The sequence below is a fragment of the Mesorhizobium sp. P2_E9 genome (assembly GCF_056403815.1).
This window is the reverse complement of record NZ_JBFUET010000009.1, coordinates 53490-111160: the sequence shown is the minus strand read 5'-3', so window position 1 is coordinate 111160 and position 57671 is coordinate 53490. Positions and strand designations below refer to the sequence as shown.

The following is a 57671-nucleotide window of genomic DNA, read 5'->3' as shown; positions in this document are numbered from 1 at the left end:
TTGACCCGGCCGGGCGTGCCAAGACGCTCGACGAAGCACGGCGAGAGATCCGGCCGGTCTGGTACGCCGGGCGCTGGCACGACACGCCAGTGTATGCGCGCGAAAAACTGCCACTCGATGCGGTCATCGAAGGCCCGGCGATCCTCGAACAGATGGACGCCACCACCGTGCTGGAACCCGGCGACCGCGCAAGATCGGACGCCGACGGCAACATCATCATCGACATTGGCGAGGCCTGAGATGCCTGACATTGATATGGCAAAGCTCGACGCCATCACGCTTTCGGTCCTCCAGGCGGCTCTGCAGCAGGTCTGCGACGAAATGGACCTGACCTTTTCCCGCGCTGCCTTCTCGCCTGTCATCGCCGAGGCCAATGACCGTTCCGACGGCATCTATTCGGCTGTCGATGGGTCGCTGATCGCGCAAGGCAGCCAGGGCCTGCCGGTGTTCGTCGGCGTCATGCAGTATTCGACCAGGACGGTGATCGAGATGATCGCCGACGGTCGCTGCCTGGCGCCGGAGCCCGGCGACATCTACATCGTCAACGACCCCTATCTCGGCGGCACCCACCTGATGGATGTCCGCTTCGCCATGCCGGTTTACCGGGACGGCAAGATTTTCTGCTGGCTGTCCAACACCGGTCACTGGCCGGACATTGGCGGCTCGGTGCCGGGCGGCTTCTCGGCCTCGGCGACTGCGGTCGAACAGGAAGGCCTGCGGCTGCCACCGGTGAAACTGTTCAAGAAGGGCGTGCTCGATCCCGAGATCTACGCCATCATCTGTTCCAACATCCGCGTCGCCGACCAGCGCATCGGCGACATCAGGGCCCAGGCCGCCGCGCTGCTGATCGGGCAGGACCGGCTCAATGGAATCCTGGATCGTTACGGAGATGAAACGGTAGTCGAGGCAATCGCCGAGCTGCGCCGCCGCGCCGCCGAGCAGATGCGCGCCAACATCGCGGCCATCCCCGACGGCACCTATAGCTCCAAGGCCTTTGTCGATTCCGACGGCGTCGTCAACGAACCGCTGACGATCGCGCTCGCGGTCGAGAAGCAGGGCGATACGCTGACCTTCGACTTTACCGGCTCGTCGAAGCCTTGTGCCGGGCCGATGAACAGCGTGCTGGCGACGACGCTGTCGTCGGTCTACCTCGCCATGCGCCACATCTTTCCGGATGTGCCAATCAGTGCCGGCGCCTTTGAGCCGCTGATCGTCAAGCGGCCGGAAGGCACCTTCCTTGACGCCAAGTATCCGCGGCCCGTGTCCGGCTGTGCGGCCGAAGTGTCGCAGCGCATTGCCGAAGCCGTGTTCGCCGCCATGGTGCAGGCGCTGCCCGACAAGGTGACAGCGGCACCCGCCGGCTCCAGCGGCAATTTCGCGCTTGGCGGCAACGATCCGGCGCGGGGCCGCGATTACGTCATGTACCAGATCTCCGGCGGTGGCTATGGCGGCAATTCGGGCCATGATGGCCTGACCAATGGCTGCTCGACCATCGGCATTTCCAAATCGCCGCCGGTCGAAATCATGGAACAGGCCTTTCCGGTGCTCTACCGCCACTATGCCTTGCGCGAAGGCTCCGGCGGCGCCGGCAAGCATCGCGGCGGCTTCGGCCTCGCCTATGAGGTCGAAATCCTGCGCGGCGATGCGCGCGCCTCCTTCGTCATGGATCACGGCCGCTTCGGCCCGCAAGGCGCGCTTGGCGGCAGCGATGGCGCGGTGAATACCGTCACCGTCTTCCGCAATGGCGAGGAACATGTGCCGCCACACCTCTCCAAGGAGCAGGACATCCCGCTGAAAGCCGGCGACCGCGTGCGCGTCGGCACGCCGGGCGGTGGCGGCTATGGCGATCCGCGTGAGCGTGATGCCGATCAAGTGCAGCGCGATGTGGCGTTGGGATACTACACGGCGGCGGAAGCCAGCGAGAAGTTTGGCGTGATCATGTCGGCGGGTGACCTCGCAATTGACAGGAAGGCGACGGACAAGCAGCGCGCCGGCTAAACACCGCCACTCGCCATGGCGCGGATCGCTCACCGCGCCGTGATCGCCGCAGCACATGTCGTTTCCGTCTCCGCCGCGCGCATGGAAGACCGTAGACTTCTGCAGTCAACGGGGATCTGGAACATGCGTCTTTTCGGTCGTTTCGTGCTTGCCGCTTCCGTCGCTCTTACGCTCGCCACCGGTGCAGCTTCCGCCCAGGACAAGAAGCTCAGGATCGGTACCGAGGGCGCCTATCCGCCCTTCAACTACGCCAGTGCCGACGGCACGCTGGGCGGCTTCGACATCGATCTCGGCAAGGCGCTGTGCGCAGAGATGAAGGCCGAATGCGAATTCATCGTGCAGGATTTCGACGGCTCTATCCCGGCCCTGCAGGCCGGCAAGTTCGATGCCATCATCAACATCACCATCACGCCGGAACGGGCGGAGAAGGTCGAGTTCACCCACAAATACTACCAGACGCCGCCGGCCATCGCCGTGCCGAAGGATTCCACCATCACCGGCACCTCGCCGGACGATCTGAAAGGCAAGGCGCTCGGCGTGCAGACCGCGACCATCCACCAGAAATTCGCCGAGCAGAAATATTCGGGCTCGACCGTCAAGGCCTACCCGACCGGTGACGACGCCCGCACCGACATGGCCAATGGCCGCCTCGATGCGATGATGGACGGCTCGATCATCCTGACCGAATGGCTGAAGAAGCCCGACGGCGCCTGCTGCAAGCTGCTCGGCACGCTGACCGCCGATCCGGCCATTCATGGCCCCGGCGTCGGCATCGCGCTGCAGAAGGGCGACAAGGAACTGGCCGACAAGTTCAACGCGGCCATAGACGCGCTGCGCGCCAACGGAAAATACAAGGAAATCAACGACAAGTATTTTGCCTTCGACGTCTACGGCAACTGAGACCGTTTGGAAACTCTACTCTGGCGGCCATCTGAAGGCGTTTTCTGCGCTTCCCCGTTCTACTGCGTTCGCAGTAGAACTGAGCTCATGGACCTCAATGTCCGCTGCGCTCCGGTTCTCGAAACCACCATCATATGACTCGCCAGAGCAAATTTCGAAACGGTCTCTGGACCGCAATGAATGATGGAGACCTTCTTGGCTGAGCGGCGTTCCCCCTTCTACAGCAGCATTGTCGGGCTGGGCGCGACCATGGGTCGTGTCGGCGGCGATTTCATCTCGGCCAAATATTACTCCGGCATTGCCGACGAGCACCTGAACACCCGGAAAAATGTCGGCGTGCAGGATCTCAGCACCATGGGCAAGATGGACATCAAGGGGCCGGACGCCGAGGCGCTGGTCAACCACGTCATCGTCAACGATGCCGCGGCGATGAGACCGGGCCAGGTCCGCTATTCCACCATCTGCCGCGAGGATGGCGGCATCATGGACGACCTCACCGTGTTCCGCCTGGGGCCGGAGCATTTCATGCTGGTCACCGGCTCGGTCAACCGCCTGAAGATGCTGCCCTGGCTGCAGCATCATGCGCAGGGCCGCAAGGCTTATGTCACCGACATTACCGCGGCCGTCGCCTTCCCGACCATCCAGGGCCCGCGCTCACGCGAATTGTTGAAGGCGATGATCGGCGATGCCGATCTCGACGGTTTGAAGCGCTGGGCGTTCACCTCAGGCCATGTCGACGGGACGCGAGTGCTAATCTCGCGCACAGGCGTGACCGGCGAGCTCGGCTTCGAACTCTTCGTGCCGGCCGACGAGGCAGCCACCGTCTGGGACGCACTGATGCGGGCCGGCAAGGATTTTGGCCTGAAACCCTATGGCGTGCTGGCGATGTTCACGCTCGGCCTCGAAAAGGCCTATCCGGCGCATGGCATCGACATGGACGAGGCCCGCACGCCGTTCCATGTCGGCCTCGACCGCTGGATCAAGTTCGACAAGGGCGATTTCATCGGCCGCGAAGCCCTGCTGAAGGTCCGCGACAAGGGCCTTGATGAACGCTGGACCGGCCTGATCCTCGACGGCGACAGACCGGCAGCGACGGATGCAAGGGTGATGGCCGACGGCGAGGGCGCCGGCATCGTCACCTACAGCGACCACGGCTATTCCCTCGGCAAGGTGCTGGCGACAGCGCATCTGCGGCTGCCTTTCACGGCTGTCGGCACCGAACTGAGCATCGATATCGACGGCAAGCCGACGCGTGCGGTCGTGGCACCGATGCCGTTCTTCGATCCCGAGGGGGTGAGGTTGAAAGCTTAGCCAGGCTGGCATCGATAACCGATGCCTCGGTGATTAGCGAAAACGCCCCCGCTTCGTCATCCACGGGCGAAGCAAGGAGCGTAGCGACGCAGCGCAGACCCGAGGATCCATGCCGGGACTCCAACGCGTCACCACGGTGCAGAATTCTGCTCCGCTGCGCACGTCACCCAGCGTCGCGGCATGGATCCTCGGGTCTCCGCGACGCCGCTTTGCGGCTGCTGCGCCCGTGGATGACGAAGTTGAGGGATGCCCGTCTAACCTCAAATGTTCAGCCGGCTCATCATCCCCGACGATCCAACCTCGCCACCAGACGATCCCCCACCCACTGGATGCCGCAGACCAGGACAATCAGCACAGTCACCACGGCGACCATCACCGAGGTCTCGAACCGCTGGTAGCCATAGCGGATGGCGAGGTCGCCCAAGCCGCCTGCGCCGATGGCGCCGGCCATGGCCGAGGCGCCGATCAGCGTCACCAGGGTCACTGTGAAGCCGGCGACGATGCCGGGCAGGGCCTCCGGCACCAGCACCTCGCGGATGATCGTCCAGCGGTTGCCGCCCATGGCGCGTGCCGCCTCGATCAGGCCGTGGTCGACCTCGCGCAGCGACACTTCGGCGATGCGCGCATAATAGGGCGTGGCGGCGATCGACAGCGGCACGATGGCCGCCCAGGTGCCGATCGAGGTGCCGACGATCAGCCGCGTCAGCGGGATCAGCGCCACCAGCAGGATGATGAACGGCACCGAACGGAAGCCGTTGATGATTGCGCCAAGCACGCGGTTGACCCACAGGCTTTCCGCAATGCCGCCGCGTTCGGTCGCGATCAAGGCCAGCCCGAGCGGCAGGCCGAAGACCAGCGAGATCAGGCCGGAGGCGGCCGTCATCAGCACCGTCTCCCAGATCGACCGCAACAAAAGCTCAAACAGGATTGGCGACATGGCCAAGCACCTCCACCCGCGCCTGGCGGGCCTTCAGGAATGTGATGATGTCAGCGAGATGGCTTGCATCGCTGCCGGGGACAGAGAGAAACAGCGTGCCGACGGGCTGCTGCTGGATATGGTCGATGCCGCCATGGACGAGACGGAAGGCGCCCGGAACAGCCACGGCAAGGTCGGACAGCAACGGTCCACGCGCGGCCTCGCCAGCCACATCGATGCGCAGGATCGTCTCGGCGCCGGAAGCCGGCAGCAGCCGCGCTGACAGTTCCGCCGGCAGTTGTGGTCGGATGGCGCCGAGCAGGCTTTTGGTGATGTCCGACTGCGGGTCGGCAAACACCGACCAGACCGGCCCTTGCTCGACGATCCGCCCGGCGTCGATCACCGCCACGCGGTCGGCGATCGAGCGGATCACCTCCATCTCATGGGTGATCAAAAGGATGGTCAGGCCAAGCTGCCGGTTGATATCCTTGAGCAGCGCCAGAATGGAGCGGGTCGTCTCCGGGTCGAGCGCCGAGGTCGCTTCATCAGACAACAGCAACGCCGGTCGCGCGGCCAGCGCCCGGGCAATGCCGACGCGCTGCTTCTGGCCACCCGACAGAGATGCCGGATAGGCTTTTGCCTTCTCCGACAGCCCGACAAGCTCAAGCAGCTCTGCCGCGCGTGCCAGCCGCTCGGCCTTCGGGCGGCCCTCGATCTTCAGCGGCAGCGCCACATTGTCCTCGACGGTCTTGGCCGACAGCAGGTTGAAGTGCTGGAAGATCATGCCGATGCGCCGCCGCAGCGGCTGCAGGTCGCGCTCGCCGAGCCGGCTGATCTCGCGACCCTCGATGAAGACCTCGCCGGAATCGGGTCGCTCCAGCCCGTTCAGGCAGCGGATCAGTGTCGATTTGCCGGCGCCGCTGCGGCCGATAATACCGAGGATCTCGCCCTTGCGCACCGTCAGCGAGATGCCGTCGATCGCCGGCGTGGCCCCAAAGCGGCGCTTCAGATCGACAAGGCGCACCACGTCCTGCGGTGTGTCGGGCCGGGCGTGGGTCGGATCGGCGATCTCCTGGGATGCCGTTATATGCTGGTTCATGCGGTTCCCTGTTCTCGCCATCCGAAAAGGCAATTGCGGCCCGCGCTCAGGCGCGGACCGCATTTGCTCTCGAACTGGACGTCCGGCAGATCAATAGGCGCTGAGGCCGGTGCCCTTGTAGACCTTGTCGAACTCGGCCTTCACCGCGTCGTTCTGGTAGGAAGCCACCAGCGTCTTCACCCAGGCCTCGTTCTCATTGCCGACTTTCACGGCGATGAAGTTGCGGTAGGGGTTGTCGGCGATCGGTTCCTGCGCGATGCGGTTGTCCGGCGTCAGGCCGCCCTTCAGCGCCCAGTCGGTGTTGACCACGGCGGCGTCGAGATCCTCGACCGAGCGGCCGACGATGCCGGCGTCGAGTTCCTTGATCTCGACCTTCTTGGGGTTCTCCGAAATGTCGGCGGTGGTGGCCAGAATGCCGGTGCCGTCCTTCAGCTTGATCACGCCCTCATTCTGCAGCACGCGCAGCGCCCGGCCTTCATTGGACGGGTCGTTCGGCACGCCGATGACCGCGCCCGCGGGCAGGTCGGCGACCGCCTTGTACTTCTTGGAATAGAGGCCGATCGGCCAGACGCCGGTGTAGCCGACACGCACGATGTGATAGCCCTGCGTCTTGATCTGGTTGTCGAGATAGGGCTGGTGCTGGAAGGCGTTGGCGTCGATCTCGCCGCGCTCCAGCGCTTCATTAGGCTGGGTGTAGTCGTTGAACACCACGGTCTCGATGGTCAGGCCCTTTTCAGCCGCCTGGGCGACGACAACACGCCAGACATCCTCGTCCTCGCCGCTGATGATGCCGACCTTGATCGCCTTCTTGTCCTCGGCGAGCGACGCATGCGGCGCCATCAGGCTGCCGATCGCCACAGCCGATGCGAACAGCAGAGCAAGGCCACTGCGCCGGTTGAGGGTTGACCAAAGGGAAGATGGCAAAGTGTTCTTGAAGTCCGGCATGGTTTGATCTCTGCGGTTGTGAAGTCGTGGCAGCAAGGCGGGTTGCCTAGGCTTGGTCACATCGTCAGAAATTCTATCGATTTTATCAAAGAACGTGTTTCGCCTTTATCCCCGATGCCGGGAATATTCTCTCAAAAATTTCAGGACATGGAGCACAAGACGGTGCTGACGGACCACAGCGACGCCGCGCGCGATCCTGTACGCCTTGGATGGGAAGATCAGATTCGGCAGGAGCCCGATATCGCCACGGGTCTCAAAGCGCGATCCAGGCGGTTTTCAGCTCCAGATATTTCTCCAGCGCGTGCAGCGACTTGTCGCGGCCGAAGCCTGACTGCTTGACGCCGCCGAGCGGCACGGTGATGTCGGCGCCGCCATAGGTGTTGACGTGGACGACGCCTGCATTGATGGCGCGCACCATGCGGTGCGCGGTGGAGAGGTTTGATGTCCACACCGCCGAAGCGAGCCCGTAGACGGTCGAATTGGCAAGCCGCACCGCTTCCTCCTCGGTGTCGAAGCGCATGACGCCGAGCACCGGCCCGAACACCTCCTCGCGGGCAAGCTGCATGTCCTGCGTGACGTTCTCGAAGATCGTCGGCGCCATGTAGCTGCCGCCGGTCTCGGCCAGGATCCGTTCGCCACCGGTGACCAGCCTTGCGCCTTCTTCCGTGGCCTTGGCGACGAAGCCGAGATTCTTGTCCAACTGTTCGGCGCTCGATACGGCGCCGACATCGCTCAAGAGATCCAGCGGATCGCCGACCTTCAGCCGCGTGGTCGCCGAGACAAGCTCCTCCATGAAGCGGTCATAGACCGAGGACTGAACGAGCAGGCGCGAGCCAGCGACGCAGACCTGGCCGGAATTGCGGAAGATTCCATTGGCCGAGACGACTGCGGCCTGCTTCAGGTCAGGCGCATCGGCAAAGACGATGTTGGGCGACTTGCCGCCGAGCTCGAGGAAGACGCGCTTCAAATTGGAACGCGCGGAATAGTCGAGCAGCCGGCGGCCGACTGGCCCCGAGCCGGTGAAGGCGATGGCGTCGACATCCATATGCAGGCCGAGCGCTTCGCCGGTGACGGAGCCGCGGCCGGTGACGACGTTGAGCACGCCGGCGGGCAGGCCGGCCTCGGCAGCCAGTTCCGCCAGCCGCAGCAGCGTCAGCGAGGCGATCTCCGGCGGCTTGACCACCACGCAATTGCCGGCGGCAAGTGCGGGTGCGATCTTCCAGGCGCCGATCATCAGCGGGAAATTCCACGGCACGATGACGCCGACGACACCGAGCGGCTCCTTGTGGATCAGCCCCAGCACGTTGTCGGCCGTCGGCGCGACCTCGCCATAGACCTTGTCGATCGCCTCGGCGTAGTAGCGGATGGTGCCGGCGGCCGACAGCGGCTCGGCTTTGTAGGCCATGCCGATCTCGGTGCCGTTGTCGCGCACGCCGAGCACGGCCAGTTCGTCGACATGTTTTTCCACCAGCTCGGCGAGCCTGGTCAGCACCTTCTTGCGGAAGGCGGGTGCGGCGCGCGACCACGAGCCCTTTTCGAACGCCTTGCGTGCCGATTTCACCGCACGGTCGATATCGGCGGCATTGCCGTCGGCGATGCTGGCGAAGGCACGGCCGTCGATCGGCGAAATGACAGGCAATGTCGCGCCGGTCATTCCCGCCGACTGGGCGCCATCGATGAACAGGCCGCGCGCGCCGATCTCTATGTTGCGCAGGGTGTTGACGGCATTCTGGCTGATCATAATACGTCTCACTTGGAGGTAAATGCATTGCAGGGCGGCGTGTTGCGCCGCCCTTCGTCTGTCTCGATGCCGCTCAATCCCTCAGCGGCACACCGAGGTTTTCGAAGGCGACCGGGTCGCGGCTCCTCAAGGCGCCGGCCAGCAGCAGGCCGATCACCGCGGCGATCAGCACCAGGCCCGGCAGGAACACACCAAGGAAGCCGCCGGCCCCGGACAGGCTGCCGAAATTGATGACGATCAGGTAGATGATGACGACGAAGGCAATGAAGGTCAGTCCCGGCAGGATGGTGGTCTTCAGCACGTTCTCTTGGCTGGACGGATTGGCACGGAAGTACATCACCACCGCGAGCGAGGCGACCGCCATCATGACGATGACGCCGAGCGTCGCGACATTGGTCAGCCACGAAAACAGCGCCAGCACCGGGTCGAGGCCGAGCACGGCGAACAGGCCGACGACGACAGCCGCCAGCACGCTCTGGATCACCGAGGCGACATGCGGGCTCTGATGCGCCGAATGCGTCACGCCGATCGACTGCGGCAAAAGCTTCTCGCGGCCCGAGACGTAGATGTAGCGGGCAACCGCATTGTGGAAGGCCAGCACGCCGGCAAAGAGGCTCGACACGAACAGGATGCTCATCGCATGCGTCAGCAGCGTTCCGGCATAACGGTCGGACAGGCCGAACAGGAAGGTCGTCGGATCCTGCAGGCCTTGCAGCGCCGGCAGCAATTTGTCGACGCCGGCGCCGACCGCCATCAGCCATGCGGTCACCATGTAGAAGACGCCGATCAGGATGACGGAGAAATAGGTGGCGCGCGGAATGGTGACCTTGGGGTCGCGGGCTTCCTCGGCGTAGATCGTCGTCGCCTCGAAGCCGATGAAGGCGGCAAAGCAGAACAGGATGGCGATCGCCGGCGCGCCCGATGTGATCTGGCTCCAGCTGAACGGAGCGGCCGACAGGCCGCTGTCGCCGCCGGTCTTGAGGATCGTCAGGTCGAGGATCAGCACCACGGCGTATTCGCAGAGAACCAGCACCGTCAGGATCTTGGCCGACAAATCGACCTGCCGGTAACCGAGCACGGCGACGATGGCGATGGCGATGAAACTCCACACCCACCAGGGCAGGTTCATGCCCCAGCCGGCAAACAGCCCGGAGGTCGCGGCACCGAGCAAGCCCATGACGCCGATCTGCATGGCATTGTAGGACAGGATGGCGATCAGCGCCGTGGCGCCGCCGGCGAGACCGCCGAGCCCGCGCGCCGCATAGGCATAGAAGGCGCCGGCATTGCCGACATGCCGCGACATGGCGACATAGCCGACCGCGAACAGGAGCAGCAGCACCGTCACGATCAGATAGGTGCCGGCAAAGCCGGCGCCATTGCCCATCAGCATGCCGAGCGGCGTGCCGCCGGCGACCGCCGTGAGCGGGGCCGCCGCCGAGATCACCATGAAGGTGATGGCGCCGACGCCAAGACTGTTCTTGCGCAGCCTGTTGGCCGGCGCCTGTTCCGAAACTGCTGTCATTGGTCCCTCCTGTTCGCGAACACCGGGTTCGCTGGCCTGCTGGCCTGTCCCATACGCTCTGGATGCGGTTCATTATTTGAACCCTTATTTTGAATATAGACTTGCAAACAATGCAGCTTCCTGTCAAGTTAATTCACACGTTAAATGATTGCCCGATCCAGGAGGATGCGTTGGGTACGGTCGGCAAGGCGATTTCACTTCTGGAGCTGTTCAGCGTGGCCGAGCCCGAGCTCGGGCTGACCGAACTGGCGCGCCGCTCGGGCTTCGACAAGGCGACGACGCGACGGCTGCTCGTGGCCCTGACCGGCCATGGTTTCGTCGAGCAGGACGCCGGCACGCGGCACTACCGGCTCGGCGCCGGCCTGTCGCGGCTGGCGCGCATCCGCGAGGCGCGCTTTCCCTTCCTGCAGACCGCGGTGCCGCTGGTGCGGGACCTGGCTGGCACAACGGCCGAGACCGTGCATCTGTCGGAATTCGGCACCGACAGGCTGGTCACCGTCCATGTCGAACATCCCACCTGGGCAAACCGCGTCAACATCGACATCGGCCAGCTTCTGCCCCTGCATTCGACCGCGTCGGGCATCGCCTATCTGGCTTTCGCCAGGGATGAGGCCGTCAAGGCATGCCTGGCGGGTCCTCTCGAAGCCTTCACGGCGCATACGCTGATCGAGCCGGCCGCCATCTCGCGCTCCATGGCCGAGGCGCGCGAGCGCGGCTATTCGATCTGTGATCAGGGTCTCGAGGAAGGCGTCATATCAGTCGCGGCGGCGATCCTGGCGGCGGACGGTTTTGCGCTCGGCACCATCGCGGTGGCGGCGCCCAAGGCGAGAACAGCGACGGCCGACATCGTCGAACGAGGACTTGCGGTCATGGCCACGGCACGGGAGATTTCGATGCGCCTCAATGGCGACAATTTGCAAACCCTGAGGAGGCAGGCCTGATGTCTGCACAGACAACGCCCCGCATCCTGGTCATCGGCACCGGCGACACCAAGGCCGACGAGCTGCTGTTCATGAAAGCCTGCATCGAGGCATCGGGCGGCAGTGCCGTGATGATGGATGTCAGCGTTCTCGGCAATCCGCCCTACAGCCCCGATCACGACAAGCATGCCGTGGCGCGGGCCGTCGACGTGACCATCGAGGAGATCGTCGCCAGCGGCGACGAGAACACCGCCATGACGCTGATGGCCGGCGGGGCCGTGCAACTGGTGCGCCAACTCCATCAGCGTGGCGAGATCGACGCCTTCATCGCCATAGGCGGTTCGATGGGCACCGATTTGGCGCTCGACGTGGCGCTTTCCCTGCCGCTCGGCGTGCCGAAATTCGTCGTCTCCACCATTGCCTATTCGCACCTCATCCCGCCCGAGCGGGTCGCGCCGGACCTGATGATGATCCTCTGGGCTGGCGGGCTCTACGGCCTCAACTCGATCTGCAAGCTGGTTTTGTCGCAGGCCTGCGGCGCGGTGGTTGGCGCGGCCAGGATCGTGCTGGAGAGCCGCGCCTCGGCGCCGGCACTCGGCCCGACGATCGGCATGACGTCGCTCGGCAGCAGCTGCCTGCGCTACATGAAGACGCTGAAGCCGGCATTGGAACGGCGCGGCTATGATGTCGCGGTCTTCCACACCACCGGAATGGGCGGCCGCGCCTTCGAATCGATCGCCGGCCAGGACCATTTCTGCGCCGTGTTCGACTTCAGCCTGCAGGAAATCACCAACCACCTGGCCGGCTCCGTCGTCAGCTCCGGCGCCGACCGGCTGGAAAATGCCGGCGCCCGCGGCATCCCGCAGATTGCGGCGCCCGGCGCGGTCGACATGGTCGACCTGCCGACCTGGCAGGATTTGCCGGCTAAATTCTCCGAACGCCCTTTTCACGCCCATAACAGGCTGATCGCCTCGGTCACCGTCGATGCCGATGACCGCCGCGAGGTCGCCAGGACCATCGCCGCCAAGCTCGGCGCCTCGAAAGGGCGCTCCGCCTTCATCCTGCCGTCCCAGGGCATCCAGGAATGGGACACGCAGGGCGAGCCGCTCTATGAGCCGGAAGCGCTCGCCGCCTTCGTCGATGAGATGCGCAAGGCGATCCCTGCTGAGGTCGAGTTCCACGAGATCGACGCCCACATCAACAGCGACGATTTTGTCGGCAAGGCGCTAGAAATCTTCGACCGCTGGGTCGAGGAAGGCATCATTCCGCGTGGCATGCCGGCCAAGGGAGTGGCCGCGTGAGCGCTGTTCCTGCCCAGGCGCTGGTCCTCGATTTCGGCGGCGTCGTCACCCGCACGCTGTTCGAGACCCATGCCTTGACCGAACAGGCGCTCGGCTTGAAGCCCGGCACACTGCAATGGCGTGGGCCGTTCGACCCGGACAGCGACCCGCTGTGGCGTTCGATGCAGGCCGACGAGATCAGCGAACGCGACTATTGGCGCACCCGCACGAAAGAAGTCGGACGTCTCGTCGGCGAGGACTGGCAAGCGATGGAGACCTTTGTCCAGCGCGCCCGTGGCGCCGAGCCGGAAAAGGTGGTGCGGCCGGAAGCCGACCACGCCATTCGTGCCGTCCATGCGGCCGGCTTTCGCCTAGCGATCCTGTCCAACGAACTCGACCTGTTCTACGGCGTCGACTTTCGCCGAAAACTGCCGCTGCTCGGCCTGTTCGACGTGATTGTCGACGCCACCCACACCGGCATCCTCAAGCCCGACCCGCGCGCCTATGGCTTCGTCACCGAAGCGCTTGATCTGCCTGCCGGTGCCTGCGTGTTCGTCGACGACCAGCAGCGCAATGTCGATGGCGGCCGTGCCGCCGGCATGCGCACCGTCCATTTCGACGTCGCTCGGCCGGCACAGTCCTATGCCGAAGCCCTTGCCCATTTCGACCTCGTTCCAGTTGCCTGAGACCATTTGCGGAGCCTTGTCATGCGCGACATCAATTTCCTCACCGAGACCAACGCCAAGCCGATCTGGCACCCGATGGCGCATCCGGCCGAGATGCGGGCCAATCCGCCGAAGGTGATCATGAAGGGCGAGGGCGTCATGGTCACCGACATCGACGGCAACACCGTGCTCGATGCCGTCGGCGGTCTGTGGAACGTCAATCTCGGCTACAGCTGCGACCCGATCAAGAAGGCCGTCGCCGACCAGCTCGGCGCGCTGCCTTACTATTCCGGCTTTCGCGGCACCTCGACCGGACCGTCGATCGAGCTCGCCTACGAACTCGCGGAATGGTTCGCGCCGGAAGGCATGGTGCGGACCTTCTTCACCTCGGGCGGCTCGGATTCGGTCGAGACCGCGCTGCGGCTGGCGAGGCAATATTGGAAGATCCGTAGCCAGGGCGACCGGACAAAATTCCTGGCGCTCAAGAAAGGCTATCACGGCACCCATTTCGGCGGCGCCTCGGTCAATGGCAACGCCAATTTCCGCCGCAACTACGAGCCGCTGCTGCCCGGCGTCTTCCACATTCCGGCACCCTGGACCTTCCGCAACCCGTTCGACGAGACCGATCCGGCACGGCTGGCCAAACTGTGTGCCAAGGCGCTGGAGGACGAAATCGCCTTCCAGGGCGGCGACACCATCGCTGCTTTCATCATGGAGCCGGTGCTCGGTGCCGGTGGCGTCATCGTTCCGCATGAGAGCTTCATGCCGCTGGTGCGCGAGATCTGCGACCGCCACGAAATCCTGCTGATCGCCGACGAGGTCGTCACCGGCTTTGGCCGCACCGGCGCCTGGTCCGGTTCCAGGCTGACTGAAGTAAAGCCGGACTTCATGACCATCGCCAAGGCGATCACCTCTGGCTATTTCCCACTCGGCGCAACCTTGATCGGCGCCAAGGTTGCCGATGTATTCGAAGCCGACAAGACCAGTTTTGGCGCCATCGGCCATGGCTATACCTATTCCGGTCACCCGGTCGGCTGCGCCGCGGGACTGGCAGCACTTGCCGAAACCAAACGGCTTCGCTTGAACGAGAACGCGGCCGTACGCGGTGTCGAACTGGCGGCCGTGCTGGAGGGGCTGAAGGCCAGGCACGCCATCGTTGGCGATGTCCGTTACAAGGGCCTGATGGCGGCGGTCGAGCTGGTCTCGGATCGCGCGACGAAAAAACCCGCCGACAAGAAGACCATGGCCGTGGTTTCGGAGGCTGCCTACCAAGCCGGCGTCATGCTGCGTGTGTCCGGCAACACCATCATCCTGTCACCCCCGCTGATCATCAGCGCCGCCGACGTCGCGAAGATCGGTGAGGCGATCGGCGTTGGCCTGTCGAAGGTCTGATGGGCCGGCGGATAGAACAGAGTTTGGGTACCTACAGATGACACAATCGCAGAAGAAAATGACCGAGGCAGCGCTGGTTAGCCGGCGTTCCCGCCTGTTGGGTGCGAAATCGCAATTGTTCTATGACGAGCCCGTGCACCTGGTGCGCGGGGAAGGCGTCTGGCTCTACGATGCCGATGGCCGCAAATATCTCGATGCCTACAACAATGTCGCCCATGTCGGCCATTGCCATCCGCATGTGGTCGAGGCGCTGTGCCGGCAGGCAAGCCTGCTCAACACCCACACGCGCTATCTGCACACGGCGATCCTCGACTATGTCGAGCGGCTGACCGCGACCTTCGATGCCAGCCTCTCCACCGCCATCCTCACCTGCACCGGCAGCGAGGCCAACGACATCGCGCTGCGCATGGCGCAGGCGACCTCAGGCCAGATGGGCATCATCGCCACCGACGCCACCTATCACGGCAACACCACGGCGGTTTCGCAGCTCTCAACCCGCATGCCGCCGGTCGGCGGCCGCGCTCCGTATGTCCGGCTGGTGCCGGCACCCGACAGCTATCGCCATCCCGACGCGATGGCCAACGGCAAGGCATTCGGCGACGCCGTGCGCGAAGCCATCGCCTCGCTGGCAAAGGACGGTATCGGCCTGTCGGGCATGATCCTGTGTCCGCTGCTCGCCAATGAAGGTTTTCCGACGCTGCCCAGCGGCTTCTTTGACGATGCCGTGGCGGCGGTGCGCGACGCCGGAGGTCTGGTCATCGCCGACGAGGTTCAGCCGGGCTTCGGCCGCACCGGCAGCCATTTCTGGGGCCACCAGCGCGCCGGCTTCGTCCCCGACATCGTCACCATGGGCAAGCCGATGGGCAATGGCCATCCGGTCGCCGCCGTCGTCACCACTGGGCAAATCCTCGGGACTTTCCGCAATGCTTTCCGCTACTTCAACACCTTCGGCGGCAATCCGGTTTCCTGCGCCGTGGCCAATGCCGTCCTCGATGTCATGGAACAGGAAAACCTTGTCGCCAACGCGCGAGATGTCGGCGCCTATGCACTTAGCCTGCTGCGGTCGCTGGCCGACCGGCATGACTGTATCGGTGAAGTCCGGGGCGCCGGACTGTTCTTCGGCGCCGAACTGGTCCGCGACCGCGAAACACGCGAACCCGCGCCCGACACTGCAGGACGCGTCATCAACGCCATGCGTGACCGTGGTGTGCTGATGGGCAAGACCGGCATCCACGGCAATGTGCTCAAGATCCGCCCGCCCATGCCGTTTTCCCGCGACAATGCCGACCTTTTGATCGGCACGCTGGACGAAGTGCTTGGTGAAGTCGCCGGAGTGGCGGCGTGAACGCAGTGTCCGCGCGATCCGAGCCTGAGACGGCTGCAGACGTCACCGCGCTTGCCCGGCATGCGCTCGCGCATTGGGGTGTCCGCGACGCTGAGCCGGAGCTGCTCAAATACCGCGAAAATGCCGTCTTCCGCGTCCGCTTGGCCGATGGCCGGCCGGCAGCCCTGCGCATCCATAGGCTTGGCTATCACACAGATGCCGCGCTGCGCTCGGAGCTGCAATGGATGGGCTTTCTGCAATCCGCAGGTGTCGCCACGCCGTCTCCGGTGCCGACGCAGGCCGGCGATCTGTTCGTGCAGGTGAGCATCGGCGCCTCGACGCCGCGTCAGGTCGATTGCCTGAGCTGGCTCGAAGGCCGCGCCGTCGGCGCGCGCGGCGTGCCGCTCGGCTATTCGCCACAACGGGCAAGAGACGTGTTCACCGCCATCGGCCGAACCATAGCGCGCATGCACAATGCCGCCGCCAGCTGGGCGCCGCCGCCCGGCTTTGCCCGCCATGCCTGGGATTTCGACGGCTTCTTTGGCCCGAACCCTACCTGGGGCCGTTTCGAGACCTGCCCGTTTCTCGACGATGCCAATCGCGACCTGGTCCACCGTGCCCACAAGAAAGCAGTCGAAGCGCTGTCTCGGCATGAGCGCAGCGCGCGCAATTTCGGCCTGATCCATGCCGATCTGGTGCGCGAGAATGTGCTGCTCGACGGCGAAACCATCGAGATCATCGACTTCGACGATTGCGGCCATGGCTGGCATGTCTACGATCTTGCCGTAGCACTCTACCAGAACCGCGAGGAGGCGATCTATCCGCTGATCGAGGCCTCGCTGCTCGACGGCTACCGGCAGGAGCGCGAGCTGACGCGAGAGGACGTCGCGGCCTTGCCGCTGTTTTCCGCGCTGCGCGCCTTTGCCTTCCTTGGCTGGGTGCAGAGCCGCGTCGAAGGCGACATTACCAGGGATGCCGGCATGCGCATTTCGACCATCGCCGCTGGCGTGGTGGCGGATTATCTGCGCGGTCTGTGAGTTGCCGAACCGTCAGCTCTTGGCGAAATGGATGCTGACCGTGCCTGAACTGCCGAAATCGGCGACGATCGTATCACCGGGCCGCGCCTCGACCGGGCGCACGAACGACCCGGACAGCACCACCTCGCCGGCCGCGATCGACATACCGTAGCTCGCAAGCCGGTCCGCCAGCCAGGCTATGCCCATCGCCGGATGGTTGAGCACGCCGGCGCCAAGCCCGGTCTCCTCGACCTCGGCATTGCGCGAGACGATGGCGCCGATCCAGCGCATGTCGGCTTCATCAGGCCGCTGCGGTCGGCCGCCGATGACGATGCCGGCATTGGCGGCATTGTCGGAGATCGTGTCGAAGAAGGTGCGCGCCTTCTTCGTCTCGGCATTGACGCGCTCGATGCGCGTGTCGAGGATTTCCAGCGCCGGCGTGATGTAGTCGGTGGCGTTGAGCACGTCGAAGATGGTCACGCCGGGGCCTTTGAGCGGCGCCTTCATGACGAAGGCGATCTCGGCCTCGACGCGCGGCTGGATGAAGCGGCCGGCGGGAATGGTCGCGCCGTCGTCGAAGAACATGTCGTCGAACAGCACACCGGAATCCGGCGTGTCGATGGCGAGCGCATATTGCATCGCCTTGGAGGTCAGGCCAATCTTCCAGCCCTTCGGCTTCAGCCCGGCATCGATCTTGCGCGTCACCAGCGCTGCCTGGACGCGATAGGCGTCCTCCATCGTAGCCTCGGGAAAATCGAGGCTGAGCAGCCGGATCTGGCGGCGCGAACGTTCGGCCTCGAACAGCCGTGCCGCAGCGTCTTCCACTTGTTCCGGGGTCATGCGGTTGCCTCGTCGACGACGCTGTTCCTGAGCACGCCGATGCCGTCGGCCTCGACCTCGATGACGTCGCCGGGCTTCAGCCAGATCGGCGGGTCGAAGCGGGCGCCGGCGCCGGTCGGCGTGCCGGTGACGATGATATCGCCAGGCACCAGCGTGGTGAAGGTCGAGATGTAGTTGATGATCTTGCGGAAGGAAAAGATCATCCTGCTGGTGCGGTCCTGCTGGCGGATCTCGCCATTGACGCGGGTGGAGAGCGCGATGTCGGCGATCTGCGCCTCATCCGTGAATGGCACCAGCCATGGGCCGATCGAGCCGGTGCGGTCGAAATTCTTGCCTTGCGTGACGTTGAACTTGGCATGCCGCACCCAGTCGCGGATGGTGCCTTCATTGCACAGCGACAGTGCGGCGATATGGCCGAGCGCGTCGGTTTCGGCAATGCGCCGCCCACCCTTGCCGATGACGATGACGATCTCGCCCTCATAGTCGAGCTGCGGCGATTCCGGCGGCCGCACCAGCGCAGCGCCATGGCCGACGAAGGAGCGGGGAAAGCGGATGAACAGCGACGGGTTGGCAGGTGCCGCCTGGCCGTCCTTGTACTCCTCGTTGCGGTCCGGATAGTTGACGCCGACGCAGATGATCTTTTCCGGTGACGGGATCGGGATGTCGTAGGCGATGGCGTCGAGCGGGAAATCGACGGCAAAGGCCTCGGCCTCTTCCGCCAGCCGCCGCAAGGCGCCGGCCTCGATCACTTCGCGCAATGTCGGCCACTGGCTGTGGCGGGCCGACAGGTCGACGACGCCCTTGCCGGTGATCGCGCCGTAGCGCGTCTTGCCGTTGATGGTGAAGGTTGCGAGCCGGTTCATGGCGCTGCTCACGGCGCAATGATCGGCGACGCCGTCAGGTCCGGCTGGCGGGCGGTGGCGCCGGCAAACGTGCTGCCTTCCTCGAACCAGCTTTTGGGTGCCGGCGCGCCCCACAGCGTTTGCCGCTGCGGGTCCTTGAGGTCCCATTTGATCGGCTCGAGGTCCGGATCGACCGTCTGGTAGTCCGAACAATAGATCTCGATGCGGTGGTTGTCGGGGTCACGGACATAGAGGAAGAAAGCGTTGGAAATACCGTGCCGGCCCGGGCCGCGTTCGATGTTCGGCAAATAGCCGGTCGTCGCCATCAAATCGAGCAGGTCGATGATGTTGAGCGGCGTCGGCACCCAGAAGGCCACGTGGTGCAGGCGCGGCCCGACGCCGTTGGTGAAGGCGATGTCATGGACGCCGCCCTTGCGGTGCGTCCATGCTGCCCACAGCTTCCCGCTGCTGGCATCCTCGGTGTACTCGGTCACGCGGAAGCCGAGTTCGTTGTAGAAGGCGACGGATTCGTCGACATTGGGCGAGAAGCAGTTGAAGTGGTCGATACGCAGCGGCTTGACGCCCTTGTAGAGCGCGTATTTCTGGTGGATCGGCGGCAGCCTTTCCATCTGGGCATAGAATTCGAGCGGAATGCCGTGCGGGTCACGCGTGCGAAAGGTGCGTGACTGGTAGGGCCGCTCGACCCATTCCACCGGCAGGCCCTTGCTCTTGAAGAAATGCTCGGCCTTGCCGAGATCCTCGTCCGAAAACACCTTGAAGCCGAGGTCGCGCGCCTCCGGCGTCGTCGCCTTGCGCAGCACGATACAGTGATGGCCACGCTCCTCCATGGCGCGCAGATAGATGGCGCCTGAGGTCTCGTCGGTGACCTGCAGGCCGAGTGTGTCGACATAGAAGGCGCGCGACTTGGCAAGGTCGGTGACCGCCAGCTCGACATGGCTGAGGCGCACGATGTTGAAGGCGGGATAGAGGTTGGGCTTGGGCAAGGGCATCTGATTTCCTCCTTCAGCCGCCGAGTTTCTGGATCGCATGCGCCGTCGTCGCAAAGGCGACGTTCTTCGTCTCCATGTAGAAGTCGAAGGAATGATCGCCGCCGTCGCGGCCGATGCCGGAATTCTTGACGCCACCGAACGGCGTCGGCAGATGGCGCACATTCTCCGAATTGACCCAGATCATGCCGGCCTCCAGCGCATCGGTGAAGCGGAAGGCGCGGGTCACATCAGAGGTCCAGAGATAGCCGGTCAGGCCGTATTGCGTGTCGTTGGCCAGCGCCAGCGCCTCCGCCTCGTCCTTGAAGGTGATGGCCGTCAGCACCGGCCCGAAAATCTCTTCCTGGGCAATACGCATCTTGTTGGTGGCGCCGGTAAACAGCGTCGGGCTGACATAGCAGCCGCCGCCCGGGCCGGCGAACTTGCCACCGCCGGCGGCAACCACAGCACCCTCCGATTTGCCGATCTCGATATAGGACAGTACCTTTTCCTCGTGCACCGGATGGATCAGCGGCCCGACCACCGTTTTCGGGTCGAGCGGATGGCCTATTCTGATGCGCTTTGCCCTCTCCGCCACCAGATCGGTGAATCTGTCGTAGACCGAGGCTTCGACCAGCAGCCGCGACGACGAGGTGCAGCGTTCACCGTTGAGCGAGTAGATCATGAACACGGCGGCGTCGGCCGCGCGTTCGAGATCGGCGTCGGCGAAGACGATCACCGGGTTCTTGCCGCCGAGCTCGAAATGCACGCGCTTCAGCGTGTCGGCGCCCTGTTTCATGATCATCGAGCCGGTGCGGCTCTCGCCGACAAAGCCGATCGCCTTGATGTCGGGATGTTCGGTCAGCGCCTTGCCGGCGTACTCGCCAAGGCCGTTGACCAGGTTCCACACACCCTTCGGCAGGCCGGCCTCCTCGGCGATCTCGACCAGCAGCCGCGCCGTCAACGGCGAAAATTCAGCCGGCTTATGAACCACGGTGCAGCCTGCCGCCAGTGCCGGCGCGATCTTCCAGGTCGACAGCATGAACGGCGTGTTCCACGGCGTGATGATGCCGACCGGGCCGATCGGCACGCGGGTGGTGATGTTGACCTGGCCTGTCGTCCGCAGCGTCTCGCCGTCACGCGCTTCCGGCGCGCGGTCGGCGAAGAAGCGGAAATTCTCGGCACCGCGCAACGCCGCCTTGGCCATGAACTTCAGCGCCTGGCCGGTGTCCATGCATTCGACGAAGGCGATCTCCTCGGCGCGTGCCTCGATGGCGTCGGCTATTTTGTGCAGCAGCTTCTTGCGTGTCTCGCCCGGCATGGCGGCCCAGGCCGGGAACGCCGCCTTCGCCGCCTTGGCAGCGCGGTCGATGTCGGCGGCGCCGCCGCGCGCGACCTTGGCCAGCGGCTTGAGGTCGACCGGCGACAGCGTCTCGAAGGTCGAGCCGTCGGCGGCCGGCAGCGCCTCGCCGCCGATCTGGTTCAACACGCCGTTGGTCTTGAAACGGGCCAGATAGGCCTCGGCCTTTTTCAGATTGCCTTCGAGGTCGGACATGTCAGCGTTCCGTCACTTGCCGCGCAGCCGCGGGTGGATTGCGTTCTTCTTCCAGCTCAGCACCGGATCGATTTCCCTGATCTCCAGCGACAGAGCGAAATGCGGGGTCTCGAACAGCGTGGCCAGGTATTCGCTCACCGCCGCGAAGATGGCCTCGCCGGTCCGCTTCTTGTCCTCGGCGCTGCGGCCAGTCCCGATGCGAAACGACATGTCGAGAAAGGCGTTTTCCGGCAGATTGTCGGCAATGGCGTAGGCTTCGGCGCGGAAGGCCCGCACCCGCACCGCACCGGTCTCGAACAGCCCCGTGTCCAGCACGGTGCGCAACACCAGCGCGCACAATTCGCCCATGTCGACCTTGGCATCGAGATTGGCCGAATACTCGATGGAGAAGTGAGGCACCGCGTTCGTTCCCTAGATCATTGCTTTGTTGTAGTTAACGCGTTAATTACATGGGGTATCGCCGAAGTCAAGTCTTGCATCAGGCTTGAGGCGACGATACGGGATGGAAAGGTCGGGTTTTGGCGTTGTCCCATATCGGGTCAAATCCGACTGACAACCGCATGATTGGGGACGCTGCTTCTTGCTGCCTGAAAACACTCGTCGTTCCCTGCCAATGGCGCTGCTTCACGCCCGCGAAGCGGTGATGGCGCGGTTTCGCCCGATGCTTGCAGCGCATGACGTGACCGAACAGCAATGGCGCGTGCTGCGCGTGCTGAGCGAAGCCGGCTCGGTCGAGGCGACGGAGCTTGCCGATCGCGCTTCGGTGCTGCCGCCCAGCCTGACCCGCATCATCAAGGCGCTCGAGGGTCGCAAATTCATCACCCGCAACAAGGCGGAAGGCGATGGCCGCCGCGTCATCCTGACCATCGCACCGGCCGGCTCCGCCTTGATCGACGCCCTGTCACCCGAGCGCCGCGTCATCTACGACGACATCGAGCGTCGGTTCGGCCATGAGCGGCTGGAGCAGTTGCTCGATCTGCTGGAGACGCTGATCGACGGCGAGAGCTGAGCCTCACCCGCCAAAACTCCCCAGCCGCGTCGGCTGCGTATAATTCCGGTCGACATAGAGCAGCGCCGAGCCACCGCTGCCGTGCCTGACATCGATGACGCGGCCGATCATGACATTGTGCGTGCCGACGATGTGCACGTCCTCGATCTCGCAATCGAAATTGACGATCGCGTCCGACAGCGCCGGCGTGCCTGAGGTCAGCGTCTGCCAGCGCGCCGCCGAATAACGCGCCTCCATGTCGCGTGTCGCGCCGGCAAACTTTCCCGCCAGGTGCATATGATCATGCGTCAGTACGTTGACGCAGAAGCGGCGGTTGGTGAGGAACATGGCGGCCTGCGTCGAACGCCCGTTCATGCACACCAAGAGCGTCGGCGGTTCGTCGGAAACGCTGCACATGGCGGTGGCGGTGAAGCCGCCGCGCCCGGCCGGGCCATCCGTCGTGACGATGTTGACCGGCGCGCAGACCCTTGCCATGGCGTCGCGGAAATCGGTCTTCGAAATCTGCGTGGCCATCGGCGTTCACTCCGCCGGTGAAGCAAGTGGATTGAGCCAGGTATCGCCCGTCCAGCCATTCTCGTCATAGTCGGCCATGCAGGTGTCGACCAGTTCCTCCATTGCCTTCAATCGGCCGCCGCGCTCGGCGCCCTTCAGCACCTGCAGCCGCACCTCTTCCGGCGCGCCGGCATAGTTGAGCTCGTAAAGCGCGTGGCGGCCGCCGAACTCGGTGCCGGTCGCGTCCCACAACAGCTTCATGATCTTGATGCGCTCGATATGGCCCATGTCGTTGGAGCCGCGCACATATTGCGCCAGGTACTTGTCGATCTCGGGATTGTTGAAGTCGCGCACCGACGACGGCAGGTAGATCAGGCCGGACGCAATGACCCGGCGCACCGTGTCGATGACGCGCGGATAGGCTTCCGACATGAAGGTGCGGTAGGCGAGTGCCGCGTCGAGATTGGGCAGCACCGCGCCATTCGCCCACGGGATCGGATTGTAGGCCATGGCGTTGGAAAAGCTCCAGAACATGTGCCTGAGCGCGATGACCTCGCCCAGTGCGGCCTGGTTGCCGCGGAAGGCATCGCCGCCGGTGGCGCGCAGCGCCTTGGCCAGCAGGCCGGCGAGGAAGTCGAGCTTGACGGCGAAGCGCGTGCAACCCTGGAAACAATAGCCATGCATGAAACCGGATGCCGGATGGAACGACAGGATCTTCTGCGCGTCGCGCAGCACCAGCACGTCCTCCCAGGGGATGAAGACATTGTCGAGCACCAGGATCGCGTCGTTCTCGTCGAAGCGTGACGATAAGGGATAGTCGAACGGTGCCGCCACGGTGTTGGCGGTCTGCTCGTAGGAGACGCGGCAGAACATCTTTATCCCCGGCGCGTTCATCGGCACGATGAACATCACCGACAGCGACGGATCCTCGGTGACCGTCGCCGAGCCCTGCGCCAGGAAATTGTAGTGGGTCAGCGCCGAGGACGTCGCCACCACCTTGGCGCCGGAGACATAGATGCCGGCATCCGTCTCCCTGGTGATGTGGACGAAGACATCCTTCACCTGTTCGGCCGGCTTGTGGCGGTCGATCGGCGGGTTGACGATGGCGTGGTTCATGAACAGCACGGCTTCCTGGGCACGTTTGTGCCAGGCAAGCGCATTGTCCTTGAACGGCCCATACCAGTCGGCATTGGCGCCGAGCGTGTTCATCAGCGCTGCCTTGTAGTCGGGCGTGCGCCCCATCCAGCCATAGGACATGCGCGACCACTCGGCGATCGCCGTCTGCTGCGCCGCGAGTTCGCCGGAGGATTTGGCGACGCGGAAATATTTGTGGGTGTAGCCGCCCGATCCGGTGTCGGTGGCCGAGGTCAGCGTATCCCGCCGTGTGGGGTCATGCAGCGCGTCGTAGAGGCGTGCCAGCGACCGCGCCGAATTGCGCATCGCCGGGTGCGTGGTGACGTCGGCGATGCGTTCGCCGTTGATATAGACCTCGCGACCGTCGCGCAGGCTCTCCAGATACTCGGCCCCGGTGAACGGGCGCGCTTTTTCGGCACGAAAATCTTCTGACCGCATGATGTTCCTCCACTGATAACGCCGATCCTAGCGCCTGGGCCGTAGATCGGTTATGGACGGAACGGCAAAACCGATTGGACTTTTTCCGGCGCCATGAGCCAGAATTCCATCCCCGACTTCTTCGTCTATGGCGAGCCGGTGCGGCCGCTCGATGTCGGCTTCCTGCATGTCGAGACTGTGCTCGCGCGCAGCAACATCCATCTCGGCCAGGTCGCGGCGCACAAGCATCCGCAGATGGGCCAGATCACCTACTGGACCAGCGGCTCCGGCACCTACCGCATCGAGCACAGATCCTGGGACTTTTCAGCGCCCGCCGTCAGCTTCGTGCCGAGCAATGTCGTCCATGGCTTCTCGATCGGCCCTGGCACCGACGCCATCGTCGTCTCGGTCGCCGACGATGCGCTGGCCGCGATCGCTGGCCACAGCCTGCTGCCCTTGGACCGGCCGGTATTCACCGACGGCCTTCCGGACCGGGCCGCGTGGAAGCGGTTGGCGGTGGTGCTGGAGATGATCGCCGTTGAATACGCCGAGGCGCAGGCCGGCAACGACAAGGTCCTGCCGTCGCTGATCGCCGTCGCACTCTCCCACATCGCACGTCTCGCGCCGGCGACTGTCGCCGCCGCCCAATCTTCCGATGCGTCGTTGGCCATGGGCCTGCGACGGCTTGTCGATGCGCATTTCCGCGACAACTGGCCGGTCGACCGCTACGTCGAGACGCTGGCCACCACACCGCATCTCCTCGACAAGGCCGCGCGGGCGGTGCTGGGCAGCGGCGTCAAGCGCGTCGTCAGCGAGCGCCGGCTGCTGGAAGCCAAGCGGCTTTTGCTGTTCACCGTGCGCACGGTCGAGGACATCGCCTACGAGATCGGCTTCGACGACCCCGCCTATTTCTCAAGGTTCTTCCGCGAACGCGTCGGCGAAGCGCCAGCCGCCTGGCGGCGCAAGCAGTTGCAGGAATAGTGCACATAGATGGATGCCGGCCTTGCAGTGGCGAAAAAGCCAAGTCCGTGCGCCGTGTTCTTGCCTCGTACCACCGATGGCAAGCGGAAGGGCGGTGGGTCCGACGCTTAAACTTTGCTCGGCCACTTTTTCGTGAAGCTGCACGGGTTGATCCGCTCGCCTGTTTGCCTAGGTAGAAGGAGCGGCGGGCGCCACGCAAATCCGACGATCGGTATGACATTCTTCTGTATTCGAAAGCTTGCCCTCCCTGTCCTCGTCGTCGTCCAGTCTTCCTGCGTCGTTCCCGACGACACGTCCCGCATCACCAAGGTCGACCCCACGGCGGCGGCGGCCCGCAAAGAGATGGTCGGCCTCAGCGAAGCTGACGTTCGAATGTGCGCGGGGTTCCCGACGGCCACTGCGGACGCTGGTCGATCCGCCCAGATATGGACGTACAAGCGCGTCGTGCAGCGCGGCAATCTCAGCATCGTCGTCCCAACCCTGGCGGTTGGCGCGATCCCGGCGGTCGGCGGTTCCGTCAATGTCGCTCCCGGCGGTTATTGCGACACGCAAATTCGCATGGTCGACGGTCGTGTCGCCGAAGTTGCCTACGCCGGTGACAACAATTTGCCGAACAGTCGCGACGCGCTTTGTGTCAGCACGGTGGACGCCTGTGTGGCCTATGCCCGCCAACGCAGTCAGAGGCCGTCGGCCCGGTAGCTCACGCCGACGAAGCCGCGATGATCGGCCGCGTTGCACGTGGATATCGCCGAGGGCTTGACTGACCGTCCGTAGCGAATAGGTTAGCGATCGGAAAATACCGGCCCTGATCGCCGGGCGGCAAGAATGCCTCGTATGCCTCGCCCTTGCGGCGCTGGCTGCGGGGCATTGTCATTTCTGGGGTTCTGTTTGAAACGGCGTATCGAGATCGGCATCCTCTATTCCCGCTCGGGGAGCTATCAGCTCGTTTCCGATGCGTGCCGCATGGGCGCCATGCGCGCCATCGCCGACATCAATGCCGACCGGAGCTCGGGCATCGAACTGGTGCCGGTCGAGCGCGATCCGCAAAGCAATGCCGACCGCTACGCGACCCTTTGCGAGGACATCTTCAAGACCAGCAGCGCGCGCCATGTCGTCGGCTGCGTCACCTCCTGGAGCCGCAAGGAGACCATTCCCGTGCTGGAGAAGGCCGGCGGCATGCTCTGGTACGCTTGCCCCTATGAAGGCTTCGAGGCCAATGAGCATGTCGTCTACATGCACGCTTGCCCCAACCAGCATCTGGTGCCGCTGATGGCCCATGTCGTGCCGCGCTTCGGCGCCAACGGCTTCCTGCTCGGCTCGAACTACATCTGGGGCTGGGAGATGAACCGCGTCGCGCGTGACCTGATTGCGGACGCCGGCGGCAAGGTGCTCGGCGAGCGCTACCTGCGCATCGGCGAGACCGATGTGTCGCGGCTGATCGCGGAAATCCGGGCGACGCGGCCGAACTTCATCCTCAACAATCTGATAGGCACCTCATCCTACGCCTTTCTGGCCGCCTATCGCGATTTGGGCCGTGAAGATTCCGCCTTCAGCCCGGAAAACTGCCCGGTCATCTCCTGCAACCTCACCGAAGGCGAACTGCCGGCGATCGGTGAAACGGGCAAGGGGCATTTGTCGGTCGGACCGTATTTCGCTCCGCGGCCGGCCGCCTTCGCCTCGTCCTTCGAAGCCTCCGCCTATGCCTCCGTACAGGTGATGGCCAACGTGCTTTCGCGCGATCCCGATGCCGGCCCGGCGGAATTCTCAAAGGCGTTTGCTGAGACACGCTTCTCCACTCGGCTCGGGCCGATCGCCATCGACGCCCACTCCCAGCACGCGACGCTGCCGGTGATCATCGGGCGGATCGCGGACGGCTTCTTCGAAGTCGTCAGCCGCGAGGACGAGGTCGCGCCGGACCCCTATCTGTCGCGTTACGATCCGGCAAAAACATTCGGCCGTCCGCGCCTGCGGGTGGTGTCGTGAGCAGAACGCCGCGCATCCCCAATCTCGGCGGCGCCAGGGCCTTCATCCTGCATCGCCCGCACCCGACGGTGCAGGCGATCACCAGGCAATTGTCGGCCATCGGCCTGATCGCTCTGGACTGCTGGCCGGAACTGCCGCCAGAGGCGTTGGCGGCCGATTTCGTCTTTTTCGACGCCGATCTCGGTTTCGACGAGCAATTTCCGTGGAAGCCGGGCGAAGCGCCGATGCCGCTGGTGGCGCTGATCGGCTCCGAGGCGCCGGGCCGTATCGAATGGGCGCTGTCGCACAAGGCCGATGCGCAACTCCTGAAGCCGGTCGGCACTGCCGGCGTCTACAGCGCGCTGCTGATCGCCAGGCAAAGTTTCGAGTCAAGAAAACATTTAGCCGGCGAAATTGCCTCGCTGCGCCAGCGCGTCGCCGAGCGCCAGACCATCGTGCGTGCGGTAACGGCACTGTCTAAAGGCACCGACGACGAGCGCGCCTATGCGCAGCTGCGCTCGCTGGCCATGAGCTGGCAGATCAGCGTCGAGGATGCCGCGCGCCGGATCGTGGCGATGACTGATGAAGAAGCAACGGGGGAAGAAGGCGGCGATGACCAGTCCCATCGCGCCTGATCTCACGGCCACGGCGAGTATGCCGGCCAAGCCGCGCCCCGGCGTCTGGCGTCGGCTGGTCATGCGTCGGCTGGCACTGCTCGGCCTGGTAATCGTCGCCATCGTCGTCGCCGGCGCTGTGCTGGCGCCCTGGCTGACCGGCTATGACCCCAACGAGCAGATGTTCGACGGCCTGACCATCGAGGGCTCGCCTCTGCCGCCGGATGCCAAGTTCTGGCTCGGCACCGACCTGCTCGGCCGCGACCTGTTGACCCGCATCCTCTATGGCGCCCGCACCTCGCTGATCATCGGCATCGTTGCCAATGGGGTGGCGCTGTTCATCGGCACTTTGGGCGGCGTCACCGCCGGCTATTTCCGCGGTTGGATCGGCAGCGCGCTGATGCGCTTCACCGATTTGATGATGGCCTTCCCCGCGCTGCTGCTCGCCATTTGCCTGGCGGCGGTGTTCCAGCCGAGCCTGTGGATCGTCGCCATGGTCATTGCTTTGGTCAACTGGGTGCAGACCGCGCGCGTCATCTACACGGAAACGTCCTCGCTGGCCGAGCGTGAGTTCATCGACGCCGAGCGCACAATCGGCGCCGGTGCACCACGCATCCTGTTTCGCCACATCCTGCCGCATCTCCTGCCGACCATCATCGTCTGGGGCACGCTCGGCATCTCGACCACGGTGCTGCTCGAGGCGACGCTCTCCTTCCTTGGCATCGGCGTGCAGCCGCCAACGGCCTCGTGGGGCAACATCATCTTCGAGAACCAGACCTATTTCCAGGCGGCACCCTGGCTGGTGTTCTTCCCCGGCGCCGCGATCCTGGCGCTGGCGTTGGCCTTCAACCTGATCGGCGACGCGCTGCGCGACATCCTCGATCCGACGCAAAGAGGCCGGGCATGATCGCCTATCTCGGCCGCCGCCTCATCCAGTCGCTGCTCATCCTGCTGGGCGTCTCGCTGATCACCTTCGCACTGCTCTATCTCCTGCCGGCCGATCCGGTACGCCAGATCGCCGGTCGCAGCGCCACGCCGCAGACGGTCGAGAACATCCGCCAGCAGCTCGGTCTCGACCAGCCCTTTGTCGTCCAGTACTGGCGCTACCTGACCAAGCTCATCAGCGGCGATCTCGGCCGCTCCTATATCCAGCGCTCCGAGGTGACAGAGCTGATCGTCTCGCGGCTGCCGGCGAGCCTGCTCCTGATGGTCGGCGCCATCCTGAGCGAACTGCTGATCGGGCTCTCGATGGGCCTGGTCGCCGCCGTCAAGCGCGGCACCGCCACCGACCAGACGCTGATGGTCGCCTCCTTCGTAGGCGTCTCGGCGCCGCAATTCGTCGTCGGTCTGCTGCTGCTCCACGTCTTTGCCGTACGGCTGAGCTGGTTCCCGATCGGCGGTTACGGCACCTGGCGTCATCTCGTGCTGCCCTCGCTGACCATGGGCATCCTCGGCGCCGGCTGGTACGCGCGCATGATGCGGTCTTCGATGATCGACGTGCTGCGCCAGGACTATGTCCGCACGGCCCGCGCCAAGGGCCTGGCACGCAGCGCCATCATCTTCCGCCATGCACTGCCCAACGCCATCCTGCCGGTCATCGCCATGATCGGCATCGACATCGGCATCTTCATGGGCGGCATCGTCGTTGTCGAAAGCGTCTTCGGCTGGCCCGGCATCGGCCAGCTCGCCTGGCAAGCCATCCAGCGTGTCGACATTCCGATCATCATGGGCGTCACGCTGGTCTCGGCCTTCGCCATCGTGCTCGGCAACCTGCTCGCCGACATCATCGCGCCCTTCATCGATCCACGCATCAAACTCAGATGAGCATCAAGCTCAGATGAAACCAAGAAAACAAACAGAGAAAGGGAACACGACATGAAAAAATTCCTCGCCTCCACAGTCGCGGCATCGGCGCTGGCGCTGATGCTCGGCATGACGAGTGCTCGCGCCGAAGACACCATCGATCCCAACGCCAAGCAGGGCGGAGAGATCATCGCCACCTACAAGGACGACGTCACCACGCTCGACCCTGCCATCGGCTATGACTGGCAGAACTGGTCGATGATCAAGAGCCTCTTCGACGGGTTGATGGATTACGAACCGGGCACGACCAAGCTGAAGCCCGACCTTGCCGAAAGCTACGAGATTTCGCCCGACGGCAAGACCTTCACCTTCAAGCTGCGGCACGGCGTCAAGTTCCACAATGGCCGTGAGATGACCGCCGACGACGTGAAATATTCGCTCGACCGCGTCACCAACCCGAAGACGCAGAGCCCGGGTGCCGGCTTCTTCGGCTCGATCAAGGGCTATGACGATGTCGCGGCCGGCAAGGCGGACAGCCTCGCGGGTGTCACCGTCGTCGACCCCTACACCGTCAAGTTCGAACTAAGCCGGCCAGACGCCACCTTCCTGCATGTCATGGCCATCAATTTCTCGCATGTCGTGCCGAAGGAAGAGGTGGAGAAGTATGGCGCGGATTTCGGCAAGCATCCGGTCGGCACCGGCGCCTTCAAGCTCGCCGAATGGACGCTCGGCCAGCGCATCGTCTTCGTGCGCAATCCGGACTATTGGCACAAGGGCCTGCCGCATCTCGACAAGATCACCTTCGAGGTCGGCCAGGAGCCGATCGTGGCCCTGCTGCGCCTGCAGAAGGGCGAGATCGACCTGCCCCTCGACGGCATTCCGCCGGCAAAATTCCAGGAGGTGATGTCCGACCCTGAACAAAAGGCGCGCGTTGTAGAAGGCGGCCAGCTGCACACCGGCTACATCACCATGAACACCACCATGGCGCCCTTCGACAATGTGAAGGTGCGCCAGGCCGTCAACATGGCGATCAACAAGGCGCGCATCATCCAGATCATCAACGGCCGTGCCGTGCCGGCCAACCAGCCGCTGCCGCCGTCGATGCCGGCCTACGACAAGGAATACAAGGGCTATCCCTATGACGTCGCCAAGGCGAAGGCGCTGCTTGCCGAGGCCGGCCATCCCGATGGCTTCGACACGCAATTGTTCGCCATGAACACCGATCCCAACCCGCGCATTGCCCAGGCGATCCAGCAGGATCTGGCGGCGATCGGCATCAAGGCCAGCATCCAGGCGCTGGCACAGGCCAACGTCATCGCCGCCGGCGGCGACAAGGCCGGCGCACCGATGATCTGGTCCGGCGGCATGGGCTGGATCGCGGATTTCCCCGATCCCTCGAACTTCTACGGTCCGATCCTCGGCTGCGCCGGCGCGGTGCCGGGCGGCTGGAACTGGTCGTGGTATTGTAACAAGGATCTCGATGCCAAGGCCGCCGAAGCCGACTCGATCGTTGATCCGGCGAAGTCCGCCGAGCGCGACAAGATGTGGAGCGACATCTACGCCAAGATCATGGCGGACGCGCCCTGGGCGCCGGTCTTCAACGAGCAGCGCTTCACCATGAAATCCGCGCGCATGGGCGGCGCCGACAATCTCTATGTCGACCCGGTCCACGTTCCGATCAACTATGAAAATGTGTACGTAAAAGATGTGCAATAACTGCGACTACACCATCCATGGGCGCCATCATCATTTCGGCTGGGACAATTCCTTTGTCCCGGCCGAGCGGGTGGCGCCCGGCTCGACCATCGAGTTCCAGTGCCTTGATGCTGGGGGCGGCCAGCTTCAGGCCGACAGCACGGTCGCCGACGTCGCCAAGCTTGATTTCGCCAAGGTCAACCCGGTGACCGGGCCGATCTTCGTCGAGGGCGCCGAGCCCGGTGACGCGCTGAAGGTGACGATCGAAATGTTCAAACCGTCCGGCTTCGGCTGGACGGCGAACATTCCGGGCTTCGGCCTGCTTGCCGACGACTTCAAGCAGCCGGCGCTCAACATCTGGAAGTACGACGCCGCTTCGCTCGAGCCGGCGCTGTTCGGCAAAAACGCGCGTGTGCCGCTGAAACCTTTCGCCGGCACCATCGGCAACGCCCCGGCTGAGATGGGTCACCATTCGGTCGTGCCGCCCCGGCGCGTCGGCGGCAATCTCGACATCCGCGACCTCGCCGCCGGCACCACGCTTTACCTTCCGGTGGAAGTGGCGGGTGCGCTGTTCTCGATCGGCGATACGCACGCCGCGCAAGGCGACGGCGAGGTCTGCGGCACGGCGATCGAAAGTCCGATGGATGTCGTGCTCAAGCTCGACCTGGTCAAGGACGCTAGGCTGAAGACGCCGCGCTTCACCACCTCCGGCCCGGTGACGCGTCACCTCGACGCCAAGGGCTATGAGGTGACGACCGGCATCGGGCCCGATTTGATGACCGGGGCCAAGGAAGCGGTAGCGCAGATGGTCGACCTGCTCGCTGGCCGCTACCAGATCGATCCGGTCGAGGCCTACATGCTGGCCTCGGTGTGCGGCGATCTTCGTATATCGGAAATCGTCGACATGCCGAACTGGGTGGTGTCGTTCTACTTCCCGCGCTGCGTGTTTGAATGAACGCAGGCGTGGCCAGAAAGCGGACCGGGGCGGCTGCCCCGGTGGCGGCGGGACCCGTCCTCGACATCGCCGACCTCTCCGTCAGCGTGCGTGGCGAGGACGGCGAGCGCGAGGTCGTCTCCAACCTCTCGCTGACGCTGGCGCGCGGTGAAACGCTCTGCATTGCCGGCGAATCCGGTTCCGGCAAATCGATGACCGCGCTGGCGATCATGCAGCTTTTGCCGCAGCCTGCCGCCCGCATATCGTCAGGCAAGATCCGCCTCGGCGACACCGATCTGGCAACACTCGACGAGCGCCAGATGCGCCGCATTCGCGGCGACCGCATCGCCATGATCTTTCAGGAGCCGATGACCTCGCTCAATCCTGTGCTGTCGATTGGCCGGCAGCTGACCGAGTCCATCGAGGCGCATACCTCCCTGTCTCATGGTGAGGCCCGCCAACGCGCCATCGAGGCCTTGAAAGCGGTGCGAATTTCGGAAGCCGAAAGCCGGCTAAAGCAGTTTCCGCACGAACTGTCCGGTGGCATGCGCCAGCGCGTGATGATCGCCATGGCGCTGGCGCTTGAACCCGACGTGCTGATCGCCGACGAGCCGACGACGGCGCTCGACGTCACCGTGCAGGGCGAGGTGCTGGAGCTCTTGCGCGACCTGCAGCGCCAGCATGGCACCAGCGTCATCCTCATCACTCACGACATGGGCGTGGTCGCCGAAATGGCCGACCGCGTCATCATCATGCGGCATGGCCGCATGGTCGAGGAAGGGAACACAGCCGACATCTTCGCCCGGCCGCAGGCCGTCTATACGCGCGAACTGCTCGCTGCCGTGCCACGCATTGGCAGCGGTGTCGGCCGCCAGAAATCCAGGGATGCGACCGAAGCCTCGACGCCGGCCAACGTCGCCGAGGTCAAAGACCTGCATGTCCGCTTCGATCTGCGCGGCGGGGTCTTCGGCCGGGTCAACGCCAGAGTCCACGCCGTCGAGGGCGTCAGCTTCTCGATCGCGCCCAACGAGACGCTGGCGCTGGTCGGCGAGTCCGGCTGCGGCAAGTCGACCACCGCCAAGGCGCTGGCCGGACTGGTGGTGTATAGCGGCGACATCGTCATTGGCGGGCGCAATCTCTCTGGTCTTGGTCGCGACGAACGCAAGGCCGTGCGCCGCGACGTGCAGATGATCTTCCAGGACCCGTTCGCTTCGCTCGACCCGCGCATGCGCGTCGGCGACCTCGTCGCCGAGCCGCTGGTCATCCACGGCATTGCCTCGAAGGAAGAGCGCAGGGAGCGCGTGGCCGCGCTGTTCGAGCGCGTCGGCCTGTCGGCAGATCAGATGGAGCTTTATCCGCACGAATTCTCCGGCGGCCAGCGCCAGCGCGTCTGCATCGCCCGTGCCCTCGCCTTGCGGCCGAAGCTGATCATCGCCGACGAAAGCGTCTCGGCGCTCGACGTCTCGGTGCAGGCGCGCGTGCTCGACCTGTTGAAGGAATTGCAGCACGAATTCGGCGTCGCCTATCTCTTCATCTCGCATGACATGGCGGTGGTCGAGAACATTTCCGACCGCGTCGCCGTCATGTATCTCGGCCAGATCGTCGAGATGGGTACGCGCGACCAAGTCTTTTCCAATCCGCGCCACCCCTACACCATGCGGCTGATCGAGGCCGTGCCGGTGCCCGATCCGACGCAGCGCAGAAGCCGCTTCGCCCGCCTCGACCAGGAGATCCCGAGCGCCACCCGCAGGATCGGCGAGGCACCGCTGAAACTGGCCTTGCAGGATGTCGGCAACGGCCACCTCGTCGCTTCCGGTAACTGACCGGCGAAGCCGATTCGGAGGGCCTCGCCAGGTCACGCCACCGGGGAACTGCTCTGCGATGGTCTCGCAGGGAACTCGCCCAATGCCTTTAGCGAATACAAGCTTTCCATCTCTTCCGCCGGGCGCCCGGGGAACTGCCGGTTCCAGAGCTGTACGACATATTCGGCCATTTTCAGCTTGATGGCCAAATCCGTCCCGTATGTGCGCAACACATGGTGATGGATCACCTGCCGTGTGCGCAGCAGGGCCTCTGAATGGGAAGTCAAGATGAGGCTGGTTACGCTGTCCTCGTGCCGACGGTGATGGTTGAGCAATGCGGACTCGTAGGCGACGGAGCCGTTACGGATTGCCTCGAGGATAAAGTACCAATCGCCGCTCGTAGGCAGGGACAGGAGGTGCTCGGCGAAATCGGTCGTGATTTCAAACTTCCGAAAAACCGCCGCACTGATGTTGAAGACGGTATTCTTGACGCCCAGCCCGTCGTTGACTTCGTGTTCCGCCGAAACCTGGTAGCTGCGTTTCCATTTGAAATTGGACAGATCTGTGAGGTACGGGCTGGACGGATAGTCGCCGACGATCTCGCTTCGATCGTTGATGATCTTCGATGCGCAATAAGCAAACCTCACGCTTGGATCGCGGAACAAGGGCACGAGGGTTTCGAGGAAGCTAGGGTCGGATACGTCGTCGGCTTCGGCGATCCAGATCAAATCGGCCCTTGCGAGCTCTATGCCCTTGAACCACTGAGGATAGGGCGACCCGGAATTGCTTTCATTGACGATGACCCGTGTGCCATGGACGCCGGCATAGTAATCCAGAATCGATTGGCTATCGTCCGTCGAGGCATCGTCCAGGATGATGAGTTCAAAATCCTGGAAGGACTGCCCCAGAATACTGTCCATGCGCTCGCGCAGGTAGCGGGCGTAATTGTAGTTCGGCACGATGATCGAGACCGCGGGCGGCTTGCCTGCGACCTTCCGCATGACAGACAGCAGTCGCGGAAAGACCCGATCGGTGGAATAATGCCGCCTTGCCTTGGCGCCCGCCTGTTTGCCGAGCTGCATCCGCAACGGCTTGTCCCGGATCAGTTTCAGCGTCGCATCGGCCATCGCGGCGGGATCGGCCCATTCGACGATGATACCGGCATCGTCTTCGACGAAATCCGGTGCCCCGCCGCTGCCTGCGAAGCAGATCACCGGCAATTCGGCAAATGCCGCCTCCAGCATGACGCGGCCGAACGGCTCTTCGCGGGAGGTCAGAAGAAAAAGATCGGCGCCCAGCAGATGGCCGCGCACATCCTCTACATCGCCCAGAAATGTGACCTTTTCGTCCAGCCCGTCCGCCTGCAACCTGTCGAGTTGCTGCGACCACGTACCGAGAGCCTCATCCCGTTCCCGCTCCGGTAACGAACCGAGCCAGTAGAAATGATAGTCTTCAACCCCGCGAGCACGAAGAATGCGGGCCACCTCGATAAAGAGGTCGGCACCTTTGCGGAATGGCATTCCGAGGCCGGATCCCAGCACGATGGTCTTGTCCACCGGCCAGCCGGCGCGTTGGCGACTTTCAAGGCGCTGGATTTCCGTACGACTGTGATCGGCGTCGGTTTGAGGAACCGCACTTGGAATGACGTCTATGGCGTTCGTTTCGACCTTGTACTCGGTTGCCAGATAATCCCGGACACTTGGGGAACACGCTATGAATCTCCGCGTGTGGGAAACGACATCCCTCGTGTCGTCCTTGGCGTATCGGGCCATGCTCGTCGACAATTCCCTGGCATGCGTCAGGATAGGAATGCCCAGTTCACCAAGCAGCCCGTGCACACGGCCGGTGGCCAGACTGTTGCAATAGATGAGGTCCGGCCTGCCACCGTACCAGGCGGTGATGCGGGCCAGCCTCGTGGCGGTCGTCCCGGTCTGCGAAACCAGATCGTCCAGAACGACGGTATCGACGATGCGTCGAAACTGTTCCAGCCGTTCACCGCCTGCCAGGCACAGCACCTTGATCTCCAGGTCCGTGTGCGATTGCAGCCATTGGATGATGTCGAGCAACGATGCCTGCGCTCCACCGAGAGCCGCATCGTGTGAGACGAACAAAACGCGCCATGACGGACCCCTGGGCGATTTGCCGGCCGCCGGCGGCGCCGACAGGACGTCCCGCGTCTCCTGCAGATAGGCGTAGCCGTAGCGCGCATCAGGTTCGAGATAGGCTCCCTCCGCCCACTCGTTCCAGGCATTGACGAAGATCAGGCGGCTGTCGAAATTGGTAAAACGCTCGCATGTATCGTCGACCGCGTTGGCGAGCCATTCTCCGTAGCGGGAGGGCGACGCGTTAACCAGAATGCTGGCGGCCTCCATTCTCCTTGCCGTGTTATCCCAGGAAGGGCAAAGTCCGCGAAATAGCGTGTAGGGGGCCTGTGGGTAGGCGCGACTGCGATCGGCAAGCTCCGCCCAGTCATAGATCCTTCCCGTGAAGCCGCTCTTGAGATTTGGGATGGAGGCGCTGACCTCGGGAAACGTTCCGAGATTTGGCGGAAACTCGACAGCGGCGTCGAACCCAAATTCGGCGGGATCAACCGTGGCGAATGACTGCGGATAGGCAAGAAAAATCTCGCCTATGCCGGCGTCCCTGCAATAGGTTCTCCAGCGCTGTGCCGTTTCCGCTGCTGACGGAAACAATCCGGGCCGGTAGACCATAAGCAGTGGCTTGCCGTCGATACGGATGTAGCGCCGGTCACGGAAATAGCCGGATGCGTATTCGATGAAAGCCAGGTCGTCCTCGGGTGAGTGCGATTGTGGGATCAAGACTTCCTGGTCGCGCCCATCCCAACGGCGGCTCCAGTGCTCGTTTGCCCAGTTGATGCAGAAGCCCATCTCGTGCGAGTCGTTTTCGACAAACTGGGCGATCGGCATCTCAAGGACACGCTTGCCGTTGAACCAGTAGAAGTGAAAACAGAAGCCCGAAATGCCATATTGCATGGCGATCTCGATCTGCTCCTTCTGGATATCCTTCACCCGCAAATCATAGAAGCCGAGATCCGCCGGCAGTCGGGGCTGATAATGACCGTCGAACTGTGGCACGGCGCGTGTCACATTCGTCCATTCCGTGAAGCCCTTTCCCCAAAAGGCATCATTTTCAGGGATCGGGTGGAACTGCGGCAGGTAAAAGGCGATGACGCGGGCGCGCAAAGCGGCGGGTCGCCTCTCGCTGGATCGCGGCACATAGGTGGCGGGCCTTTGGATGCCGCGGCTGGCGGCCATTACCCAATGTGCTGCCGGAGCGCGCCGGGTCTCGCGCTGTTCATTCCTGCCGAAACGAACGTAGTGATCGAACGGATTCAGCGCCGCGACGGCGACGTCGGGATACCTGGCCAGATAGTACTCGGTGTCGAAAGCCGGATTCGGGTTTCGCGACTCGGCGACGCCATGATCGATGTAGTGGAGGATGGGGTCGATCCCGCTCGCGGCTACATCGGGATTTTGAGCCAGATACCATGGCTCATCGAACTGTCCGCTGGCGCGAATCCGTTGCCAAATCCGAAATCTCTTCCACCGCTTCCTGCTGGTGCTCGATCTTACAAAGACCATCAAGTGGGATCTATTCAATCGCGTCTGCCTCGCGGGGATCAGGCTGCATTTTCATCGTCCCAGGCAGTTCCGGAGATCTTCGTGCAGATCATTCCGAGTATCCGCTCGAGCGCATGCTGCAGTGTGCCGTCTTGCTGACCTGTCTCGCTGGGAAATGACGCCAGGGACAGATCAAGCTGCTTGAGAGGTTCCAGTGCGTCGCGCCGAACCCAGAACATCGTTCCGGCAAAGAAGTCGAGGCGGCAGTCAGTCGCCACCCCCATCGTCTCCAGCAGGTTGAGAATCATCGCCTTGTTCTTGCCCCACGCGGCGTCCTCGCTCTTCCATTCATTGGGCAATCGAAAGCGACGGGACCCGATCATCTCCGTCTCCCGCGAACGCTCGAACTCGGCGACGATGCGGTCAACCACGTCGCGGGATCCGATCAGGTCGAAGACACTCGCCTGGCGCCAGACCTCACCAAGGATCATCCGCGGTCCACTCAGATCCGACTTCTTGCCGTGCAGTTTGCAGATTAGATCGAAGGGATCGAGCCGTCCTTCGCGCAGCAGTTGGATGAAGGGACCGACGTCGCGACCGCGATTGTCATAGACAATGATCTCGGCGTTCCGAAATCGTGCCTGGACGCGTTGCGCGAGTGCCGCATCGGGTCGGGTCAGTGTGAGGATGAGATGGAACGGACGACCGATCGCCTCCAGCAACGCCTCGAATTCGGGCCAGAGATCGGGATAGTGCAGATGCAACGCAACAGCGATCTTCGGCTCGGCGATGGGCGGGCGTTCCGGAGGTCGGATCGAGGGGCCTTCAAAGTGCCGCGACAGGGTCTTCTGCAGATTGCTACTTGCCACCCCAAAGCCCCAGGCGGCGATGCTCTTGAGCGAATGGGTCAAGTCGCGCCCTTCCTGTCCCGCAATATGCAGGAGAGGGCGCAGCACAATGCCTTGGCCCAGCGGCAGTTCAAATCGTTTCTGGCGACGACGGCGGCGCAACACTGTGCCAAGATCCCTGATCGTCAGGGGGCGGATGCTTGCGGCAACGATCTCGCTTCCATCGAATTGCAACACCAGGCTGCCTTCGCTGCTTTTGAGCAGATAGGACGTCCGCTTGGTAACCGGCACATAGACGACCCTGTCGGCATATCCTGGGCGGCGAACATTGACCCCGAGAAACGGCATCCGCCTGTATGTCGGCGAAAGCTCGACGATGTAGCGTCCCGGCGCGTCGATGTGGATTTCGCTCACGGGACTGTTTGGGTCGACGCCGTCGCCTTTCCGCGGCTCGCGGGGCAGGACATCAGGCAAGGCAACCCTGGTGACGGCAACGTCAGGCGACATAGCCGCTGTTCCGATTCGCGTGCGATCGGTCAAGGATGCTGTCAAATATACCGATCAGTCGGCCCAGCGAATTGATCAGTCTGTTTCGATTGAGCGTCAGGCAATAGAAGCCTATTTTCGTTGAATAGCGCAGGATGTCCACCAATGGGCTATAGGCGATGCCGTATTTTTTGCGCAAGTGGATTTCCGAGCGCATCTTCGACCGATACCGGAAGATCCGTGACCGGGTTGATTGCGCAACCGAAGTGCCAACGTCGTGGACAGCATGCGCGCTGCTGACCAGGATCATGGGCTCGTCACGCTGCAGCAGGCGATGCGAGAGGTCGTCATCCTCGAAATACAGAAAGATATCCTCATCAAACCCGCCTGTATCGAGGAAGAGCGTTCGTTTGATCATGAACACGCCGCCATTGACGAAGCGGACGCAACAATCCCCCCACACCTGCCGGATACGTGTGGGCAGCGACACGCCGGAAAGGCGATCGATTTCGCTCTGCTCGCGAAACCACAGCCGCCCATCCACCGTGTTTGTGCGCGGCACGAAGACGCCGCAATTCGGGTAGCGTTCAGCCGCCTGAACAAGCGCATCGACGGCGTCCGTCCCAAGACGCACATCGGGATTAATGAACAGCAGATACTCCCCTGATGCCGCCGCCGCGCCGATGTTGCAGGCGTGCCCAAAGCCGAGGTTTACAGCATTATCAATACGATGAACGGAAAAGCCCGACAGGGCAGCAGAAAGATCGTCTGTACTTGCATTGTCGACACATATGATCTCCAGCCCTGGAGGCAGGCGAGCAAGCGCGCCACGCACGGTATGCGCGCTGTTATGCGTCACGGTAATAGCGGTTATCGACGTATTCATTGCCAAGCCATTCCGATATCTCAGTTGGCTTCTCCGTGTAAGGCTAGCGATCCATTCGCAATCTAAGCGCTGCCACTCTGGTGGTCGAGTCAATACTCCTGACTAAGATAGGGGGATAATGGGCGCGCCGACCCTGTCGTGCCGCCGGTCACGGTTCACATCGTCGTGCTGCGTCCCTGGCTTCCGGCTGGCGTGACCTAGCCAATCGGCTCGGCTGCCCGCCTTGCGGCGGTAAACTCCCGGCGAGGAAGGGCTGCTTCGAACATGAAATCCGCAACGGCCCCTTGCCGTTCATGCTCATCTTGCTCATGTTCAATACCGTTTGCTGATGATCGTTGGGGGACGGTCGCATTCACAATGGGAGGAAGTTGACCATGAAGGCATGCTATTTCGTTTCCGCCGCGCTTCTCGCCGCGGCTGCGGTCCCCGCCTCGGCCGCCGAAATTTCCGATGGGAAAGTCAAGATCGGCATCCTCAACGACCAATCCGGCGTCTATGCCGATTTCGGCGGCAAATGGTCGGTCGAGGCGGCCAAGATGGCGGTCGAGGATTTCGGCGGCAAGGTGCAGGGCGCGCCGATCGAGATCATCAGCGCTGACCACCAGAACAAGCCCGATATCGCCTCCAACATCGCCCGGCAGTGGTACGACACCGAACAGGTCGACGCCATCATGGAACTGACGACCTCCTCGGTCGCGCTCGCCGTCCAGGGGATTTCCAAGGAGAAGAAGAAAATCGATATCGTTACGGGTGCTGCGACCACCGAGCTGACCGGCAAGCAATGCTCGCCCTACGGCTTCCACTGGGCCTACGACACCCATTCTCAGGCGGTGGGAACCGGCGGCTCCCTGGTGCAGCAGGGCGGCGACAGCTGGTTCTTCGTCACCGTCGACTATGCCTTCGGCTATTCGCTCAAGGAGCAGACCGCCAAGTTCGTCGAAGCCCACGGCGGCAAGGTGCTGGGCGAGGTGCGCTATCCCCTCGGGGCGACCGATTATTCATCCTTCCTGCTGCAGGCGCAGTCGTCGGGCGCCAAGGTCATCGGCCTGGCGAATGCCGGTCTGGACACATCCAATTCGATCAAGCAAGCGGCCGAATTCGGCATCGTCCAGGGCGGCCAGCGCCTTGCGGCACTTCTGTTCACGCTGGCCGAGGTGCATGGGCTGGGCCTTCAGGCCGCGCAGGGCGTCGTGCTGACCGAGGGCTATTACTGGGATCGCGACGACAAGAGCCGCGAATTCGGACAGCGCTTCTTCAAGCGCACCAACCGCATGCCGAACATGATCCAGGCGGCGACCTATTCGGCGGTGACTCAGTATCTGAAGGCGATCGACAAGGCCGGCACCGACGAGACCGAGGCCGTCGCCAAGCAATTGCATTCAATGCCGGTGGACGACGCCGCTATGACCAACGGCAAGGTGCAGGCGGACGGCAACATGGTCCACGACATGTATCTCTACCAGGTCAAGGCGCCCAGCGAGAGCACCAAGGATTGGGACTACTACAAATATCTCGCCACCATCCCCGGCAAAGAAGCCTTCCTGAGCGAGAAGGACAGCGGCTGTCCAACGGCGGCCCAGTGATCGGCGCGGCCCATGGCGCCGCCTGACCTCAACGCGAACGAGCCTCGGGTGGTGCTGTCCGCCCGCGGGCTGCGGCGTGATTTTGCCGGCTTCGTCGCCGTCAGGAATGTCGATCTCGATGTCCGCCACCGCAACATCCATGCCCTGATCGGACCCAACGGCGCCGGCAAGACGACTGTCTTCAACCTGCTCACCAAGTTCCTGGCGCCAACCAGCGGCCGGATCGAACTGCTTGGCCACGACATCACCCGCACGTCGCCGGCGAAGGTGGCGCGGATGGGGCTGGTGCGCTCGTTCCAGATATCGGCGATCTTTCCGCATCTCAGCGTGCTCGACAATGTGCGCGTCGCGCTGCAGCGGCCGGCGGGCCTCGGCGTCCAGTTCTGGCGCTCCCTGGCCGCACTCGATCGGTTGACGCCACGCGCCGTGGAGCTCTTACGCTCCGTCGGTCTCGACGATGCCCGTAACAAATTAGCCGGCGATCTTTCCTATGGCAGGAAACGCGTGCTCGAGATTGCCACGACCCTGGCGCTCGATCCGAAAGTGCTGCTCTTGGACGAGCCGATGGCCGGCATGGGACATGAGGACGTGGCCACGGTTTCCGCCATCATTCGTTCGGTCGCCGGCGACCGCGCAGTTCTGATGGTCGAGCACAATCTGACTGTCGTTGCCGATCTCTGCGACTGGATAACGGTCATGCAACGCGGCGAAGTGCTTGCGGCCGGCGACTACGCCACCGTCAGCCGCGATGAACGCGTGAAGGTCGCCTATATGGGCACCGCCGATGACTAGCCCCGCGCCCCTGCTTGCGGTCCGCGGTCTTAACGCCTGGTATGGCGAGGGCCATGCGCTGCACGGCGTCGATCTCGAAGTGTTTGCCGGCGAGACGGTGACACTGCTCGGCCGCAACGGCGTCGGCAAGACGACGACGCTGCGCGCCATCATGGGGCTGATACGCAAGCGCACCGGCGAGGTCGTCTTCGATGGCGCGGATCTGATGCGTTTGCCGCTGCACCGCACCGCGCATCAAGGCATCGGCTTCGTGCCAGAAGAGCGCGGCATCTTCGCGACATTGACGGTCGACGAGAATCTGGTCCTGCCGCCGGTCGTCGCCGAGGGCGGCATGAGCGTCGCCGAGATATTCGATCTCTTCCCCAATCTGAAGGAGCGGCGCAACAGCCCCGGCACGAGGCTGTCGGGCGGCGAACAGCAGATGCTGGCGATCGCGCGCATGCTGCGGACCGGCGTGAAGATGCTGCTTCTCGACGAGCCGACCGAGGGCCTGGCTCCCGTCATCGTGCAGCGCATCGGCGAGCTGCTGGTGACGTTGAAGAAGCGTGGCATGACGATCCTGCTGGTCGAGCAGAATTTCCGCTTCGCCAGCCGTGTCGCCGATCGTTTCTACCTGATGGAGCACGGCAAAGTCGTGGCCGGGTTCCCGGTCGGCGAACTGGCTGACCGCATGACGCAGCTCCACGACGTTCTGGGGGTATGAGGACGCCATGACGATGATCTTCGGAATCCCCGTCCAGGCACTCCTCGGCCAGTTGCTGGTCGGGCTGATCAACGGCTCCTTCTATGCCATGCTGAGCCTGGGTCTGGCTGTCATTTTCGGCCTGCTGCGCGTCATCAATTTCGCCCACGGCGCCCAATACATGCTCGGCGCCTTCGTCGGCTATCTCTTGCTCACCTATCTCGGCATCGGCTATTGGCCCGCTCTGATCCTTGCGCCGCTGATCGTCGGCCTCTTCGGCATGGTGGTTGAACGCCTGGCGCTGTCGCGGCTTTACGACACCGATCCGCTCTACGGCCTGCTCTTCACCTTCGGCCTCGCGCTCGTGCTCGAAGGCATATTCCGCTACTGTTACGGCGTGTCGGGAAATCCCTACGCCGTGCCACCGCTGCTTGCGGGCGGCACCAATCTCGGCTTCATGTTCCTGCCCAATTATCGCGGCTGGGTCGTTGTCGCCTCTGCGATCGTCTGTTTCGGAACCTGGGCGCTGATCGAGAAGACCAGGCTGGGCTCCTATCTGCGCGCGGCAACCGAGAATCCGCGTCTCGTCCAGGCCTTCGGCGTCAATGTGCCGTTGCTGCTGACGTTGACCTACGGCCTCGGCTCCGCCCTTGCCGGGCTTGCCGGCATTCTGGCAGCGCCGATCTATCAGGTGAGCCCGCTGATGGGGTCGGATCTCATCATCGTCGTCTTCGCTGTCGTCGTGATCGGTGGCATGGGATCGATCCTCGGCGCGATCGTCACCGGCTACATGCTCGGCCTCGCCGAAGGCCTGACCAAGGTCTTCTATCCCGAGGCCTCCAACCTCGTCGTCTTCGTCATCATGGCGATTGTTCTGCTGGTCCGGCCGGCCGGCTTGTTCGGAAGGGAAGCCTGACATGTCGGAAGAGGCATCTGACATATCAGGGCTGACGCTGCGCGAGACATCAGCCAGAACCTCAGGCTGGCTTGAATGGACGCTGGTCGGGCTCGGCATAGCGGCGCTGCTGGCGGCGCCATTCCTGGTCTATCCGATCTTCCTGATGAAGATGCTGTGTTTCGCGCTGTTCGCCTGCGCGTTCAATCTCCTGCTCGGCTATACCGGCCTGCTGTCGTTCGGCCACGCCACCTTCTTCGGCGGCGCCGCCTATTTCACCGCCCATGCCGTCAAGGTCTGGGGCTGGCCGCCGGAAGCCGGCATCCTGCTCGGCATGGCGGGCGCGGCCTTGCTCGGCCTTGTCATGGGCTTCTTCGCCATTCGCCGGCAAGGCATCTATTTCGCCATGATCACGCTGGCGCTGTCGCAGATGTTCTTCTTCTTCTGCGTCCAGGCGCCCTTCACGCAAGGCGAGGACGGCATTCAGGGCGTGCCACGCGGCATGCTGTTCGGCGTCCTCGACCTGAACGTCTCGCTGAACATGTATTATTTCGTGCTGGCGGTGGTCCTGATCGGCGTCTTCGCCATCTGGCGCATCGTCAATTCACCCTTCGGCATGATCCTGCGCTCGATCCGCGAGAACGAGAACCGCGCCATCTCGCTGGGCTATTCCGTCGCCAATTACAAGCTCGGCGCCTTCGTCATGTCGGCGGCGCTGGCCGGGCTGGCAGGCTCCCTCAAGGCGATCGTCTTCCAGTTCGCCACGCTGACCGACGTCACCTGGCAGATGTCGGGCGAGGTGATCCTGATGACACTGCTCGGCGGCATCGGCACAATGGTCGGGCCGATCATCGGCGCGAGCCTCGTCGTCGGACTGGAAAACACCCTTGCCACATCCGGCTTTCCGGTGACCATCGCCACCGGGCTGATCTTCATGGTCTGCGTGCTGATCTTCCGACGCGGCATCGTCGGAGAGCTTTATGCGCGACTTCTCAAGCGGCCGGGCAAGGACTGATCAGCTCCAATCGACTGCGTGCGATTGAGGGGATCGCGAGGCAAGTGAGGCAAGTCAGCGTCAAGTTCGAGCCGGCGGTGAAGAAGAACGGAGCCCATCGCACCCAAGGCGTCTGCCTCGGTGGGTATGGACGGGCTCACTGATGCGCAATATGGATGGGGATGAGGGCTGCTGTGGCGCTCACATTTTCACCGCGTCGCCAAAGGCAGGCGACGTTCGTTGAATGACGCTGCGCAGGGTGGTTGGCCTTCTGGTCCGACGCCGCCCGCGGAAGTGTCGATATCGGGGGATATGGTCAATGACTGACAACAAGCCAGACGTTACCAAGGATTGGCAAGCGACGCAGGGCCAGAAGTCGTCCGCCACGCGTCTTCGCCTTTTCGCCGCGCTCTCGTGGATCGTCGCCATCGGCGGCGAGATCTACGGGATTATCCTGCTTCGCCAGAACAAGTTCGACCAGGGACACCTGCCGCTGATCATCGGCCTTCTGGTCGGCATCGCGATTTTCGCAATCGCTGGCAACTTGCTGTGGAAGGCGGCCAACAGGCACGATCCGGCCCGTGCATCCGACGCGGCCAGTTTCTTCTTCCAGAACCAGCTCGGCGCAATCATCACGCTGATTGCCTTCCTCCCGCTGGTTTTCCTGATCCTCTCCGACAAGAACATGGACCCGCAGACCAAGAAGGTTGCCGGCGGCCTCGGTGCTGTACTGGCCGTGGTCGCCGCGATAACGGGGGTCAGTCTCAAGCCTCCGTCTGTCGAGCAGTACACCCAGGATATGAACGCGTGCGCAACCCAGATCAAGTCGGGCCAGCCCACCACCGCCTGTTCGCCTGACGTCGCCGCTCAGGCGCAGGCGATCGCCACGGACAGCGCCGCGGTGACGGCTGCGACGCAGGATGCGAGCCACCCCGCCGGTCAGGATGTCGTCTACTGGATCGCGCCCGAAAACGGAGCCGCGAAGTCCACCGAGCCGCATGTTTTCCACCTCTGCGCAGGCGTGAGTCCGCTGAAGGACAAGACCGTGAATAGCGGCTCCGTGACGGAGGCCTACGCACAGAACGCCATTCGCATCACCAAGCAGATCGATATGGAACAGAAGCAGTGCGGGTTTACCGCCAAAGCCAGCACCAACTGAACCCACCCGCGCTCGATCGTCAGCGCCTACAGCATCATGGTGCCAGCAAGCGCCCGGGGTGCCTTGGTCGCCGACGATTGCGGCTAGCGTGGAGCCGGTTAGTTCCGAGATCGGGTTGGAGGAGAGATTGACCCTCTCAGCTTCACCCAGATTTCGCTACAGACGTCTTGAGGGTGGGAATGTCGTCTGTCCGCTTCTTGCGGGCGAGCACAAGAAGGGGCGTCACTCCCAGGCAAATCGAGCGATTGCCCCCTTAAGCCGCTGAAATCCTTAACGCGATTTTCACCCCGTTAGCCTAGCTACTTGCCCCTATGAGGCATTCCGAGCAGCCTGTTCAAGGGTCCGCCCCTCAGGGGCAGGGTGAATCCGTGGACGCCGGGATTCTCCGGGATCAGTTGGCTGATCTGCGGACCGGGATCTTCATTTCGATGCCTATAGGCACGGTCCTCTCGGCCCTGATCCTGGCCGTGCAGATGCTTTCGGGCGGCGGCCTTGCTGCGGTGCTGTGGTTTGCGGCGGTCAGCACGATAAATGGCGCACGCATTGCCCTTGCTCTCTCCCAATCGGACAAGATCGACAGCCGGCTGAAACCGGTCGGTGCACGGCTTTCTGCCTACGGGATGCTGGCTCTGGCGTCGGGCATCGCCTGGTCTTTTCTGGCAGTGCTGACCGATGGCTACACCACGCCCCAGGCGCCAATCTATCTGATCGTTCTCGCCGGCGCGTCGGCAGGTTCCGTCACCTACGGAACATCATACGCCCCGTCCTCGATCAGCTTCATGACGCTGCCACTTTTGATCACCATCGGCTGCCTCTCAGCAAAAGGCGGTGTCGAGAATTATATATTGGCTTTCACAGTCCTGCTTTTTCTCGCTGGAATGGTCAGAAGTGCGCTTCTTGGACAAGCCCGCTTCCGCGAGGCGAGCCGCCTCAAATACGAGGCGAAGGCGTTCGCCACCGAGATGGAGCGAAACTCCAGGCGGGATCCGCTGACGAATCTGCTCAACCGATACGGGCTCGAGCAGGCCATCCGCCAGCTCGGACTTGCCGACGGTCCGTTCGTGGCCATGCTGATCGACCTGGACGGCTTCAAATCCGTCAACGACACCTATGGTCACAATATCGGTGACGACCTGTTGGTCAGGGTTGCGCGCAGAATAGAGAACCATGCGCCGCCAGGGGCAACCATTTCGCGCATCGGCGGAGACGAGTTCGTGCTGGTGTTTCCCGCCGGCAAATCCGTGCAGTCAACCAACGGACTTGCATCCTCGATCATCGCGGCCATCGCAAATCCGGATCCGGCGTTGAATTCGGTGCGCGTCGGCGCTTCGATCGGCATCTACGTATCGGAGAGACCACAATTGACGGAGATGCTGCTGCGGGCAGACTTCGCGCTTTATGCGGCCAAGCGTGGTGGCAGGAATGAATACCGTCTCTTCGATGCCAGGCTCGATCGCGGGCTCGAACGCAAGCACTGCATCGAGCGCGATCTGCGCGGGGCCATTGAAACAGGCACTCTTTGCTCATGGTTCCAGCCGATGGTGCGACTGGACACGAATGCCGTCGTCGGCTTCGAGGCGCTGCTGCGATGGCGGCACCCGGTTCATGGCCCCATTTCCCCGCCTGAGGTCGTCACCGCGGCGCGTGAAACCGGGCTGCTTTCCCTATTGACGGAAACGGTGTTTCTCAACTGCTGCGCCATGATCGAAGAGCTTGTGAGAAACGGGCGTCAGCATGTTCGGGTGGCGATGAATCTCTCGCCGCGCGAGCTCGAGGCAGGCAATGTCGATGAAATGATCCTCGACCGCCTCAAGACGAACAATATCCCCATAGCGATGCTCGAGATAGAGATCACGGAAGAGGCGCCCGTGGATCGTGACAGAGTTGACGAAAAGCTGGAACGCCTGGCGGATGCGGGCCTATCGATTGTGCTGGATGATTTCGGCACGGGTTTTTCGACGCTGGTTTCGCTGAAGGACAGCCGAATCCGCAAGATCAAGATCGACAAGGACTTCGTTCGCGATCTCGCCAAGTCCGTGGAAGATCAGGCCTTGGTCAAGGCAGTCATCGATCTCGGCCGAACGCTGGGAATGGAGGTCGTCGCCGAGGGGGTCGAAACGGACGCTGACCGTATGATCCTGCGGTCGCTCGATTGCATGATCGCGCAGGGTTTTCTGTTCTCGGCAGCACTTCCCATGCATGATGCGCTGGCCTTCGAGCCAGGCCGCTTCGACACCTCTGCCGCCGTCAAAGCCTTCTTTGATCCCGCGACGGGCTTGCTGCGCAAATCCCAAACCGGCACCGCCGCTTAGCAACGGCCGCATGCAGGCCAGCGGCGCCAACGCGCCCGCCCCATCACCCATAACACCCGCGCTCCGCCGCCAGCCGTCGCACCAGCGCCAGCACGGCGTCGATGGTCGGCGTCGGCTTGTCCGTTAGCCGGCCAAGTTCCTGCACCGCACTCACCAGCGCGTCGATCTCCATCGGCCGGCCGCGCTCCAGGTCTTGCAGCATCGAGGTCTTGTGTTCGCCGACATCGCCGGCGCCTTTTATGCGCCGGTCGACCCCGATGGGGAAGCGCACGCCGAGGCTTTCGCCGATCGCCTGCGCTTCCAGCATCATGCTGCGGGCGAGCGCCCGGGTGCCTTCGTCGGCAACGATCGCGGCCAGCGTGCTGCCGGTCAGCGCCGAGATCGGGTTGAAGGAGAGGTTGCCCCACAGTTTTACCCAGATCTCGCTACGGATGTCGTCGCGCACCGGCGCCTGCAGGCCGGCCTTGACCATTTGCTCGGCTAGGCGCGTCACCCGTTCGCTGCGCGCGCCCGAGGGTTCGCCGAGCGAAAAGCGCTTGCCTTCGACATGGCGGATGAGGCCGGGCGCGTCGACCTCGACGGCGGGATAGACGACCGAGCCGATGACGCGCTGTGGGCCGATCCGCTGCCAGATCGCACCGCCCGGATCGACCGCGTTCAGCCTGGTGCCTTCGAGCGACCCGCCAACGCCATGGAAATACCACCACGGCACGCCGTTCTGCATGGTGACGACGGATGTGTGGTCGCCAAGCAGCGGCGCGATCTGGTCGAGGGCCGGGGTGAGGGAATGGGCCTTCAGCGCCAGAACGACGCAATCCTGCACGCCGAACTCCTCGGCCTTGGCGGCGGCTCTCACCGGCGCGACCGTTTCCTGGCCATCCTCGATCAGGCGCAGGCCGTTTGCCTGGATCGCTTCGAGATGCGCGCCACGCGCGACGATCGACAGGTCGGTGCGGCCGGCGATCGCCAGCTTGGCGGCGAGATAGCCGCCGATCGCGCCGGCGCCGAAAATGGTGATCTTCATCGTCAAAGCCCGAGCTTGGCGGCTAGTCCGATGCGCTGCAGCTTGCCCGTCGCACCCTTGGGGATTTCTTCGAGGATCAGCACCTTGCGTGGCACCTTGAAGTCGGCGAGCCGCGTCGCTGCGTAAGTGCGGATGTCGTTCTCATTGGCGTTCATGCCTTCGCGCAGCACCACCGCTGCCGCCACCTCTTCGCCAAGCTTGTCATGCGGCATGGCGAAGGTGACCACCTGCGCCACCGCCGGATGGTCCATCAGCACGTCGTCAACCTCGAGCGGTGAGATCTTTTCGCCGCCACGGTTGATGATCTCCTTGAGCCGGCCGGTGACCCTGAGATAGCCATCCTCGTCGAGCACGCCCTGGTCGCCGGTGTGGAACCAGCCATGCGCGAAGGCCGTGGCGTTGGCATCGGGGTTCTTCTCGTAGCCTGCCGTGACATTGGGGCCGCGAATGACGATCTCGCCGGTCTCGCCGGCTGTCAGCAGCCGACCGTCCGGCGCCATCACAGCCACCTCCGGTCCGGCGCCGGCGCCGACGCTGCCCGGCTTGCGCAGGCCCGGCGGCAGCCGGTTCGACGCCATCTGGTGGGCGGCCTCGGTCATCCCGTAGGATTCGATCACCGGACAGCCGAAGGTTGCTTCCAGTTCGCCCATCACCTGCGCCGGCAGCGACGCCGAGGACGAGCGGATGAAGCGCAGGCGCGCGGACTCCAGAACCTCCGCATTGCGGGCCGCACGGGGCAGGATCGCCTGGTGCATGGTCGGCACCGCCGTGTACCAGCTTGGCTTCGAGTCGCTCAGCCACTGGAAGAAACGCAGCGCGTTGAAGCCCGGCGTGCAGTAGATGCTGCCGCCCGCCGCCAGCGACGACAGCACCGCCGCGATCAGGCCATGAATGTGGAACAGCGGCATGATGTTGAGGCAGCGGTCATCGGCGGTCAGGCCAAGCGTTGCGCCGATATGGCGGGCGGAGGCCGCGATGTTGGCATGGCTGAGCGGCACCAGCTTTGGACGCGATGTCGTGCCCGATGTGTGCAGCAACAGCGCAATGTCGTCATCTTGCGCCATATCGGGCGCCGCTTGCGGACCGACCGCCGCGCCCTCGATGGTGAAGCTGCCGGCAGGGGTATCAGGAGAAACGACAAGCCTCAGCACGCCGATGCCGAGTCGTTCGGCCACCGCCACCGCCGGACTTGTCTCGTTCTCCGCGACCAGGATCGCCTTGGCACCGATATCGGTGAGGTAGAAATCGAGTTCATCGGCGCGGTAGGCGGGGTTGAGCGGCGCCGTCGAGGCAGCGGCCGCCACGGCAACAAAGGCGGTGGCCATCTCCGGCCCGTTCGACAGCACGATCGCCACCCGGTCGCCCCGGCCGATGCCAAGCGCGTGCAGCCGCTCAGCCGTGGCCGCGATCAGGCGGCGCAAGCCGCCATGGGTGAGGGTCGCTCTGTCGGGCGCCAGGATCGCCGGTGCGTCATCGGCGCCGGTGGCGAGACGGCGGGAGAGGTCTTTTGAATTCGTGCTCATGGTCACCGACTATGTTTCAAACGACTGCTTCTAGAAAGCCCGGAAGACGAGGGACAGCGCCGACGTCCGGAAACCGGTTCTCGCGATCACCTCAATATCCCAGCGCCAGCCCATCCTTGCGCGGATCGGAGGCACCAGTCAGCGTGCCCTTCTCCCAGTCGATCAGCACAACCTGCCCGCCGCCGAGCGGGTGATGCGGTTCGGCAATGCGATGGCCGCGCTTGCGCAGGCCCTCGAGCGCATCAGTGGGAACGCCGCGCTCGGCCTCCACCGTATCATCATTGTAGAACACCCGTGGCGCATCCAGCGCCTGCTGCGGGTCCATGCCGAAGTCGATCATGTTGGTCAGGAGATGGACATGGCCGAAAGGCTGGTAGCCGCCGCCCATGACGCCGAACGGCATCACCACACGGCCGTTTTTCGTTGCCATGCCCGGCATGATCGTGTGCATCGGCCGCTTGCCGGGCGCAATGGCGTTGGGGTGCGTCGGGTCGAGACGGAAGCTCGAGCCACGGTTCTGCAGCACGATGCCGGTCTTCGGCCCGACGACGCCGCTGCCGAAGGAATAATAGGTCGAGTTGATGAAGGAGACGGCGTTGCGGTCGCGGTCGACGATCGAGATGTAGACCGTGTCGCTACCCGGCAGCTCCAGGCGCGGCAGATGCGTCATGGCACGGTCGCGATGGATCTCGGCGCGCAGCCGGTCGGCATAGGCGCCGGATAGGAGCTGTTTTACCGGCACCGGGACTTGGTCCTGGTCGCCGACATAGCGGTCGCGGTCCTGGTAGGCCAGCCGTCCGGCCTCGATTTCCAGATGCAGGCGCTCGGCGCCATTGGGGTCGAGCCCGCCAAGCTTGAAGCCCGACAGCACGTTCAGCATAAGCAGCGCCGTCAGCCCCTGATTGTTCGGCGGCATCTGATGGATGTCATGGCCGCCATAGGCGGTGCTGACGGGCGCCACATAGTCGCCTTTGGTCGCGGCGAAATCCTCATGCGAATGCAGCCCGCCCAATTCTCTGAGCCGGCGCACCATGTCGTCGGCGACAGCGCCTTCGTAGAATCCGGCGCGGCCCTGTTTGGCGATCACCCGCAGAGTGGCGGCGAGTTCCGGCTGGCGATGGATGTCGCCGGCCTTCGGCGCTTGGCCGCCCGGCAGGAAGATGCGCGCGGCATGTTCGTCCGCCGACAGGTCGGTCTCCGGCTCGGCCCAGTCGAACGCGACACGGTCATGCACGACATAGCCGTTCTCGGCATAGTGGATGGCCGGCGCCAGCACCTCGGCCAGGCTCTTGCGGCCATGATCTTCCAGGAGCCGGCTCCAGGCGTCGACGGCACCCGGCACGGTCACCGCATGCGGTCCCTGTTTCGGAAGCTCGCTGAAACCCTTGTCCAGATACCAGTCGACGGTGGCGCCCGCGGGCGCGCGGCCCGAGCCGTTGAAGGCCAGCACCTCGCCCTGACCTCCGGGGGAATAGAGCACAAAACAGTCGCCGCCGATGCCCGTCGATTGCGGCTCGACCACGCCTTGCACCGCGGCGGCGCAGACGGCGGCATCCATGGCATTGCCGCCGGCGCGCAGCATGTCGATGGCGGCAAGGGTCGCAAGCGGATGCGAGGTCGCGGCAACCGCTTGCGTGGCACGAACCGGCGAGCGGCCGGGAAACTGGAAATCACGCATTCTGTCTGAATATCCCCTGGTCTGATGGATGCGGCGCTGCCATGGCGTAACACGACACGGCAACGGATCACTTCGGCTCCTCGACACTGCGCATTTTGCCAATTCTCCTCATTACGCCAGATGCATATCAGGCTCGGACCCGATAAGGCGTTAGCCAGGTTTCCAGCGCGTTCAGTGCCGAGATGATCGTAAAATTGATGGTGAGATAGATCGCGCCCGCGGCCACGAAAACCTCTACGGCGCGATAGGTCTGCGAAATAAGCCCCTGGGCGATGCCCGTCACTTCCATCAGGGTGACGATCGATGCAAGCGACGTACCCTTTACCATGAGGATTATCTCGTTGCTGTAGCTCGGTATCGCTTGGCGCAGCGCCAAAGGCAGAACGACGAGACGCAGGGTCTGGAGCCGTGTCATGCCGAAGGCAGAGGCCGCCTCGACAAGGCCGCGCGGCACACCCTGTATCGCACCCCGCAGGATTTCGCTGCCATAGGCCGCGGTATTGAGACTGAGCGCGATGATGGCGCACCAATAGGGTTCGCGAAACAGCCACCAGAGCCCAACTGCCTGAAGTGTGGGGCGGAACTGGCCGAGGCCGTAATAGATGAGGAATATCTGGACGAGCAATGGCGTGCCGCGAAAGACGGCAACGAAGGAGCGTATGGGCCAGACCAGCATCCGATGGTTTCCCTGCTGCGCCAGTGCGAGCAACAGGGCCAAGGCAAAGCCTATTCCGATCGACAACCCCGCAAGTTGCAAGGTTAACGGCAAGCCGGAGAGAAGGGTGGGAATGATCTCTACAAAGAAGGCGAAGTCGATCATGCGTGGACCATGCCTCGCCACGCCCGTGCCTCGCCGTAGCGGAAGACCGATCCGGTCACGGTAGCGATGAGGAAATACAGCGTCGCGGCTGCTATATAGAAGACGAAGGGCTCCCGCATCGATCCCGCGCCGATCTGAGATTGCCGCATCAACTCCACCAAGCCGATCACGGAGATCAAGGCCGAATCCTTGAGCACAAGCTGCCAGACATTTCCGAGGCCCGGCAGGGCGTGCCGCATCAGTTGAGGCACGATGACGAGACGCAGCGATTGGAACCGGGACAGGCCGAGCGCCTTGCTAGCCTCAAACTGGCCGAGATCGACGGCGAGATACGCTCCGCGATAGACCTCGGCTTGATAGGCGCCCGAAATGATGCCGATCGCCAGGACGCCAGTCGCAAATGTCGGCAGCCCGACGAAGCCCGCGCTGCCGAAGAATTTACCGATCTCAGTCAATGCTATGCTGCCGCCGTAGTAAAGCAGGTAGATCGTCAACAGATCGGGCACACCCCTGAACACCGTGCCATAGCCCTTGGCGACCCATGACGGTAAAGCTCTCGTGGAGAGCCGGCCTCCTGCTGCAACCGCGCCGAAGAGAGCGCCGAGCAGGAAGCCGAGGACTGACAGCGCAAATGTCACGCCAGCTGCCAGCAGCAGGGCTCCGCCCCAGCCGCCCTTGCCCACGGAAAGGATATGGAGTGTGTCCGTCATGTGAAACCTGATCGTTCAGCGCGGCACCCGACCGATCGGTTGATACCAATCGGCCGGAGAATACACACGTGGCTACTTGACCGGCGTCACGTCCGTTTTCACCCATTTTTCCGAGATGCGTTTAATGGTCCCGTCGGCAATGGCGGCGCTGATCGCGTCGTTCAGCATTTCCTTGAGCTTGGCGTCTTCCTTCCTGAGTCCCGCACCCGTTCCGGCGCCGAACAAGCCGCCGACAAAGCCCGGACCTGCAACCGTGAAGCCCGAGAATTCCGGTTTTGCGAGCGTCGCGGCGAGCGCTGTCTTCTGAGCGAATATTGCATCGATGCGGCCCGCGGCCAGATCGAGATCGTGCTGCTCGGTCGTCTTGTACTCGCGAATCTCCACCGTGTCGCCGAAGTATTTCTTGAGGAATTCGAGCATGGCCGTGGCCGCCTGGACACCGACTACCTTGCCCTTCAGCAGGGGCTTCAACTTGTCGACCGCGGCCTTGGAAGCAGCCTCATCGTCCAGTTTGAATTTCTCGGCCGAAGCGCCGAGCTTCCCCAGATCGCTATCCTTGGCGGCTGCGAACCCACCCGGGTCGATCGCATAAGGCTGGGTGAAGTCGATGGTCTCGAGGCGTTTCGGCGTGATGAACATGCTGGCCATGATCACATCGAACTTGCCGACCTTCAGCGAAGGAATAAGTCCGTCCCAGTCCTGAGCGATGATGGTGCATTTGACCTTCATCCGCTCGCAAAGATTGTTGGCGAGTTCGATCTCCAGTCCGTCGAGCTTGCCGTCTGCGTTGGTGAAGTTCCACGGCGCGTAGGCGCCCTCCGTGGCGATGGTTATGGCCTTGGGCGCGTCCTCGGCCAATGCGGTGTGCATGAAGCCGAACATGCTGAGTGCGGCCGCAACTGCGGCCAAACGACAAACTTTCATTTGGTTCCCCTTTTTTATAGGCTGATCGAGCTGTTCCTACGTCCGGCCGCATTGCCGGTTCGAGGTCATTGTTGTCCGGCCGGCGTTCGTCACCGGCTCGGACTCACGAACTCGGCCAGCATCGGTGCTGTGCTGAGAATGTGATCTTGCATCACCTTTTCCGCGTGAGGTTCGTCGCCTGAACGCAAGGCCGCGATCACGGCGGCATGCTCCTCGCGCGCAGAATGCGGCTTGTCACAGTCGTCGAACCAGATGCGCATGTAGGGCTCTATCACCACATGCAGCGCCGATATCTGGTGGATAAGCTTTGGCCTCCGGCTTAGCGCACAGATACGGCCATGGAATTCCTGGTGGCGGACCACCCAGTCGCTGCTGCCGCTCTGGCCCGCGCGTTCCATGCGCTCGAGCAGGCGCTCGAGTTCCTCGAACTCCTCCTCATCGATCCGGGGCATCGCCAACCTTACGGCCAGTCCCTCCAGAACCGAGCGAATTTCGAAAATCTCGTAAAGCTCATCGACCGTCAGGCCTGCGACCACGCATCCACGATTGGGCCGCAGAACCACCAGCCCGTCGGAGGCCAGGCGCCGAAAGGCTTCCCGTACAGGCATGCGACTCATGCCGATCTCGGCGGCAATGTCCTCCGGAATAAGCCTGTCGCCCGGTTTGTAGCGGCCGAAGCGAAGGGCTCTCTGAAGGTGCCTGTACGCCTCTTCCTCCGCAGTGGCGGACATCTGTGGCTCGGCCGGAAAGGCTGCTGACATGCGGCACCTAAATGAATTTTTGTATCCACGTATTATCAAATCCGCATTTTGTTTCATCGTCAATACCCCGGTGACGACGTTCAGAAGCCGATACCGGCGCCGTGCACCATCGGCACAATTTGTTTCGGGCCGGGCGAGTCTTTGGCATGGTGCCGAACTGGCGGCGGCCGCCACGACCGAGAAGGACAAGGCGCGGCTGCGCGCCATGCTGGCGGAATGCGAGCGGCTGGCCGCCATAGCGGACAGCACCACGAAGGAAAAATTCCAGGAGCTGGAAGTTGGCATCGACCTCCATCGCGTCATCGCCGAAATCAGCGGCAACGCCATGCTGCACGGCAGAGGCGATCTGCGCCGGTGACGCAGCCCGGGCTGGCGCCCTAGCCCGCGCCCATGTGCGTGGCTCGGGCGACAACGTGCTGCGCCTGCTGCAGGCGAAGTCGGATTATCAGAGCTTTTTCGCCAAGGCCTCGTGAGCAGAACCTTGCTCCAAGCGACCGCGGTGGCGGTGTGGTGCCGGACCGCGCTCTAACGAACGCGTCTATGGCGACGGTCGACAAGTAGAAAGTGCCCTCACGGCAGCATTGCCAGCTTTGCAGCGTTGCGAATGGCTTTGACGGCGTCGGGGTTCGTCACCGGATAGCCGGCGATAAAGCGTTCGACCGAAAAGCTGGGGAATTCAGCCTTCAGGCGCGTAGCAATCCTGGTCACCTCGCCGGCCTCGCCTATGACCGCGTGCGCTAGCGCTAGGAACATCAACACATTCGGAGAGTCCGGTGAACTTCTGCGCAGCGCAGCGATGGCTTGCCTGTGGCTGCCGGCGGCGAACAGGATGCGACCTTGCATGCCGAAATACCAGGGCGGCGCCAATGGGTTGAGGCGCATGGCGCGCTCCATCAGCGAGATCGCGTCGGCCGGATCGCCGGTGACAAGCGCCCTGCTGCCAGCCAGCAGCGCCAGCGTGTCGGCATGGTTGGAGCCGAATTCGAAGGCTCGCCGGTAAGCGCGCTCCGCTGCCTCGAAATCGCCCAGGCATCCCATGAGATCGCCGAGGCAAGTCTGGACGCTGCTATCCATTGGGTCGAGCCGAAGTGCATTTTCCACCGCAACCCGCCATCTCTCGGTCGCTCCCTTCAGATCGCCGCCGAAACCGTTGCAGTATTCGATCGAATAAGCGTAGGCGAGCTCGATCCAGGCTCTGACCAAGGTAGGGTCGAGTTCAAGCGCGCGCGAAAATAGCCGAATTGCCTCTGCGTTGCCGGAGCGGCTGAACGTGTCGTGCTGTTCGCTGCCAAGCAGATAGAGGTCATAGGCGCGCAGGCTCGCGGGCGGCTTGCGGCGAGTGGCGTTACGGCCGACGGTAGCAATCGCCCCACCGCATCCGGCCAGTACGTTGATGACGCTGTTGGTCAACCTGTCCTGCAGGGTGAACACGTCCTCTAGCGGGCGCTCGAAGCGATCTCTCCACAGGCTGACGCCGTTCAGCGCATCAGCCAGTTCGATCGTTAGCCGAACCCGCCGGTCGTCGGCTCGCAACTGGCCCGAGACGATGTAGGTGGCGCCCAGCGCCTTGCCGTCGGCCGCAAAGTCTGTGGGCTTGCTGCCCAGTGCTTTCATGGTGTGAAAAGCGACGACTGGCAGATTCGCGTAACGCGCCAGGTCGATGCTGATGTCCGACGACAGGCCGTCGGCAAAGCGGCACCAGCGTTCCTCTGAGTTGAGGCTTTCGATCGGGAATATCGCAAGCACTGGCGAGGCATCAGGCAAGGATGGAAGTGCGCCGGGCTGTGCGGAGCCAGGGCCGTTGAAGTGCGATGCAAGCGCGATCTTGTTGTTGACGCCAAGCTTGTCATAGATCGCGGCGAGATGGGTGCGGACGGTCGAAGGGGCGATGAACAGCGCCTCGCCGATTTCGCGATAA

51 protein-coding genes (2 of these 51 cut by a window edge) are annotated in these 57671 nt (G+C 63.4%); 28 read left to right on the top strand and 23 right to left on the bottom strand.

The window, feature by feature from the left end; genetic code table 11:
• The 4 genes from AC1D05_RS17010 to AC1D05_RS16995 form a co-directional block, all read left to right on the top strand.
• Positions 1 to 239: the 3' end of a hydantoinase/oxoprolinase family protein gene (locus tag AC1D05_RS17010; protein WP_477442262.1), read on the top strand. It extends 1846 nt beyond the left edge of the window; 239 of the gene's 2085 nt are visible here — the last part of the coding sequence; the start codon falls outside the window, past its left edge; it ends in the stop codon at positions 237 to 239.
• A gap of 16 nt (positions 240 to 255) precedes the next feature.
• On the top strand, positions 256 to 1998 hold the full coding sequence (locus AC1D05_RS17005) for a hydantoinase B/oxoprolinase family protein (RefSeq protein WP_477442912.1): 1743 nt from the start codon (positions 256 to 258) through the stop codon (positions 1996 to 1998).
• Between the two features lie 123 nt (positions 1999 to 2121).
• Positions 2122 to 2898: an ABC transporter substrate-binding protein gene (locus AC1D05_RS17000; RefSeq protein WP_477442260.1), complete on the top strand. Its 777-nt coding sequence runs from the start codon at positions 2122 to 2124 to the stop codon at positions 2896 to 2898.
• A gap of 180 nt (positions 2899 to 3078) precedes the next feature.
• On the top strand, positions 3079 to 4209 hold the full coding sequence (locus AC1D05_RS16995) for an aminomethyl transferase family protein (protein WP_477442259.1): 1131 nt from the start codon (positions 3079 to 3081) through the stop codon (positions 4207 to 4209).
• Positions 4210 to 4489: 280 nt separating this feature from the next.
• Here AC1D05_RS16995 and AC1D05_RS16990 read toward each other — a convergent pair whose 3' ends face one another.
• From AC1D05_RS16990 to AC1D05_RS16970, 5 genes are all read right to left on the bottom strand, one after another.
• A complete protein-coding gene (locus tag AC1D05_RS16990) occupies positions 4490 to 5146 on the bottom strand; it encodes a methionine ABC transporter permease (protein WP_477442257.1) in 657 nt (218 codons plus the stop codon).
• The gene (locus AC1D05_RS16985) at positions 5127 to 6224 is read right to left on the bottom strand and encodes a methionine ABC transporter ATP-binding protein (RefSeq protein WP_477442255.1); all 1098 of its coding nucleotides are present in this window, start codon (positions 6222 to 6224) and stop codon (positions 5127 to 5129) included. The genes AC1D05_RS16990 and AC1D05_RS16985 overlap by 20 nt, the downstream gene beginning before the upstream one ends.
• Before the next feature lie 90 nt (positions 6225 to 6314).
• Positions 6315 to 7169: a MetQ/NlpA family lipoprotein gene (locus tag AC1D05_RS16980; protein WP_477442254.1), complete on the bottom strand. Its 855-nt coding sequence runs from the start codon at positions 7167 to 7169 to the stop codon at positions 6315 to 6317.
• A 253-nt stretch (positions 7170 to 7422) separates the two neighbouring features.
• Positions 7423 to 8910: an aldehyde dehydrogenase gene (locus AC1D05_RS16975; RefSeq protein ID WP_477442252.1), complete on the bottom strand. Its 1488-nt coding sequence runs from the start codon at positions 8908 to 8910 to the stop codon at positions 7423 to 7425.
• Between the two features lie 73 nt (positions 8911 to 8983).
• Positions 8984 to 10432, bottom strand: a complete 1449-nt coding sequence (locus AC1D05_RS16970) for an APC family permease (RefSeq protein WP_477442250.1) — start codon at positions 10430 to 10432, stop codon at positions 8984 to 8986.
• 170 nt (positions 10433 to 10602) lie between these two features.
• On the opposite strand from AC1D05_RS16970, the gene AC1D05_RS16965 reads away from it, so the two are divergent.
• The 6 genes from AC1D05_RS16965 to AC1D05_RS16940 are packed head-to-tail and all read left to right on the top strand — an operon-like array spanning position 10603 to position 17050.
• Entirely contained in the window at positions 10603 to 11373 is a 771-nt protein-coding gene (locus tag AC1D05_RS16965) for an IclR family transcriptional regulator (protein WP_477442248.1), read from the top strand.
• Positions 11373 to 12653: a Tm-1-like ATP-binding domain-containing protein gene (locus tag AC1D05_RS16960; protein ID WP_477442247.1), complete on the top strand. Its 1281-nt coding sequence runs from the start codon at positions 11373 to 11375 to the stop codon at positions 12651 to 12653. Before AC1D05_RS16965 ends, AC1D05_RS16960 begins: the two co-directional genes overlap by 1 nt.
• Entirely contained in the window at positions 12650 to 13318 is a 669-nt protein-coding gene (locus AC1D05_RS16955; RefSeq protein ID WP_477442245.1) for an HAD-IA family hydrolase, read from the top strand. Before AC1D05_RS16960 ends, AC1D05_RS16955 begins: the two co-directional genes overlap by 4 nt.
• A gap of 21 nt (positions 13319 to 13339) precedes the next feature.
• Positions 13340 to 14689: an aminotransferase class III-fold pyridoxal phosphate-dependent enzyme gene (locus AC1D05_RS16950; RefSeq protein WP_477442243.1), complete on the top strand. Its 1350-nt coding sequence runs from the start codon at positions 13340 to 13342 to the stop codon at positions 14687 to 14689.
• Positions 14690 to 14726: 37 nt separating this feature from the next.
• A complete protein-coding gene (locus tag AC1D05_RS16945) occupies positions 14727 to 16034 on the top strand; it encodes an aminotransferase class III-fold pyridoxal phosphate-dependent enzyme (protein WP_477442241.1) in 1308 nt (435 codons plus the stop codon).
• Positions 16031 to 17050: a phosphotransferase enzyme family protein gene (locus AC1D05_RS16940; RefSeq protein ID WP_477442239.1), complete on the top strand. Its 1020-nt coding sequence runs from the start codon at positions 16031 to 16033 to the stop codon at positions 17048 to 17050. Before AC1D05_RS16945 ends, AC1D05_RS16940 begins: the two co-directional genes overlap by 4 nt.
• A gap of 12 nt (positions 17051 to 17062) precedes the next feature.
• On the opposite strand, the gene hpaH is transcribed toward AC1D05_RS16940, so the two are convergent.
• Genes hpaH through AC1D05_RS16915 form a run of 5 tightly spaced genes read right to left on the bottom strand, consistent with a single transcriptional unit; the run spans position 17063 to position 21651 of the window.
• The gene (hpaH, locus tag AC1D05_RS16935; protein ID WP_477442238.1) at positions 17063 to 17869 is read right to left on the bottom strand and encodes a 2-oxo-hept-4-ene-1,7-dioate hydratase; all 807 of its coding nucleotides are present in this window, start codon (positions 17867 to 17869) and stop codon (positions 17063 to 17065) included.
• Positions 17866 to 18732, bottom strand: a complete 867-nt coding sequence (locus AC1D05_RS16930) for a fumarylacetoacetate hydrolase family protein (protein ID WP_477442236.1) — start codon at positions 18730 to 18732, stop codon at positions 17866 to 17868. The genes hpaH and AC1D05_RS16930 overlap by 4 nt, the downstream gene beginning before the upstream one ends.
• Positions 18733 to 18740: 8 nt before the next feature.
• Positions 18741 to 19721, bottom strand: coding sequence for a 3,4-dihydroxyphenylacetate 2,3-dioxygenase (hpaD, locus tag AC1D05_RS16925; protein ID WP_477442234.1), 981 nt, complete (start codon positions 19719 to 19721; stop codon positions 18741 to 18743).
• A 13-nt stretch (positions 19722 to 19734) separates the two neighbouring features.
• Positions 19735 to 21252, bottom strand: a complete 1518-nt coding sequence (gene hpaE / locus AC1D05_RS16920) for a 5-carboxymethyl-2-hydroxymuconate semialdehyde dehydrogenase (protein ID WP_477442233.1) — start codon at positions 21250 to 21252, stop codon at positions 19735 to 19737.
• Positions 21253 to 21264: 12 nt separating this feature from the next.
• Positions 21265 to 21651, bottom strand: coding sequence for a 5-carboxymethyl-2-hydroxymuconate isomerase (locus AC1D05_RS16915; RefSeq protein ID WP_477442231.1), 387 nt, complete (start codon positions 21649 to 21651; stop codon positions 21265 to 21267).
• 214 nt (positions 21652 to 21865) lie between these two features.
• Between AC1D05_RS16915 and hpaR the strand changes: the two genes are divergently transcribed.
• Positions 21866 to 22261: a homoprotocatechuate degradation operon regulator HpaR gene (hpaR, locus tag AC1D05_RS16910; protein ID WP_477442230.1), complete on the top strand. Its 396-nt coding sequence runs from the start codon at positions 21866 to 21868 to the stop codon at positions 22259 to 22261.
• A 3-nt stretch (positions 22262 to 22264) separates the two neighbouring features.
• On the opposite strand, the gene AC1D05_RS16905 is transcribed toward hpaR, so the two are convergent.
• Both AC1D05_RS16905 and AC1D05_RS16900 read right to left on the bottom strand, forming a co-directional pair.
• Positions 22265 to 22774, bottom strand: a complete 510-nt coding sequence (locus AC1D05_RS16905; RefSeq protein ID WP_477442228.1) for a flavin reductase — start codon at positions 22772 to 22774, stop codon at positions 22265 to 22267.
• Between the two features lie 6 nt (positions 22775 to 22780).
• Positions 22781 to 24325 (bottom strand): 4-hydroxyphenylacetate 3-hydroxylase N-terminal domain-containing protein, encoded by a 1545-nt coding sequence (locus AC1D05_RS16900; RefSeq protein ID WP_477442226.1) that lies wholly within the window; start codon positions 24323 to 24325, stop codon positions 22781 to 22783.
• A 93-nt stretch (positions 24326 to 24418) separates the two neighbouring features.
• Between AC1D05_RS16900 and AC1D05_RS16895 the strand changes: the two genes are divergently transcribed.
• The 9 genes from AC1D05_RS16895 (at position 24419) to AC1D05_RS16855 (ending at position 34116) form a co-directional block, all read left to right on the top strand.
• Positions 24419 to 25285 (top strand): helix-turn-helix domain-containing protein, encoded by an 867-nt coding sequence (locus AC1D05_RS16895; protein WP_477442225.1) that lies wholly within the window; start codon positions 24419 to 24421, stop codon positions 25283 to 25285.
• Between the two features lie 132 nt (positions 25286 to 25417).
• Positions 25418 to 25984: a hypothetical protein gene (locus AC1D05_RS16890; RefSeq protein WP_477442223.1), complete on the top strand. Its 567-nt coding sequence runs from the start codon at positions 25418 to 25420 to the stop codon at positions 25982 to 25984.
• Positions 25985 to 26173: 189 nt separating this feature from the next.
• Positions 26174 to 27268 (top strand): transporter substrate-binding protein, encoded by a 1095-nt coding sequence (locus AC1D05_RS16885; protein WP_477442221.1) that lies wholly within the window; start codon positions 26174 to 26176, stop codon positions 27266 to 27268.
• Positions 27265 to 27882, top strand: a complete 618-nt coding sequence (locus AC1D05_RS16880; RefSeq protein ID WP_477442219.1) for an ANTAR domain-containing response regulator — start codon at positions 27265 to 27267, stop codon at positions 27880 to 27882. Before AC1D05_RS16885 ends, AC1D05_RS16880 begins: the two co-directional genes overlap by 4 nt.
• Complete coding sequence (locus AC1D05_RS16875) at positions 27860 to 28768, top strand: ABC transporter permease (RefSeq protein ID WP_477442218.1); 909 nt, start codon at positions 27860 to 27862, stop codon at positions 28766 to 28768. The genes AC1D05_RS16880 and AC1D05_RS16875 overlap by 23 nt, the downstream gene beginning before the upstream one ends.
• Positions 28765 to 29685, top strand: a complete 921-nt coding sequence (locus tag AC1D05_RS16870) for an ABC transporter permease (RefSeq protein WP_477442216.1) — start codon at positions 28765 to 28767, stop codon at positions 29683 to 29685. The genes AC1D05_RS16875 and AC1D05_RS16870 overlap by 4 nt, the downstream gene beginning before the upstream one ends.
• 51 nt (positions 29686 to 29736) lie before the next feature.
• Complete coding sequence (locus AC1D05_RS16865) at positions 29737 to 31380, top strand: ABC transporter substrate-binding protein (protein WP_477442214.1); 1644 nt, start codon at positions 29737 to 29739, stop codon at positions 31378 to 31380.
• The gene (locus AC1D05_RS16860) at positions 31370 to 32314 is read left to right on the top strand and encodes an acetamidase/formamidase family protein (RefSeq protein WP_477442213.1); all 945 of its coding nucleotides are present in this window, start codon (positions 31370 to 31372) and stop codon (positions 32312 to 32314) included. The genes AC1D05_RS16865 and AC1D05_RS16860 overlap by 11 nt, the downstream gene beginning before the upstream one ends.
• Positions 32311 to 34116 carry an ABC transporter ATP-binding protein gene (locus AC1D05_RS16855; protein WP_477442211.1) on the top strand — a complete coding sequence of 602 codons (1806 nt, stop codon included), beginning with the start codon at positions 32311 to 32313 and terminating at the stop codon, positions 34114 to 34116. The genes AC1D05_RS16860 and AC1D05_RS16855 overlap by 4 nt, the downstream gene beginning before the upstream one ends.
• Before the next feature lie 32 nt (positions 34117 to 34148).
• Here the strand turns inward: AC1D05_RS16855 and AC1D05_RS16850 are convergent, their stop codons facing one another.
• From AC1D05_RS16850 to AC1D05_RS16840, 3 genes are read right to left on the bottom strand one after another with little or no spacing between them, the layout of a single operon-like run.
• Entirely contained in the window at positions 34149 to 37697 is a 3549-nt protein-coding gene (locus tag AC1D05_RS16850) for a glycoside hydrolase family 99-like domain-containing protein (protein WP_477442210.1), read from the bottom strand.
• Positions 37698 to 37735: 38 nt separating this feature from the next.
• Positions 37736 to 39031 carry a rhamnan synthesis F family protein gene (locus tag AC1D05_RS16845; protein ID WP_477442208.1) on the bottom strand — a complete coding sequence of 432 codons (1296 nt, stop codon included), beginning with the start codon at positions 39029 to 39031 and terminating at the stop codon, positions 37736 to 37738.
• Positions 39021 to 39896, bottom strand: coding sequence for a glycosyltransferase family 2 protein (locus AC1D05_RS16840; RefSeq protein ID WP_477442206.1), 876 nt, complete (start codon positions 39894 to 39896; stop codon positions 39021 to 39023). Before AC1D05_RS16840 ends, AC1D05_RS16845 begins: the two co-directional genes overlap by 11 nt.
• A 374-nt stretch (positions 39897 to 40270) precedes the next feature.
• Between AC1D05_RS16840 and AC1D05_RS16835 the strand changes: the two genes are divergently transcribed.
• From AC1D05_RS16835 to AC1D05_RS16805, 7 genes are all read left to right on the top strand, one after another.
• Positions 40271 to 41479: an ABC transporter substrate-binding protein gene (locus AC1D05_RS16835; RefSeq protein WP_477442204.1), complete on the top strand. Its 1209-nt coding sequence runs from the start codon at positions 40271 to 40273 to the stop codon at positions 41477 to 41479.
• Positions 41480 to 41491: 12 nt separating this feature from the next.
• Positions 41492 to 42271, top strand: coding sequence for an ABC transporter ATP-binding protein (locus AC1D05_RS16830; protein ID WP_477442202.1), 780 nt, complete (start codon positions 41492 to 41494; stop codon positions 42269 to 42271).
• A complete protein-coding gene (locus AC1D05_RS16825) occupies positions 42264 to 42974 on the top strand; it encodes an ABC transporter ATP-binding protein (protein ID WP_477442201.1) in 711 nt (236 codons plus the stop codon). The genes AC1D05_RS16830 and AC1D05_RS16825 overlap by 8 nt, the downstream gene beginning before the upstream one ends.
• 7 nt (positions 42975 to 42981) lie before the next feature.
• Entirely contained in the window at positions 42982 to 43869 is an 888-nt protein-coding gene (locus AC1D05_RS16820) for a branched-chain amino acid ABC transporter permease (protein ID WP_477442199.1), read from the top strand.
• 1 nt (position 43870) lies between these two features.
• Entirely contained in the window at positions 43871 to 44863 is a 993-nt protein-coding gene (locus tag AC1D05_RS16815; RefSeq protein WP_477442197.1) for a branched-chain amino acid ABC transporter permease, read from the top strand.
• A gap of 298 nt (positions 44864 to 45161) precedes the next feature.
• Positions 45162 to 46001, top strand: coding sequence for a hypothetical protein (locus tag AC1D05_RS16810; protein WP_477442196.1), 840 nt, complete (start codon positions 45162 to 45164; stop codon positions 45999 to 46001).
• A 368-nt stretch (positions 46002 to 46369) separates the two neighbouring features.
• The gene (locus tag AC1D05_RS16805; RefSeq protein WP_477442194.1) at positions 46370 to 48313 is read left to right on the top strand and encodes a putative bifunctional diguanylate cyclase/phosphodiesterase; all 1944 of its coding nucleotides are present in this window, start codon (positions 46370 to 46372) and stop codon (positions 48311 to 48313) included.
• 43 nt (positions 48314 to 48356) lie between these two features.
• Here the strand turns inward: AC1D05_RS16805 and AC1D05_RS16800 are convergent, their stop codons facing one another.
• The 7 genes from AC1D05_RS16800 to AC1D05_RS16770 form a co-directional block, all read right to left on the bottom strand.
• Positions 48357 to 49337 (bottom strand): 2-dehydropantoate 2-reductase, encoded by a 981-nt coding sequence (locus AC1D05_RS16800; RefSeq protein WP_477442192.1) that lies wholly within the window; start codon positions 49335 to 49337, stop codon positions 48357 to 48359.
• A 2-nt stretch (positions 49338 to 49339) separates the two neighbouring features.
• A complete protein-coding gene (locus AC1D05_RS16795; protein ID WP_477442190.1) occupies positions 49340 to 50860 on the bottom strand; it encodes an acyl--CoA ligase in 1521 nt (506 codons plus the stop codon).
• Positions 50861 to 50951: 91 nt separating this feature from the next.
• Positions 50952 to 52538 carry a gamma-glutamyltransferase gene (gene ggt / locus AC1D05_RS16790; RefSeq protein WP_477442188.1) on the bottom strand — a complete coding sequence of 529 codons (1587 nt, stop codon included), beginning with the start codon at positions 52536 to 52538 and terminating at the stop codon, positions 50952 to 50954.
• Positions 52539 to 52665: 127 nt separating this feature from the next.
• Positions 52666 to 53358 (bottom strand): ABC transporter permease, encoded by a 693-nt coding sequence (locus tag AC1D05_RS16785; protein ID WP_023777791.1) that lies wholly within the window; start codon positions 53356 to 53358, stop codon positions 52666 to 52668.
• Positions 53355 to 54068 (bottom strand): ABC transporter permease, encoded by a 714-nt coding sequence (locus AC1D05_RS16780; RefSeq protein ID WP_056592763.1) that lies wholly within the window; start codon positions 54066 to 54068, stop codon positions 53355 to 53357. Before AC1D05_RS16780 ends, AC1D05_RS16785 begins: the two co-directional genes overlap by 4 nt.
• A 72-nt stretch (positions 54069 to 54140) precedes the next feature.
• Positions 54141 to 54992, bottom strand: a complete 852-nt coding sequence (locus tag AC1D05_RS16775; RefSeq protein WP_477442186.1) for a transporter substrate-binding domain-containing protein — start codon at positions 54990 to 54992, stop codon at positions 54141 to 54143.
• A gap of 89 nt (positions 54993 to 55081) precedes the next feature.
• Complete coding sequence (locus AC1D05_RS16770) at positions 55082 to 55723, bottom strand: GntR family transcriptional regulator (RefSeq protein WP_477442184.1); 642 nt, start codon at positions 55721 to 55723, stop codon at positions 55082 to 55084.
• A 28-nt stretch (positions 55724 to 55751) separates the two neighbouring features.
• Between AC1D05_RS16770 and AC1D05_RS16765 the strand changes: the two genes are divergently transcribed.
• The gene (locus tag AC1D05_RS16765) at positions 55752 to 56111 is read left to right on the top strand and encodes an FCD domain-containing protein (RefSeq protein WP_477442182.1); all 360 of its coding nucleotides are present in this window, start codon (positions 55752 to 55754) and stop codon (positions 56109 to 56111) included.
• Between the two features lie 212 nt (positions 56112 to 56323).
• Here AC1D05_RS16765 and AC1D05_RS16760 read toward each other — a convergent pair whose 3' ends face one another.
• Positions 56324 to 57671, bottom strand: partial view of a LuxR C-terminal-related transcriptional regulator gene (locus AC1D05_RS16760; RefSeq protein WP_477442180.1) — the 3' portion only. The gene runs 86 nt beyond the window's last position; only the last 1348 of its 1434 coding nucleotides appear in the window; its start codon lies off the right edge, out of view; it ends in the stop codon at positions 56324 to 56326.

Excerpts from the sequence above, each read along its gene's own strand:
- AC1D05_RS16995 (WP_477442259.1), top strand. The coding sequence starts at position 3,079 with ATGATGGAGACCTTCTTGGCTGAGCGGCGTTCCCCCTTCTACAGCAGC.
- AC1D05_RS16905 (WP_477442228.1), bottom strand. The coding sequence starts at position 22,774 with ATGGCCACGCAGATTTCGAAGACCGATTTCCGCGACGCCATGGCAAGG.
- AC1D05_RS16780 (WP_056592763.1), bottom strand. The coding sequence starts at position 54,068 with ATGACGGACACACTCCATATCCTTTCCGTGGGCAAGGGCGGCTGGGGC.
- AC1D05_RS16950 (WP_477442243.1), top strand. The coding sequence starts at position 13,340 with ATGCGCGACATCAATTTCCTCACCGAGACCAACGCCAAGCCGATCTGG.
- AC1D05_RS16970 (WP_477442250.1), bottom strand. The coding sequence starts at position 10,432 with ATGACAGCAGTTTCGGAACAGGCGCCGGCCAACAGGCTGCGCAAGAAC.
- AC1D05_RS16895 (WP_477442225.1), top strand. The coding sequence starts at position 24,419 with ATGAGCCAGAATTCCATCCCCGACTTCTTCGTCTATGGCGAGCCGGTG.
- AC1D05_RS16870 (WP_477442216.1), top strand. The coding sequence starts at position 28,765 with ATGATCGCCTATCTCGGCCGCCGCCTCATCCAGTCGCTGCTCATCCTG.
- AC1D05_RS16785 (WP_023777791.1), bottom strand. The coding sequence starts at position 53,358 with ATGATCGACTTCGCCTTCTTTGTAGAGATCATTCCCACCCTTCTCTCC.
- AC1D05_RS16815 (WP_477442197.1), top strand. The coding sequence starts at position 43,871 with ATGTCGGAAGAGGCATCTGACATATCAGGGCTGACGCTGCGCGAGACA.
- AC1D05_RS16820 (WP_477442199.1), top strand. The coding sequence starts at position 42,982 with ATGACGATGATCTTCGGAATCCCCGTCCAGGCACTCCTCGGCCAGTTG.
- AC1D05_RS16850 (WP_477442210.1), bottom strand. The coding sequence starts at position 37,697 with ATGGTCTTTGTAAGATCGAGCACCAGCAGGAAGCGGTGGAAGAGATTT.
- AC1D05_RS16960 (WP_477442247.1), top strand. The coding sequence starts at position 11,373 with ATGTCTGCACAGACAACGCCCCGCATCCTGGTCATCGGCACCGGCGAC.
- AC1D05_RS16795 (WP_477442190.1), bottom strand. The coding sequence starts at position 50,860 with ATGAGCACGAATTCAAAAGACCTCTCCCGCCGTCTCGCCACCGGCGCC.
- AC1D05_RS16830 (WP_477442202.1), top strand. The coding sequence starts at position 41,492 with ATGGCGCCGCCTGACCTCAACGCGAACGAGCCTCGGGTGGTGCTGTCC.
- AC1D05_RS16930 (WP_477442236.1), bottom strand. The coding sequence starts at position 18,732 with ATGAACCGGCTCGCAACCTTCACCATCAACGGCAAGACGCGCTACGGC.
- AC1D05_RS16900 (WP_477442226.1), bottom strand. The coding sequence starts at position 24,325 with ATGCGGTCAGAAGATTTTCGTGCCGAAAAAGCGCGCCCGTTCACCGGG.
- hpaD (WP_477442234.1), bottom strand. The coding sequence starts at position 19,721 with ATGCCCTTGCCCAAGCCCAACCTCTATCCCGCCTTCAACATCGTGCGC.
- AC1D05_RS16855 (WP_477442211.1), top strand. The coding sequence starts at position 32,311 with ATGAACGCAGGCGTGGCCAGAAAGCGGACCGGGGCGGCTGCCCCGGTG.
- AC1D05_RS16810 (WP_477442196.1), top strand. The coding sequence starts at position 45,162 with ATGACTGACAACAAGCCAGACGTTACCAAGGATTGGCAAGCGACGCAG.
- AC1D05_RS16825 (WP_477442201.1), top strand. The coding sequence starts at position 42,264 with ATGACTAGCCCCGCGCCCCTGCTTGCGGTCCGCGGTCTTAACGCCTGG.
- AC1D05_RS16860 (WP_477442213.1), top strand. The coding sequence starts at position 31,370 with ATGTGCAATAACTGCGACTACACCATCCATGGGCGCCATCATCATTTC.
- AC1D05_RS16990 (WP_477442257.1), bottom strand. The coding sequence starts at position 5,146 with ATGTCGCCAATCCTGTTTGAGCTTTTGTTGCGGTCGATCTGGGAGACG.
- ggt (WP_477442188.1), bottom strand. The coding sequence starts at position 52,538 with ATGCGTGATTTCCAGTTTCCCGGCCGCTCGCCGGTTCGTGCCACGCAA.
- AC1D05_RS16875 (WP_477442218.1), top strand. The coding sequence starts at position 27,860 with ATGACCAGTCCCATCGCGCCTGATCTCACGGCCACGGCGAGTATGCCG.
- AC1D05_RS16775 (WP_477442186.1), bottom strand. The coding sequence starts at position 54,992 with ATGAAAGTTTGTCGTTTGGCCGCAGTTGCGGCCGCACTCAGCATGTTC.
- AC1D05_RS16845 (WP_477442208.1), bottom strand. The coding sequence starts at position 39,031 with ATGTCGCCTGACGTTGCCGTCACCAGGGTTGCCTTGCCTGATGTCCTG.
- AC1D05_RS16975 (WP_477442252.1), bottom strand. The coding sequence starts at position 8,910 with ATGATCAGCCAGAATGCCGTCAACACCCTGCGCAACATAGAGATCGGC.
- hpaE (WP_477442233.1), bottom strand. The coding sequence starts at position 21,252 with ATGTCCGACCTCGAAGGCAATCTGAAAAAGGCCGAGGCCTATCTGGCC.
- AC1D05_RS16835 (WP_477442204.1), top strand. The coding sequence starts at position 40,271 with ATGAAGGCATGCTATTTCGTTTCCGCCGCGCTTCTCGCCGCGGCTGCG.
- AC1D05_RS16945 (WP_477442241.1), top strand. The coding sequence starts at position 14,727 with ATGACACAATCGCAGAAGAAAATGACCGAGGCAGCGCTGGTTAGCCGG.
- hpaR (WP_477442230.1), top strand. The coding sequence starts at position 21,866 with ATGGCGCTGCTTCACGCCCGCGAAGCGGTGATGGCGCGGTTTCGCCCG.
- AC1D05_RS16980 (WP_477442254.1), bottom strand. The coding sequence starts at position 7,169 with ATGCCGGACTTCAAGAACACTTTGCCATCTTCCCTTTGGTCAACCCTC.
- AC1D05_RS16770 (WP_477442184.1), bottom strand. The coding sequence starts at position 55,723 with ATGTCCGCCACTGCGGAGGAAGAGGCGTACAGGCACCTTCAGAGAGCC.
- AC1D05_RS16840 (WP_477442206.1), bottom strand. The coding sequence starts at position 39,896 with ATGAATACGTCGATAACCGCTATTACCGTGACGCATAACAGCGCGCAT.
- AC1D05_RS17000 (WP_477442260.1), top strand. The coding sequence starts at position 2,122 with ATGCGTCTTTTCGGTCGTTTCGTGCTTGCCGCTTCCGTCGCTCTTACG.
- AC1D05_RS16985 (WP_477442255.1), bottom strand. The coding sequence starts at position 6,224 with ATGAACCAGCATATAACGGCATCCCAGGAGATCGCCGATCCGACCCAC.
- AC1D05_RS17005 (WP_477442912.1), top strand. The coding sequence starts at position 256 with ATGGCAAAGCTCGACGCCATCACGCTTTCGGTCCTCCAGGCGGCTCTG.
- AC1D05_RS16800 (WP_477442192.1), bottom strand. The coding sequence starts at position 49,337 with ATGAAGATCACCATTTTCGGCGCCGGCGCGATCGGCGGCTATCTCGCC.
- AC1D05_RS16765 (WP_477442182.1), top strand. The coding sequence starts at position 55,752 with ATGCGGCACCTAAATGAATTTTTGTATCCACGTATTATCAAATCCGCA.
- AC1D05_RS16865 (WP_477442214.1), top strand. The coding sequence starts at position 29,737 with ATGAAAAAATTCCTCGCCTCCACAGTCGCGGCATCGGCGCTGGCGCTG.
- hpaH (WP_477442238.1), bottom strand. The coding sequence starts at position 17,869 with ATGACCCCGGAACAAGTGGAAGACGCTGCGGCACGGCTGTTCGAGGCC.